Raw genomic sequence first — 43859 nt, forward strand, 5'->3', positions numbered from 1 at the left:
TTTGGTTTTTTTGGGGGTGGGGACCCCCCCCACGCCCCGCCCGGCGGGGCTTCGCCCCCCGGACCCCCCTTGCAGTGGTTGCGTTTCGTGGGGATGTTGCGGTTGGGGATTTGGTCTTGTTTTGAGGTCTGTTCGATCTGGAGGGACGTATCTCTTCAGGGTTGGTCGGTGGGGCGGCGCGGGTCGATGACTTGGATCGCCAGCCTCCAGCCTTCGGGTGCCGGTGCGCTCGCGTCGTGGTGACCGACAATTGCGCTGTCTGATCTGGCCTATGCCCGGGGGTGATCCAGGTGGAGATCGGTCGAGGTGTCGGCTCTCGGATGGTCGGGCCCTGTGGTTCGGGTGTGATCTTCGATGCTTTTCGAATCTGTGCCGTGCTTCTGGCGGTCGTGGGGGCTTGACTGGCAACCGGCTCGAAGGCAGGTACGTGGAGCCGTGCGTTGCGGATTTCAGCGGAGGCGCTGATCGCTGGTCGTCGGCGGGAAGGTGCTGGCGCGGGCTCGGGACGACTGGGGGGCGAGTCGGCTTTTGCTCGATGTTGGCCTCCTGCGTGAGGCGTGGTCGCGGAGCGTGTTTTCCGCGCTGTTGTGCGCGCCGAAAAAAACGCTCTGACCTCACGGTTTGGAACTGTGAGCGTTGGGTGTGTAATCTCGTTCAAGACTTCGCCGCTCCGGGGTCGAGAAGCTGGACCACGGTGCGAAAGTAGTCATGCCCCCTTAGCTCAGTCGGCAGAGCGTTTCCATGGTAAGGAAAAGGTCAACGGTTCGATTCCGTTAGGGGGCTCGCCGGATTGCCGGTGGTGACCGACTCGGCATTGCACCCACGGTTGTGGGGCTGGGCGCGCACACCACTGCAATGCGACGCCGTGGCGGTGTAGCTCAGTCGGTAGAGCAAACGACTCATAATCGTTGTGTCGCCGGTTCAAGTCCGGCCATCGCTACCAAAACCGATTACGCCCATCAGGTACCGGAAAGAAGGAAAGTCGTGGCCGCGAAGTCCACCGATGTCCGGCCAAAGATCACCTTGGCCTGCGAGCAGTGCAAGCACCGCAACTACATCACCAAGAAGAACCGGCGCAACGACCCGGACCGGCTGGAGCTGAAGAAGTTCTGCCCGAACTGCGGCACGCACCGGGCGCACAAAGAATCCCGCTGATCTCACCCACGCGTGAAACTGCCGCGTGAAGGGCAACCGGGACATTGATCCCGGGATCTCGGAACCGTGAAGCTGTGCAGGGCCGGACTCATGTCCGGCCCTGAGCGCTTTCTACGGGTCGGTTGCGGTGGTGAACGCTCCGCCGACCCCTGCGGGGTCAGATAGGTACAGTCCTCCCGTGACAATCAACACCGGTACAGAAGAAGCGGTCCAGGCGAGCGAGGCGGATCTCGATCCCGCCGCCCATGCCGCGGCCATGGTCGGTCACCACTACCGCGTCGACGACTACTACGAAGTCGGCCGCGAGAAGGTCCGCGAATATGCCCGCGCCGTGCAGGACTACCACCCGGTGCACTGGGACGAGGACGTCGCCGCCGAATACGGCTACGACGGGCTGCTCGCGCCCCTCACTTTCATCTCCCTGGTCGGTATTCTCGCCCAGCGCAAGCTCTTCGAGCAGATCGTCACCGGCTACGACCTCAGCCAGATCATGCAGACCGATCAGATCCTGGAATTCCACCGGCCCATCCGGGTCGGCGACCAGCTGACCTGCGACGTCTACCTGCACTCCTTCCGGCAGGCCTTCGGCGGCGACATCATCGTCACCAAGAACATCGTCACCGCGCAGGACGACGAGCTGGTGCTCACCACCTACACCACGCTCGTCGGCCGCAGCGGCGCCGACATCGATCCCAACCTCACCGACGCCGTCCGCAACGTGCTCATGCACGGCATCGGCGAGGAGGTGCCGGACCACCACCCGCGCACCGCGGCGCAGACCGAGCCGCCTGCCCCGATCACCGTCATCCCGGAGATCGCGCCGAGCAAGCACGCGGTCGATTTCGAAGACGTCGCCGTCGGCGACGAACTGCCCACGCGCATCGTCCGCCTCACCCGCGGCGACCTGGTCAACTACGCGGGCGTCTCGGGCGACGCCAACCCCATCCACTGGAGCGACGACGTCGTCAAGCTCGTCGGCCTGGACAACGTGGTCGCGCACGGCATGCTCACGATGGGCCTCGGCGGCGGTTTCGTCACCTCGTGGCTGGGCGATCCCGGCGCGGTCAAGGAGTACAACGTCCGCTTCACCAGCCCGGTCTACGTCGGTTCCGACGAGGCGGCCGAAATCGAGTACACGGGTAAGGTGAAGTCCATGGATCCGGAGACTCGGACCGCGGTCGTCGCCATCGTGGCGAAGTCGGCGGGCAAGAAGATCTTCGGCCGCGCGACGGCCACCGTGCAGCTGGCCTGACCTGGTCGATCGACCCTGATTGGCTATTGGCCTAGGCGGTAACGTACACTCAGGTCTCTGGGGTTCACCAGCCGCTGCGCGCTGCTCTGTGGGGCTGGTTCCAGGTGGTCCGGAGGATGATCTCCGAAGGACTGCCCAGGGAGCCGGCAACCGCCGAAGCAGCGCGCGTGTTGTGTGAAACCAGCGCGACAACTGAATAAAGCACAGTGGTTGGACAACGAGTTCCACCGTCCAACCGAAGGGGCGTAGCTCAATTGGCAGAGCAGCGGTCTCCAAAACCGCAGGTTGCAGGTTCAAGTCCTGTCGCCCCTGCCCTTGAAGCCAGCGACGAGAGAGGATCGACGTGAGCGAGCGTAGCGAGCGAGTTATTTGCACAGCGCGCATCGTGCACGCCGGATCCGAGCGAAGCGAGGAGATGGCGTGAGCGACGAGCGGGATACTCGCCACGGCGGCGCGCATGCGGCCGACGACGGCGACGACACCGCCGCGGTGAGCAGGCCGAGCGGTAAGCGGTCCGCGCGGCGTACCCGCTCGGGCTCGTCGTCGGCCGACACCGGCTCGATCGCCACGATCGACCGGACGTCGCCGAAGAAGGACAAGACTGCCGGAAAGGCCAAGCGCGAAGGAGCGGGCAATCCGCTCAAGCGTTTGATCAAGTTCCTGCGAGAGGTCATCGCGGAACTGCGCAAGGTGATCTGGCCCAACCGGAAGCAGATGGTCACCTATACGAGCGTTGTTCTGGTGTTCGTGGTCTTCATGGTCGCGTTCATCAGCGGGATGGATCTGGCGTTCGTCAAGGGTGTCGACTGGCTGTTCGGCTAGTTATTACGACGCCGACGCCGGTTGCCGATCCCGGGGGCGGACCGGCGGGAGTATTCCGCCGCGCCCGGCCCGGCACGCAGAGGATGTACGTGACGACACAGGAAGCGAGTGCCCCAGTGAGCACCCCGGAGAACGACATTAACGACGAGTTCCCGGTCGACGACGCGGTGGTGGAGCCCGCCGAGAACGAGGCGGAAGACGCCGCGGCCGTCGAAGAGTCTGTGGTCGAGGAATCCGCACCCGCTACCCCGATCGATGCCGAACCGGCCGATCCGGTCGCCGAGATGAAGGCCGCGCTGCGGCGTGCCCCCGGTGACTGGTACGTCATCCACTCCTACGCCGGTTACGAGAACAAGGTGAAGGCCAACCTCGAGACCCGCGTTCAGAACCTGGACCTCGAGGAGTACATCTTCCAGGTCGAGGTGCCGACCGAAGAGGTCACCGAGATCAAGAACGGCCAGCGCAAGCACGTCAACCGCAAGGTGCTGCCCGGCTACATCCTGGTCCGCATGGAGCTGAACGACGAGTCGTGGGGTGCGGTGCGCAACACCCCCGGTGTCACCGGGTTCGTCGGTGCCACCTCGCGGCCGTCGCCGCTGTCCATCGACGACGTGGTGAAGTTCCTGGTCCCGGCGTCTCAGCAGAAGAAGGCTCCGGCCGCCGCTGCCGCCGCGACCGCCGAGAGCGCCGCCGAGGTGGCTCCGAAGCCGGTCATCGAGGTCGACTTCGAGGTCGGCGAGTCGGTCACCGTCATGGACGGCCCGTTCGCGACGCTGCCCGCCAGCATCTCCGAGGTCAACGCCGAGCAGCAGAAGCTCAAGGTGCTCGTCTCGATCTTCGGTCGCGAGACGCCGGTCGAGCTGGCGTTCACCCAGGTCGCCAAGATTTAGTTCCATCTCCGCCCTCGCCCCGGCCTCCGGGGACCGAGGGCGGAGCGCGTCCGACCGGTTCGGCGCGGGCAACCGGCCCCACTCGAAGGACGAGGGCACGCCCCCCGGTAAGGTGTATGGGTTCGTGTGCGGATCCGAACAGCGTCAGCCGGATTCGTTCGCGAGCGCCGGGCCGCGTGCCCGGCTGCGGGCCAAGCCCGCGACAGGCTTACGGCAACCGTAAGGACCCGAAACCAAGGAAGAAAGATGCCCCCCAAGAAGAAGAAGCTCGCCGGGATCATCAAGCTGCAGATCCAGGCCGGCGCGGCGAACCCGGCTCCGCCCGTTGGTCCCGCCCTCGGTCAGCACGGCGTCAACATCATGGAGTTCTGCAAGGCGTACAACGCGGCGACCGAGTCGCAGCGTGGCAACGTCATCCCGGTCGAGATCTCCGTATACGAAGACCGGACCTTCGACTTCAAGCTGAAGACCCCGCCCGCCGCCAGGCTGCTGCTCAAGGCCGCCGGTGTGCAGAAGGGCTCGGCCGAGCCGCACCGCACCAAGGTCGCCAAGGTGACCATGGACCAGGTTCGCGAGATCGCCAAGACCAAGATGGAAGATCTCAACGCCAACGACCTGGACGCGGCGGCGAAGATCATCGCGGGCACCGCGCGCTCGATGGGTATCACCGTCGAGGCCTGAGCGAAGCGAACCTCAGTCGGACGCAGGGCCGCTGAACTCGGTGGGAGGGTCGGCCAGACCCGGAAACCACTTCTGAACCAAGAAACTTTAAGGACAGAGAAACATGGCAAAGCGAAGCAAGGCGTATCTCGCCGCGGCCGAGAAGGTCGATCGCACCAAGCTGTACTCGCCGCTGGCCGCCGCGCGCCTGGCGAAGGAGACCGCCACCACCAAGACCGACGCGACCGTCGAGGTCGCCGTTCGTCTCGGTGTGGACCCCCGCAAGGCCGACCAGATGGTCCGTGGCACCGTCAACCTGCCGCACGGCACCGGTAAGACCGCCCGCGTCATCGTGTTCGCGGTGGGCGACAAGGCCGCCGAGGCCGAGGCCGCCGGTGCGGACGCCGTCGGCGCCGAGGACCTGATCGAGCGGATCCAGGGCGGCTGGCTGGACTTCGACGCCGCGATCGCCACCCCGGACCAGATGGCCAAGGTCGGCCGCATCGCGCGTGTCCTCGGCCCGCGCGGTCTGATGCCGAACCCGAAGACGGGCACGGTCACCCCCGATGTGACCAAGGCCGTCAACGACATCAAGGGCGGCAAGATCAACTTCCGCGTCGACAAGCAGGCCAACCTGCACTTCGTGATCGGCAAGGCCTCCTTCGAAGAGGCCAAGCTGGTGGAGAACTACGGCGCCGCGCTGGACGAGATCCTGCGTGCCAAGCCGTCGACCGCCAAGGGCCGCTACGTCAAGAAGGTGACGGTCTCGACGAACACCGGACCGGGCATCCCGGTGGACCCGAACCGCACCCGCAACCTCCTCGAAGAGGACGCGTAAGCAGCACCGAGGTCTCACGCCTCGTCACCGCCGAGGGCGGGAACGCATCCGCGTTCCCGCCCTCGGCGCATTTCCGGCCTGTTCGCGAGTAGCGGCGGAACCCGTCGCGGTGAGCAAGTCGAGCGAACCCGCGCGGAGTAAGCCACCGGCTTTGCTGGTTGCATCCGACGTGAACAGGATTCTGTTGATCTCCGGAAGCACCCGCGACGGCTCCACCAACACCGCGGCGCTGCGTACCGTCCACGCCCTTGCACCGGACAGCGTCGAAACTCGCTGCTACACAGGCTTACTGGAACTGCCAGCCTTCGTGCCAGGCGCGGACCCGGCAGCTTATCCACAGGTCGTCGACCTGCGAAACGACCTGGCCTGGGCCGACGCGGTCTTGATCTCGACCCCCGAATACGCGGGCACCCTCCCCGGCAGCCTGAAGAACCTGCTCGACTGGACCGTCGGCACCGCCGACCTCCACGAAAAGCCCACCGCCTGGCTCACCGTCGCGGCACCGGGCCGCGGCGACGGCGCCACCGCAACGTTGTCGAGCGTCCTCGGCTACGTCGGCGCCGACGTAGTCACCGCTGCCTGCGTCCGGCACCCGGTCTTGTCGGCGGACATCGACTCCGACGGCCTCGTCACCGGCCAAGCCTTTCGAGACGGCGCCCTAACGGCCCTCGATGCGCTCGCCCGCCATACCCACGTTGCCCGCTGACACCCTGGCTACTCGCGATACCGATAGCGTCGCGCGGACATCTTCCTGGTCATCGGATGGATATCGAGCTACCCTTGTATCAGATATAAGGAGGGTCAGCCGTGGCGAAGACCAGCGTAGACGTAGATATGGCGAAGTTGGATCGTGCGAAGGAGATCCTCGGTACCGAGACGCTCCGCGACACCATTGATGCCGCATTTCGTGAGGTAATTCGGATCGACTCGGTCCGCAAGTTGGTGAGTCTCGCCGAGGATGGTGCTTTCGCGGCGCTGCTGGAGCCAGACGTCGAGGATCGCCTGTGGGGGTGACGCGGTACCTTGCAGACAAGAGCGCGCTGGCGCGATTGCACCTGGCCCCAGTCCGAGATGTGTTGGTTCCGTTGATGGATCGCGCCCTGGTTCATATCTGCGGCGTCACCGAGTTGGAGATGCTGTACTCGGCGCGCAATGCCGATGACCGAGCCCGCATCCGAGGCGTCCTGCACGAATCACTCGAATGGGTGGACACCCCCGAGGATCTCTGGATGCAGGCGTCGGAGTTGCAGTCCCTGCTGACGGACAAAGCTCAGCATCGGTCCGCCTCGATCGCCGGCCTCGTCGTGGCGGTGACCGCGGAGACGCATCGGCTGACGGTGCTGCACTACGACAACGATTTCGACACCATCGCCTCTCATACGGGTCAGCCGACATCCTGGGTTGTTCCTGCTGGATCGGTGTAACGGCCGGCTGCAGTGTCGGCTGCAACCGGCCGTCGTTCTGGACCGGTGAGCGCGCTTATTCCGGCTGGTCGTCGGTTGCTTCGGCGGATTTGCGCCAGCCAAGGAGGATCGACTCGCCGCTCTGGGCGCCCCAGGGGAGGACGAGGGCGACGATGAGTGCGCAGACCACGACCGCGCCCGCGGCGACGAGGGATGCGGCGTGGGAGCCTTGGAGGGCGGCGGATTTCATTGCGGTGATGAGGTTTTCGCGCTGGGATTCGAGGAACGCGGGGAGTTCGCGTTTGCGGATTTCCAGCACGCTGAGCGGGCTGGCCTTGACCAGGCTCTTCTGGTCCTCGTTCATCAGGGCGCTCGGTACGCGATCGAGTAGCGGCTCGACGCGAGTCGTGTAGTAGGAGGCCACGATCGAACCGAGGACGGCGACGCCGAGGGTGCCGCCGATCTCGCGGGTGGTGTCGTTGACCGCGGAACCCGCGCCCGCCTCGTTCAAAGGCAGGGAGGACATGATGGATTCGGTGGCGGGTCCCTGCACGATGGCAAGGCCGAGCGCCATCGACACCATCGAGGGCAGCACGTCGGTGACGTAACCGCTGTCCACCGTCACCTGCCCGCCCAGGTAGAGCCCGAGCCCGGTGAGCAGCAGGCCGAACACGATCACCGGCGTGGTACCCCACCGTTGCGCGAGCAATGTCGCGACGGGCGCGCCGATCGCCACCGAGAACGCGAACGGCAATGAGGCGATACCGAATTCGAGCGGCGTGTACTCGCGCACGCCCTGGAAATACTGGGTGATCAGGAACAGGAAGCCGAACATCGAGAAATATCCGATCGCTATCGACAGCGCGGGCATCGAAAATCGCCGATTACGGAACAATCGCATATCCAGAATCGGTGCGACGGTGCGCAATTCCCAGGCGATGAATCCGGCGAGCAGCGCGACGCCGAGCGCGCCGACGGTCAGGGTGGTGACCGAGAGCCAGCCGTAGCGCGGCGCCTCGATGATCGACCAGACCAGCAGCGTGATGCCCGCGATGGACAACGCGATACCGGGCAGATCCAGCCTGCCGACCTCGGCGGATCGCGATTCCGGTACCCACAGCATGGTGGCGATCAGCGCGGCCAGCGCCACGGGCACGTTGATCCAGAACACCGAATGCCAGCTGAAGTGTTCGAGCAGCCAGCCGCCGGAGATCGGGCCGATGGCGATCGCGAAGCCCGCCATGGCCGTCCACGCGGCGATGGCCAGCGCCCGCTCCCTTCGGTCGGTGAAGATGTTGATGATCAGGGCGAGGGTGGCGGGGAAGACGGCCGCGGCGAACACACCCATGGCTGCGCGGGCGGTGATGACGGCGCCCATCGAATCCGACAGTGCGCCACCGACGGACATGACTGCGACGCCGATCAGGCCGATGGCCATCACTTTTCGTCGGCCGTAGCGGTCGCCGAGATTGCCGAAGGCCAGCAACAGACCGGCGAAGGTCAGGGTGTACGCGTCGACGACCCATTGCAGGCCGCTGACACCGGTGGCCAGCTCGACACCGATCGAGGGGAGGGCCACGTTGACGATGGTGTTGTCGAGGACGACCAGCAGTTCGGCCAGGCATATCACGGCCAAGGCGAGGAAGCGCTGGTTACGTCGTTCCAGCAACACCGGTGGATCGACTATGGAAGTTGCCATAGTTCAGCAGCCAAGCAGATATCTGTCACTCTTGGTAACACTTGTTGGCCGCGACATCCGCCACATCCGAGGGTGAAAAGTGACGTGCGACACAACAATTCGATTGCCGAAGGGTTCCGATCCGCCACGGAGTGTGGGTCGTTTTGGCAGATGAGGGGCGCGTCGGTTACTGTGGACGTCAGTTATCGACGAGTTCGATCGCTACCCAATCCGTTCTACCGAAGACCGTTGGTCGCCGATCCCGCATGGGTTCGGTCGAAGGTCCGGCGACATTGCCGGCGGCCCACGCAGGGAAGAACCGAGGCTGGGAGTCGATTCGAGCCACGCGGCTCGTGTTGATCTTTCCTATTGCGCCCCGGAACGCCTTGCGTCCGGGGCGTTCGTTTTGTCGCCGGGCCCTCGGATCGGTAGTTCGCGTACACGAACCGACCATCCAGAGAGGAGGCGAAGTATGGCAAAGGCTGAGAAGGTCACCGCGGTCGAGGAGATCGCGGAGCAGTTCAGGAACTCGACCGCCACCGTCGTCACGGAATACCGTGGCCTGTCGGTCGGCAAGCTCACCGAACTGCGGCGCGCGCTCGGCGCCGAGGCCACGTACTCCGTCGCCAAGAACACCCTGGTCAAGCGCGCCGCCGCCGAGGCGGGCGTGGAGGGCCTTGACGACCTGTTCGTCGGACCGACCGCCATCACCTTCATCCAGGGTGAGCCGGTCAACGCGGCCAAGGCGCTCAAGACCTTCGCCAAGGACAACAAGGCGCTGATCATCAAGGGCGGCTACATGGACGGCGCTGCGCTGTCCGTCGCCGAGGTCGAGCAGATCGCCGACCTGGAGACCCGCGAGGTCCTGCTGGCCAAGCTGGCCGGCGCCCTCAAGGGCAACCTGGCCAAGGCTGCCGGCCTCTTCAACGCTCCCGCTTCGCAGGTGGCCCGCCTGGCCGCCGCGCTGGAGGAGAAGAAGCGCGCCGAAGGCGGAGCCGCCGAGTAACACCCCGTGCGCGGCGTGAGTCACGCCCCCATGGACACCATCTACCGAAAGGAAACAACAATGGCCAACGTTGACGAACTGCTCGAGACCTTCGGCAACATGACCCTGCTCGAGCTGTCGGACTTCGTCAAGAAGTTCGAGGAGAAGTTCGAGGTCACCGCCGCTGCTCCGGTCGCCGTCGCCGCCGTCGGCGCTGCCGCTCCGGCCGAGGCCGCCGAGGAGCAGGACGAGTTCGACGTCATCCTCGAGGGTGCGGGCGACAAGAAGATCCAGGTCATCAAGGTGGTCCGCGAGATCGTCTCCGGCCTGGGCCTGAAGGAAGCCAAGGACCTGGTCGAGGGTGCCCCGAAGCCGATCCTGGAGAAGGTCGCCAAGGACGCCGCCGAGGCCGCCAAGGCGAAGCTGGAAGAGGCCGGCGCCAAGGTTTCGGTCAAGTAATTCCACGAATTACTCGAACGGGCGGCCCCCAAATTCGGGGGGCCGCCCGTTTTCGCATTTTCGGGGACATGCGAGCGGATTTGTGGAAAAGTGCGAGCGCATTCGGCTTACTCTGGAGTCAGGTTGGGGTGTGCCCCGTCTCCCTCATGGGTTACAGTGACCGAACCCACTGTGACGTGACGCACCGCGATGACCGAGCGCGGTCGCCGGTGGGCTGCTCGCTGAGAAATTGTGGAGGTTGGCGTGGGCGTCGAGGTCAGGACCGAGGGTGTAACCAAATCCTTCGGTTCGCAGCGAATTTGGCAGGATGTCAGTCTGACCTTGCCGTCCGGCGAGGTGAGCGCGCTACTCGGTCCGTCGGGTACCGGTAAGTCGGTGTTCCTGAAGTCGCTGATCGGCCTGCTGCGTCCGGAGCGCGGTTCGATCTACATCGACGGCACCGATATCACCACCTGCTCCAACAAGGAGCTCTACGAGATCCGCAAGCTGTTCGGTGTGTTGTTCCAGGACGGCGCGTTGTTCGGGTCGATGAACCTGTTCGACAACGTCGCGTTCCCGCTTCGTGAGCACACGAAGAAGAGCGAGTCCGAGATCCGCAAGATCGTGATGGAGAAGCTCGAGCTGACCGGTCTGCTCGGTGCGGAGGGCAAGCTGCCCGGCGAGATCTCCGGCGGTATGCGCAAGCGCGCCGGTCTGGCTCGCGCCCTGGTGCTGGATCCGCAGATCATCCTGGTCGACGAGCCCGACTCGGGTCTGGACCCGGTGCGTACGTCCTACCTGTCGCAGTTGCTGATCGATATCAACGCCCAGATCGATGCGACGATCCTGATCGTCACGCACAACATCAACCTGGCGCGCACCGTGCCCGACAACATCGGCATGCTGTTCCGCCGCCAGTTGGTGATGTTCGGTCCGCGTGAGGTGCTGCTGACCTCCGAGGAGCCGGTGGTCAAGCAGTTCCTCAACGGTCGCATGATCGGTCCGATCGGCATGTCCGAGGAGAAGGACGAGGCGCAGATGGCGCGCGAGCAGGCGATGGTCGACGCGGGTCATCACCACGGCGGCGCCGAAGAGGTCGAGGGCATCATCCCGCAGATGAAGGCGCAGCCGGGCATGCCGGTGCGTCAGGCGGTCGCGCGTCGCAGGGCGCGGGTGCGCGAGATCATGCACACCCTGCCGCACGCGGCCCAGGTCGCGATCCGTGAATCCATGGCCGAGAACGACGACACACAAGTGATGTCGTACAACGCTCAAAACGTCGGCACCTACGAGGGCGGCGCTTTCGACACAACCGTGCGCCACAACACAACTAACGGGTAACATACGCCCCGTGAACTCGACCATGGCGCGTGTGCGTACCCCAGTCGAGTCGGCGTTTGCCCAGGCGGGCAACGTCTTTGCGTTGTTCGTCGATGTGATGCGCAAGATGTTTCGCCGACCCTTCCAGTGGCGCGAGTTCATCGAGCAATCGTGGTTCATCGCCAGCGTTTCGATCTTGCCGAGCGCGCTGGTGGCCATCCCGTTCGGCGCGGTCGTCGCGCTGCAGACCGGTTCGCTGATCAAACAGCTCGGCGCCGAGTCGTTCACGGGCGCCACCAGCGTGCTCGCCACCGTGCAGCAGGCGGCACCGGTGGTGACCGCGTTGATCATCGCGGGCGCGGCCGGGTCCGCGGTGGCCGCCGACCTCGGCGCCCGCACCATTCGCGAGGAGATCGACGCGATGGAGGTGCTCGGCGTCGACCCGGTGGCGCGGCTGGTGGTGCCGAGGGTGCTCGGCATGACGCTGGTCGCCGTGCTGCTCAACGGGTTGGTGTCGGTCGTCGGCATCGCGGGCGGCTATTTCTTCAACGTGCTGCTGCAGGGTGGAACGCCCGGCGCGTACCTCTCGTCGTTCTCGGCGCTGGCGCAGCTGCCCGACCTGTGGATCGGCGAGATCAAGGCGGCGATCTTCGGGCTGCTCGCCGGCGTGATCGCCGCGTACAAGGGGCTGCATCCCAAAGGGGGGCCGAAAGGAGTCGGTGACGCGGTGAACCAGTCCGTGGTGATCACATTCCTGGTCCTCTTCTTCGTCAACCTCGTTCTGACACTGGTCTATCTGCAAGTCGTCCCGGCCAAGGGCGCCTGACCGATGGCCACCTCCTACCGCAACCCGGCCTTCGCCAAATCGGCCCGCCGGGCGAATCAGATCGTGCGCGGACCGCTGAACGTGATCGACCGCGCGGGCGAGCAGATGTCGTTCTACTCGCGCGCCATCGCGTGGATTCCGCGCACCGCAGTGCACTACCGCAAGGAGGTCATGCGGCTGCTCGCCGAGGTGACCTTCGGCTCCGGAGCGCTCGCGGTGATCGGCGGGACCATCGGCGTCATCGTCTTCATGTCCGGTTCGGTCGGCGTCGTCGTCGGCCTGCAGGGCTTCAAGGCGCTCGACGCGCTGGGCAGTTCCGTGCTCACCGGCTTCCTCACCGCCTATATCAACACTCGCGAAATCGCCCCGCTGGTGGCGGCATTGGCGCTCTCCGCGACGGTGGGCTGTGGCTTCACCGCGCAGCTCGGCGCCATGCGTATCTCCGAGGAGATCGACGCGCTCGAGGTGATGGCGGTGCCCGGCGTACCGTTCCTGGTGACCACCCGGGTGATCGCCGGATTCGTCGCGGTCATCCCGCTCTACATCGTCGGCCTGCTCGGCGCCTACTTCGCGTCGCGCTCGATCAGCATCTGGTTCAACGGCCAGTCGAGTGGTTCCTACGACCACTACTTCAGCCTGTTCCTGCCACCCGAGGACGTGCTCTATTCGTTCCTCAAGGTGCTGATATTCGCGTTCGTGATCATCCTGGTGCACTGCTACTACGGCTTCACCGCCACCGGCGGGCCCGCGGGCGTCGGCGTCGCGGTGGGTCGCGCGGTGCGCGCCGCGATCGTGCTGGTGAACGTGCTCGACTTCTTCCTCAGCCTCGCGATCTGGGGAACGACCACGACGGTGCGGGTCGCCGGATGAAGCGATCCGCACGGCGACACCTCGCCGGCGCTCGGCTTTCGCCGTGTGGATCAGGCGCTGGTCCCGCCGATGACAACACGCAAGCCGACCCGCGGGGGCTGAGGCATGAGTAGCGGAACTCAGGCGTGGCGGTCCACCGAGAAGACTCGGGTGCGGCTGCTGGGCATCGCGTTCTTCGTGATCGTCGGGCTGTTCCTGTGGACGACCGTCGCGATCTACAACAAGCAGTTCGTCCGGACGGTCGACGTGCATCTGGTGACCGACACCGTCGGCAACGCGCTGACCAAGAACGCGGACGTGAAGGTGCGCGGGGTGATGGTCGGCGAGGTGCGGTCGAGCCGGACCGAGGGCGGCAAGGTGACCCTCGACCTGGCCATCGATCCCGGTAAGGCCGAGCAGATCCCGGTGAACGCGACCGCGCGGCTGCTGCCGAAGACTCTGTTCGGCGAGCGCTACGTGGACTTGGTGATCCCCGAGGATAGGAGTCCACGGCATCTGACCGACGGCGTCACCCTGTACCAGGACGCCAGCGGCAACGCCATCGAGATCAGCAAGCTGCTCGACGACCTGCTTCCGCTGCTGCAGTCCATTCCGCCACAGGACTTGGCCGCGACCCTCGGCGCGCTCTCCCAGGCGCTGTCGGGTCAGGGCCTCGCACTCGGCGAGACCGTGGACAAGCTGGACACGATCTTCCGCGACGTCAACGGCGTGCTGCCGGAACTGCAGGAGGGTCTGCGCGGCTTCGCCGAGACCGCCGCGGTGTACTCCGACGCGGCGCCGCAGCTCATCGACGCGCTGAACAACCTGCGCACCACCAATGCCACCATCGTGCAGCGGCGTTCGGACATCGACACCCTGTACGCCACGCTCACCCCGACGTCGTCGAGTTTGGCCGACTTCCTGCTGGCCAACCGCGACAACATCATCGACGTGGCCGCCGATTCGCGGCCCGCGCTGGAGCAACTGGCCGTGTACTCGCCGAGCTATCCCTGTGCGCTGGCCAACTTCGCGCAGATGAAGCCGCGCATCGACCAGCTCTTCGGTATGGGCACCGACCGGCCGGGCTCCCGGGTGACGATCGAGCTGACCAACACCCGCGGCAAGTACCTGCCCAACCAGGACGAGCCGCGCTGGCTGGACACCCGCGGCCCGTGGTGCCTCCCCGAATACCCGGTGAACGTGGACCCTGGCCAGTACACCGGCGGCCCGAACAACGACGGCTCCTACGCGGTGCCGAGCCGCTACCCCGGTGATCAGGACAGCGGCAAGCTGCCGGTGCCGCAGTTCGGCGTGTACCCGGCCGCGCAGGTGCCGACGCTGGCAGGCTCGCCGCGCGAGCAGCAGTCGCTCGGCGCGATCTACGGTGCGGCGCAGGGTGTTGCGCCCGAAGAGGTGCCGAGCTGGGTGACCAGGATCGGGGCGCCCGCCTTCCGAGGCAGCGAGGTGAGCGTGCGATGAAGGAAAAGCTGCGCGGCCTCGGCGGGCCGCTGACCAAACTGATCGTCTTCGTGGTCGTGACGCTGTTCGTGACCACGCTGCTCGGTCTGTCGATCGCCAACTACACCGGCGGCGGCACGCTGTTCAAGGCGCGGTTCACCGACGTCACCTCGCTGAACCCGGGTGACGAGGTGCGGATCGCGGGTGTGCGGGTCGGCAAGGTCACCGGCATCTCGATCGTCGACAAGCGGATGGCCGAGGTGAAATTCGAACTCACCGACCGCGATTGGCTGCCCGCCTCGACCACGGCCACGATCCGGTACCGCAACCTGGTCGGCCAGCGCTACATCGCGCTGGAGCAGGGCACCGGTGAGCAGGGGCGCAAGCTCAACGAGGGCGGCACCATCCCGCTGGACCGGACCCGGCCCGCGCTGAACCTGACTACGCTGTTCAACGGCTTCCGTCCGCTGTTCCGCACGCTGACCGCCGAGGACGTGAACAAGCTGTCCTACGAGATCATCCAGGTCTTCCAGGGCGAGCAGGGCACCATCCACGACCTGGTGGTCAGCACCGCGAGCCTGACCAACAAGATCGCCGACAAGGACGCGGTGATCGGCGAGCTGGTGAAGAACCTGACCGCCGTGCTGGAGACGATCAACGAGCGCGACGACCAGTTCGACCAGCTCATCATCAACACCGAGGCGCTGGTATCCGGGCTGGCCGCCGAACGCGAGACCGTCGGCCGCTCGATCAGCTCGCTGGGCAACCTGGCCACGGCGACCTCGGATCTGCTCGTCCCCACCCGGCCCTCGCTGCAGGGCACGATCGCGGGCCTGAACCAGCTCACCGGGACACTGAACGAACGCTCCGACGAGGTGAACCTGGCGCTGGCCACGCTGCCGGTGAAGATGGAAAAGCTCGGGCGGGTGGGCAGTTACGGCTCCTGGTTCCAGTTCTACCTGTGCGGCATCGACATCGTGGTCGGCCCGGGCGCGGTGGACGCGCCGCAGCTCAACCTGCCCGCGGGCCTGCCGACGATCAACCAGCCGCTGTACACGAACGCCGCGCCGCGCTGCCACGGGAAGGCCCGCTGATGGACGATCGGATCCTCCTAGGCAAGCGCAGCCCGGTCTTCCTCGGCGTGCTCGGCTTGGCCATGGTGGTGCTGGTGACGATGTCGGCGTTCTCCCTGGACCGGCTGCCGATCATCGGGGCGGGCACCAAGTACAGCGCCGAGTTCTCCGAGGCCGCGGGCCTGAAGAAGGGCAACGAGGTCCGCATCGCGGGCGTGAAGGTGGGTTCGGTCTCCGACGTCCGCCTCGACGGCGATCGAGTGATCGTCGACTTCCGCACCAAGGACGCCTGGATCGGCAACGAGACCACCGCCTCCATCCAGATCAAGACGCTGCTCGGCCAGAAGTACCTGGCCCTCGACCCGCGCGGCTCCCGCCCCGCCGATCCGGCCACGCCGATTCCGTTGTCGCGCACCGTGTCTCCCTACGACGTGATCGACGCCTTCTCGGACGCGGCGGCGAACATCGAGGACATCGACACCGCCCAGCTGGCCACCAGCATGCGGGTGCTCGCCGAGGCGTTCGCGACCACTCCGCCGGAGATCCGCGGCTCCATCGACGGCGTCGCGCGGCTCTCGGAGACGCTGGCCAAGCGCGACGAGGAACTCAAGCGGCTGTTCAAGGCGACGCGGCAGACCACCGAGGTGCTCGCCGACCGTAACGCCGAGTTCGAGCGGCTGCTCGCCTCCGGCGGTCAGCTGCTCGCCGAGCTGAACATCCGCCAGCAGGCCATCCGCCAGCTGCTCACCGGAGCCAAGACGGTGTCCGCCGAGCTGAGCGCGCTGGTCGCCGACAACTCCGAGCAGATCGGTCCCGCGCTGACCAACCTGGCCGCCGCGATCGACCTGCTGAACGACAACCAGCAGAACATCTCCAAGACGCTGGAGCTGGCGGGCCCCTTCTACGGCCTGTACGCGAACGTGCTCGGCACCGGCCGGTGGTTCGACGCGGTGATCGTCAATCTGCTGCCGCCCGCGCTGCCGGAGATCCCCGGCTACCGGGATCCGGTACGGAACATGGGAGGTAACTGACGTGGCCGCGAGCTGGCGCAGCGATCCGCTCACCGCGTTCCGCGAGTCGGGCCGGGGCACCAAGATCGGCATCGCGCTCGGCGTCGTCCTGGTGCTGGTCGCCGGGTGGGTGCTGTGGTGGGGCTTCGATCGGCTGACCACCACCAGGATCACCGCCTATTTCGATCGCTCGGTGGGCATCTACGAGGGCTCCGACGTGCGCATCCTCGGCGTGCCGGTGGGCAGGGTCGAGTCGGTGGAGCCGATGGGCGACCAGGTGAAGATCGTGATGAGCGTCGACCGCGGATACGACGTGCCCGCCAACGCGCAAGCCGCACAGATCACCCCTTCGGTCGTCTCCGATCGCTTCATCCAGCTGACGCCGGTCTACCGCGGTGGCCCGAAAATGGAACGCAACGCGACGATTCCGCGGCAACGCACCGTCACCCCGGTCGAGGTGGACCAGCTCTACAAGAGCATCGCCGAGCTCAGCGACGCGCTCGGTCCGGACGGCGCCAACAAAGACGGCGCGGTGAACGAACTCGTGCGCACCTCGGCGGCCAACCTTTCCGGCAACGGTGAGGCGCTGGCCAACAGCATCACTCAGCTCTCGGCCGCGGCGAGGTACCTGTCCGAGGCGCGCGGCGACATCTTCGAGACCGTCAAGAACCTGCAGAACTTCGTGAGCATGTTGGCGAGAAACGATCAGCAGGTGCGCGAATTCAACAGCCAGCTGGCCGATCTGGCCGGATTCCTGGCCGACGAGCGGCAGAATCTCGGCGACGCGCTGCAACTGCTCTCGGTGGCGCTCGGCGACGTCGCGCGGTTCATCGACGACAACCGCGCGCTGGTCGCGGAGAACGCCGAGGCGCTGACCACCCTCACCAAGACGTTGGCCGACCAGCGCGACGATCTCGCCGCCGCGCTGCCGGTGATCCCGCTCGCGCTGAGCAACCTGATCAACATCCACAACGCGGAATCGGGAACCCTCGACATGCGGGCCAATTTCACCGACCTGCAGGACCCGTTCGGCGTGGTGTGCAAGATGCTCGACCTGTCGAAGCTGATGCCGGGCGATCCTCGCTTCGAGGCGCTCGGCCGTCAGATGCGCCCGGTCCTGGACCACTGCAAGGAGATCACCGACCAGATCACCGCCGGGGTGAAGACCCCGACGCTGATCCTGCCGTTCGGCATCCTCTCCGGCGAGAACCTGCAGCGCGATCCCGTGCCGGGCACCGTGCCCGGTACGCCGTCCAACCAGTTGCCGCCGTCCGAGCAGGGAGGTGAGCGATGAAGACGACCAAGCCGTTCGTCCGCGGGCTGTCGGCGGCGGCGCTCGCCGTCTCGGCCGCGCTGATCAGTTCGTGCGCCGCCGACGGCATCTACAGCGTGCCGCTGCCCGGCGGCGCCGACGTCGGCCCGCATCCGATCCACGTCGACATCCACTTCGACGATGTGCTCGACCTGGTGCCGCAGTCCGCGGTGAAGGTCGAGGGCGTGCCGGTGGGACGGGTCGAGGACATCGAGCTGGCGCAGAACGGCTGGACCGCCAGCGTCCGCACGCTGATCAACTCCTCCGTCGACCTGCCCGCCAATGCCAGGGCCGAGGTGCGGCAATCGAATCTGCTCGGCGAGAAGTTCATCGAGCTCTCCGCGCCCGCCGCGGACCCGGATCCGGCGAAGCTGGCCGACGGCGCGGTGATCCCGGTCGAGCACACCCGCCACGCCACCGAGATCGAGCAGGTGCTCGGCGCCATGTCGCTGCTGCTCAACGGCGGCGGTGTCGCACAGCTGCAACCCATCGTCACCGAGCTGAACAAGACGCTCGGCGGTCGCGAGGACCGGGTGCGCTCGCTGATCGAGCAGGCCAACACCCTGATCGGCGGGCTCGACGAGCAGGTCGACGACATCACCCGGGCCATCGACGGGCTCGCCGTGCTCAGCAGCCGGGTGAGCGGCCAGACCGAGCAGATCGCCAGGATTCTCGACGAGCTCCCCGAGGGCATCAGGATCCTGGAAGAGCAACGGCCCGAACTGATCGGTCTGCTCACCCAGCTGGACCGGGTGGGCCAGGCCGGTTTCGACGTGATCGACACCGCCAAGGACGACCTGATCCGCGACCTGAACTCGCTGCGGCCGACGCTGCAAGAGCTCGGCCGCGCCGCGCCGGACCTGGTGACCGCGTTCCCGCTGATCCCGACCTACCCGTTCCCCGACTCCTCGCTGGAGGGCACCTTCGGCGGCCAGGTCAACACCTGGCTGTCGGTGGACCAGCAGATCGGCGTCACGCTGAGCAATCTCGGTGTCGGCAAACCGGATCCGGTGTACATCCCGCCGCCGTACGGCCCGCCGGTGAACGTGGATCCGTCCAACCCGTACTACAACGGCAACGGCCCGCGCCCCGGCTGGCCAACGGTGTCGTTGATTCCGCTGCCGCCGACCATGGCGGTGCTGCCCGTGCCGGGCGCACCCGTGCCGAACCCGCTCGGGCCGCTGCTGGACCAGTTCGGCGTGATGCCTCCCGGCGGCGCCGAAGGAGGGGGTGAGCCGCGATGACCCGGCTCGTTCGCAACCAGCTGATCGTCTTCCTGGTGATCGCAGTGATCGGCGTGATCTTCGTCGGCGCCAAGTACATCCGGCTCGACCACATGCTCGGCTTCGGTGAGTACGACGTGCGGGTCGACGCGAAGCAGACCGGCGGCATCTACAAGGGCGCCGAGGTGACCTATCGCGGCGTTCCGGTCGGCCGGGTCGGCGGGGTGGAGCTCACCGACGAGGGCGTGAGCATGACGCTGGTCATCGACTCCGACTCGCCGCGCATCCCGGCCTCGGCGAAGGCCGTGGTGGCCAACCGGTCGGCCATCGGCGAGCAGTACGTCGACCTGCAGCCCGACAGCGACATCGGCCCGTATCTGAAGGACGGCTCGGTCATCGCAGGGGCGCAGACGCCGATCTCGGTGGAGCAGCTGGTCTCCAGCGTCGACCACTTCACCAGCACGGTGGATCTGGAGGCATTGAACACCACCGTCACCGAACTGGGCAAGGCATTCGACGGCAAGGGCGACGACCTGCAGGTCTTCTTGCAGTCGCTGAACGAGTTCACCACCACGTTCCACGAGACGCTGCCGCAGACCATCCAGCTGATTCGCGACGGCAGGGTGGTGTTCGCCACCCAGGCCGAGCAGGGGGACGCGATCCGGCGGTTCAGCGACGGCCTGGACCGGCTCTCCGTGCAGCTGCGCGCCAGCGACCCCGCGATACGCAGGCTGATCGGCACCGGCACCGACGCGGGCGAACAGGTCGGCGCCCTGCTCGACGAGAGCGGCGGCGCGCTCACCGAGGACCTGGCCAACCTGCGTGTGCTGCTGCAGAGCATCTCGCCCAAGTTCTACGCGCTGCGGCCGCTGCTGCAGATGCTGCCGCAGTTGTCGCTCGGCGCGTCGGCGACCGCGCCCGGCGACGGCACCAGCCACTTCGGTCTGGTGCTCGAGACCAACAACCCGCCCGCCTGCACCGTCGGCTACGAGGGCACCCAGCGCATCCTCGACCAGATGAAGGCGCAGAACCCCGACTTCGACGACACCCGCGACGAGTTCCCGTTCAACAAGGACGCGAAATGCCTTGTGCCGTTCGGCAATCCGACCGCAGTCCGGGGCGGCGAGCGGGCCGATCTGGCCGATCCGAGTATCTCGCAACCGTGGGACGACAACCCCAAGGTCGACCCGGAGAAGCTGAACCTGAACCCGATCGCCGTGCAGCTCGCCACCCTGATGGGGGTCACGCCGAAGCGGTGACCAGGAAGGATGACGTTATGGTTGGCAGTCGTGAGCGAGCGCCAGCGAGTGAACCATCAACACAGCGTGCTAGGCACGGCTCAGCCGAGCGCCAGCGAGGCTGAGTCGTGACTTCTGATCAGTCCAAGGAATCGGTGTCCGCCGAGACCGGGTCCGCGGAAACCCCGGCTGCCGAGCCCTCGGCCGAGACCGCTGCGGGCCGTCCGCCGGTCGCGGTGACCGCGGTCGTGTTCGGAGCGCTCGTCGTCGCCCTGGTGGCCGCGCTGTGGCTCGGCGGCGGCTGGGTCCGCGCGGCGTTCTTCACCGACGGTCCGCGCGCCGACGCCCGCGATTCCGCGCTGGACGCCGCGCGCCAGGCCGCGATCAACATGACCTCGATGAACCTCGACGACGTGCCGGGCTCGCTCGCGCTGGCCAGGTCGTCGATGACCGGCCCGATCCTGGAGTCGGCCACGAAGAACCAGCAGCAGTCCGAGCAGATGGCCGCGCAGGCGGGCGTCGGGATGAAGTCCAAGGTGCTCGGTGCCTCGCTGACCGCGCTGAACAGCGAGCGGGACAAGGCGTCGGCGCTGGTGGTGCTCCAGGTGTCCGAGTCGAAGCCGGACAAGTCGGTCTCCGATTACCGGTACACGTGGAGCCTGGACATGACCAAGGACGGCGACGTCTGGAAGGCCGAGCAGGTCGCCTCGCTGACCCAGCCGGTGCTGCTGGAAGGCCCCGGCCCGACCGGGCTCGGGCAGCCGGGTGCGCAGTCGCCCGCCGCTCCCGCACCGACTCAGGGGGCGCCCGCGCAGGAGGGACCGCGATGACCGACCGCCGCCCCGTCAACCGCGTCACCCCCAAGCGGCGCACCGCGCAGCCCGCCGCGCGCCCCGTTCGCAAGCCCAAGGTCGCCTCCGCGCGTCCGCGCGACGTCCCGGCCCGCGACGAAAAGGCGAGCGCCGCCGCGAGCCGCCAGCGTCGTGTGTCGCGGCCCCGCGTTCCGTCCACCGGTTCCTGGGCTCCGGTCGCCGCCGCACTCGTCGCGGTCGCGCTGCTCGCCGGATTCGCCGTCCTCGCCGCGCTGCGGCCCGGCGTGCCCGACGACAACCGGGCCTTCGTCGACACGAGCGCGACCGAGGAAGTGCGCGCCGCCGCCGACCATGCCCTGCGGACCATCTACGGGTACGACATCGCGACCATCGATGGCTACGAGGCCGCGGTACGCCAGGTGGTCACCGGCAGCATGCTGACCGACCTCGACAAGTTCGCCGGCACCACCGTCGACGCCATTCGACAGGCGCAGACCAGCGCCGATGCCAAGGCCGACCCGATCGGGGTGACGATGCTCACCGAGGATCGGGCGGAGCTGCTGGTGAACCTCGTGGTGAGCGCCACCAAGGACGGCGTCGCGCAGCAGAGCGTGGCGGGTCCGGTGGTGCTGCGCATGCAGAAGGTGGACGGTCGCTGGCTGGCCAGCGGCATCGTCGACCAGTGATCTTGGTCGGCACCGCTGTATTCCGGCAGGGGCGGGTCGGTCCTGGCACTTGACGAGCTTCGCCCGACCCGTCACGCTATTCACAACAGCGGCAGCTGTCACAAGTGGTTTCAGCCGCCCCGTAGCTCTCGACGCAGCCAGCGATTCGGGTGCCGGGCATCGCCCGAGCGGGGTCGGCGAGCGGGCCGCTTGCCCACGGCGCCCCGGTGCGCTGACCCCACGGCGCGCCAGCGGCGTGGAGGATCACACGGGTGGTACTTTGACACCTCCGTGTCTAGGAGTGTAGGTTTGGACTTTGCGCTGGCTGCCTCCTGTCCATACCTCGATTCGCACACGTAAGTTTCGCCTTCCGGTGTTACTTCCGTTGTTGCCTGTTCGGGTTTCGTTCGGGTTGTGACCAGCGGAATTCGTAGCAGAAGCAAGCGACGGTCGCGGACCACCACGCGACGCGCGTGAGGTGCTGGAAGGACGCATCTTGGCAGTCTCCACCCAGACCAAGGCAGTTGCCGGTATCCCTGGAGCCCCTAAGCGGGTCTCCTTCGCGAAGATCCGTGAACCCTTGGAAGTGCCGGGTCTTCTCGATCTACAAACGGAATCGTTCTCCTGGTTGGTCGGTTCGTCGGAATGGCGTGAGCGCGCGGCCGCTCGCGGCGACGTCGGCCTAGTCGGTGGACTCGAGGAGGTGCTCGAGGAGCTTTCGCCGATCGAGGACTTCTCCGGCTCCATGTCCCTGTCCTTCTCGGACCCGCGCTTCGAAGAGGTCAAGGCCTCGATCGACGAGTGCAAAGAAAAGGACATGACCTACGCGGCGCCGTTGTTCGTCACCGCGGAGTTCATCAACAACAACACCGGTGAGATCAAGAGCCAGACGGTCTTCATGGGTGATTTCCCGATGATGACCGACAAGGGCACGTTCATCATCAACGGCACCGAGCGTGTCGTCGTCTCGCAGCTGGTCCGCTCGCCGGGCGTCTACTTCGATCACACGATCGACAAGGGCACCGAGAAGGACCTGCACAGCGTGCGCGTCATCCCGTCGCGCGGCGCGTGGCTGGAGTTCGATGTCGACAAGCGCGACACCGTCGGTGTGCGCATCGACCGCAAGCGTCGTCAGCCGGTCACCGTGCTGCTGAAGGCGCTGGGCTGGACCACCGAGGAGATCGTCGAGCGCTTCGGCTTCTCCGAGATCATGATGTCCACCCTGGAGAAGGACAACACCGCCGGTCAGGACGAGGCGCTGTTGGACATCTACCGCAAGCTGCGTCCGGGCGAGCCGCCGACCAAGGAGTCCGCGCAGACCCTGCTGGAGAACCTGTTCTTCAAGGAGAAGCGCTACGACCTGGCTCGCGTCGGTCGCTACAAGATCAACAAGAAGCTGGGCATCCACCTCAACGAGCCGGTCATCGGTTCGGTGCTGACGAAGGAAGACATCGTCAGCACCATCGAGTACCTGGTGCGCCTGCACTCCGGCGACAAGGTCATGACCGCCCCGGGCGGCGAAGAGGTGCCGGTCGAGGTCGACGACATCGACCACTTCGGCAACCGTCGCCTGCGCACCGTCGGCGAGCTGATCCAGAACCAGATCCGGGTCGGCCTCTCCCGCATGGAGCGCGTCGTCCGCGAGCGCATGACCACCCAGGACGTCGAGGCCATCACGCCGCAGACCCTGATCAACATCCGCCCGGTCGTCGCCGCGATCAAGGAGTTCTTCGGAACCTCCCAGCTGTCGCAGTTCATGGACCAGAACAACCCGCTGTCGGGTCTGACCCACAAGCGCCGCCTCTCGGCGCTGGGCCCGGGTGGTCTGTCCCGTGAGCGCGCCGGCCTGGAAGTCCGAGACGTCCACCCGTCGCACTACGGCCGCATGTGCCCGATCGAGACCCCGGAAGGCCCGAACATCGGCCTGATCGGCTCGCTGTCGGTGTACGCGCGGGTCAACCCGTTCGGCTTCATCGAGACGCCGTACCGCAAGGTCGTCGAGGGCCGGGTCACCGACGAGGTCAAGTACCTCACCGCCGACGAGGAGGACCGCGAGGTCCGCGCCCAGGCGAACTCGCCGGTGGACGCCGACGGCAACTTCCTCGAGGAGCGGGTGCTCGCGCGCCGTGGCAACGAGGAGATGGAGTTCGTCGCCCCGACCGAGGTGACCTACATGGACGTCTCGCCGCGCCAGATGGTGTCGGTCGCGACCGCCATGATCCCGTTCCTCGAGCACGACGACGCCAACCGTGCCCTCATGGGCGCGAACATGCAGCGTCAGGCCGTGCCGCTGATCCGTTCCGAGGCCCCGATCGTGGGTACCGGCATGGAGCTGCGCGCCGCGACCGACGCAGGCGATGTCGTGGTGAACGAGAAGGCCGGCGTGGTCGAGGAGGTCTCCGCCGACTACGTCACCGTCATGGCCGACGACGGCACCCGCAAGTCCTACCGGATGCGCAAGTTCGCGCGCTCCAACCAGGGCACCTGCTCCAACCAGCGGCCGATCGTGGACGAGGGTCAGCGGGTGGAGCGGGGCCAGGTCCTGGCCGACGGTCCGTGCACCGAGAACGGTGAGATGGCCCTCGGCAAGAACCTGCTTGTGGCGATCATGCCGTGGGAAGGCCACAACTACGAGGACGCGATCATCCTGTCGCAGCGCCTCGTGGAAGAGGACGTCCTCACCTCGATCCACATCGAAGAGCACGAGATCGACGCCCGCGACACCAAGCTGGGCGCCGAGGAGATCACCCGGGACATCCCGAACGTCTCCGACGAGGTGCTCGCCGACCTGGACGAGCGCGGCATCGTGCGCATCGGCGCCGAGGTTCGCGACGGCGACATCCTGGTCGGCAAGGTCACCCCGAAGGGCGAGACCGAGCTGACCCCCGAGGAGCGGCTGCTCCGCGCGATCTTCGGTGAGAAGGCGCGCGAGGTCCGCGACACCTCGCTGAAGGTGCCGCACGGCGAGTCCGGCAAGGTCATCGGCATCCGCGTGTTCTCGCGCGAGGACGACGACGATCTGCCTCCGGGCGTCAACGAGCTGGTCCGCGTGTACGTCGCGCAGAAGCGCAAGATCCAGGACGGCGACAAGCTCGCCGGTCGCCACGGCAACAAGGGCGTCATCGGCAAGATCCTGCCGACCGAGGACATGCCGTTCCTGCCGGACGGCACCCCGGTGGACATCATCCTGAACACCCACGGTGTGCCCCGTCGTATGAACATCGGCCAGATCCTGGAGACCCACCTGGGCTGGATCGGCAAGGCGGGCTGGCAGGTCGACGGCAACCCGGACTGGGCGGCGAACCTGCCGGAGGAGATGTTCGGCGCGCCCGCCGACTCGAACATCGCCACCCCGGTGTTCGACGGCGCTCGCGAGGAGGAGCTGACCGGTCTGCTCGCCTCGACCCTGCCGAACCGCGACGGCGAGCGCATGGTCGACGACAACGGCAAGGCCACCCTGTTCGACGGCCGCTCCGGCGAGCCGTTCCCGTACCCGGTGGCCGTGGGCTACATGTACATCCTGAAGCTGCACCACCTGGTCGACGACAAGATCCACGCGCGTTCGACCGGCCCGTACTCGATGATCACCCAGCAGCCGCTCGGTGGTAAGGCGCAGTTCGGTGGTCAGCGCTTCGGTGAGATGGAGTGCTGGGCGATGCAGGCCTACGGCGCTGCCTACACCCTGCAGGAACTGCTCACCATCAAGTCCGACGACGTCGTGGGCCGCGTAAAGGTCTACGAGGCGATCGTGAAGGGCGAGAACATTCCGGAGCCGGGCATTCCGGAGTCGTTCAAGGTGCTCCTCAAGGAACTCCAGTCGCTGTGCCTCAACGTCGAGGTGCTGTCTTCCGACGGCGCCGCGATCGAGCTGCGCGAAGGCGAGGACGAGGACCTGGAGCGCGCCGCGGCGAACCTGGGCATCAACCTGTCCAGGAACGAAGCGGCCACCGTCGACGATTTGGCGAACTAGGCGGTCGGGCGCGGAGGAACTCGGTCACCGACGACATCCGCGCCCATCGCGAACAACCAACTAGTGAACTTTTGCTCGAATTCGACCCGCACAGGGGAAAGGAAGTTACGTGCTAGACGTCAACTTCTTCGATGAACTCCGGATCGGCCTTGCCACCGCCGAAGACATCCGCCAGTGGTCCTATGGCGAGGTGAAGAAGCCGGAGACCATCAACTACCGCACGCTGAAGCCGGAGAAGGACGGCCTCTTCTGCGAGAAGATCTTCGGTCCCACCCGGGACTGGGAGTGCTACTGCGGTAAGTACAAGCGTGTCCGCTTCAAGGGCATCATCTGTGAGCGCTGTGGCGTCGAGGTCACCCGCGCCAAGGTGCGCCGTGAGCGGATGGGCCACATCGAGCTGGCCGCGCCGGTCACGCACATCTGGTACTTCAAGGGCGTGCCGTCGCGCCTGGGCTACCTGCTCGACCTGGCGCCGAAGGATCTGGAAAAGATCATCTACTTCGCCGCCTACGTCATCGTCGGCGTCGACGACGAGCTGCGCCACAACGAGCTCTCCACGCTCGAAGCCGAGATGGAGGTCGAGAAGAAGGCCGTCGCCGATCAGCGTGACGCCGACCTCGAGGCCCGCGCGCAGAAGCTGGAAGCCGACCTGGCCGAGCTGGAGGCGGAGGGCGCCAAGTCCGACGTGCGCCGCAAGGTCAAGGACGGCGGCGAGCGCGAGATGCGCCAGCTCCGTGATCGGTCCCAGCGCGAGCTGGACCGGCTCGAGGAGATCTGGAACACCTTCACCAAGCTGGCCCCGAAGCAGCTCATCGTGGACGAGGTGCTCTACCGCGAGCTGACCGACCGCTACGGCGAGTACTTCACCGGCGCCATGGGTGCGGAGTCCATCCAGAAGCTGATGGAGAACTTCGACATCGAGGCCGAGGCCGAGAACCTGCGCGAGACCATTCGCACCGGTAAGGGCCAGAAGAAGCTGCGCGCGCTCAAGCGGCTCAAGGTCGTCGCGGCCTTCCAGACCAACGGCAACTCGCCGATGGGCATGGTGCTCGACGCCGTTCCGGTGATCCCGCCGGAGCTGCGCCCGATGGTTCAGCTCGACGGTGGCCGCTTCGCTACCTCCGACCTGAACGACCTGTACCGTCGCGTGATCAACCGCAACAACCGCCTCAAGCGACTGATCGACCTCGGCGCGCCCGAGATCATCGTCAACAACGAGAAGCGGATGCTGCAGGAGTCCGTCGACGCCCTGTTCGACAACGGCCGCCGCGGCCGTCCGGTCACCGGGCCGGGCAACCGTCCGCTCAAGTCGCTGTCCGACCTGCTCAAGGGCAAGCAGGGCCGCTTCCGTCAGAACCTGCTCGGTAAGCGCGTCGACTACTCGGGCCGTTCGGTCATCGTCGTCGGTCCGCAGCTGAAGCTGCACCAGTGCGGTCTGCCCAAGCTGATGGCGCTGGAGCTGTTCAAGCCGTTCGTGATGAAGCGCCTGGTCGACCTGAACCACGCGCAGAACATCAAGTCCGCCAAGCGGATGGTCGAGCGGCAGCGGCCGCAGGTGTGGGACGTCCTCGAAGAGGTCATCGCCGAACACCCCGTGCTGCTGAACCGTGCGCCCACCCTGCACCGCCTCGGCATCCAGGCCTTCGAGCCGCAGCTGGTCGAAGGCAAGGCCATCCAGCTGCACCCGCTGGTCTGTGAGGCGTTCAACGCCGACTTCGACGGTGACCAGATGGCCGTGCACCTGCCGCTGTCGGCGGAGGCGCAGGCCGAGGCCCGCATCCTGATGCTGTCCTCGAACAACATCCTGTCGCCCGCGTCGGGTCGTCCGCTCGCCATGCCGCGTCTCGACATGGTGACCGGCCTGTACTACCTGACCCGTCAGGTCGACGGCGCCAAGGGCGAGTACAAGCCCGCGACGAAGGACGAGCCTGAGTTCGGCGTGTACTCCTCGCCCGCCGAGGCGCAGATGGCTGTCGACCGCGGCGAGCTGACCGTGCGCTCCCAGATCAAGGTGCGGCTCACCACCCAGCGTCCGCCGAAGGAAGTCGAGGCGGAGCTGTTCCCGGAGGGCTGGCAGCGCGGCGACGCGTGGACCACCGAGACCACGCTGGGCCGGGTGCTGTTCAACGAGCTGCTGCCCGCGGACTACGCGTTCATCAACGAGCAGATGCCGAAGAAGCGGCAGGCGACGATCATCAACGATCTCGCCGAGCGCTACCCGATGATCGTGGTCGCGCAGACCGTCGACAAGCTCAAGGACGCCGGCTTCTACTGGGCCACGCGTTCGGGTGTCACCGTCTCCATGTCGGACGTTCTCGTTCCGCCGGAGAAGGCCGAGATCATGGAGCGCTACGAGGCGCAGTCGGATCAGATCGAGAAGAAGTACCAGCGTGGTGCGCTCGATCACCAGGAGCGCAACAACGCCCTGGTCAAGATCTGGCAGGAGGCGACCGAAGAGGTCGGTAAGGCGCTGCGCGCGCACTACCCGGCCGACAACCCGATCATCACGATCGTCGACTCGGGCGCCACGGGTAACTTCACCCAGACTCGTACCCTCGCGGGTATGAAGGGCCTGGTGACGAACCCGAAGGGTGAGTTCATCCCGCGGCCGATCAAGTCCTCCTTCCGTGAGGGCCTGACGGTTCTGGAGTACTTCATCAACACCCACGGTGCTCGTAAGGGTCTGGCCGACACCGCGCTTCGTACCGCCGACTCGGGTTACCTGACCCGTCGTCTGGTGGACGTCTCGCAGGACGTCATCGTGCGCGAGCACGACTGTGGCACCGAGCGCGGCATCGTCGTGCCGATCGCCGAGAAGCAGCTCGACGGCGTCATCATCCGCGACGCGCACGTGGAGACCTCCGCGTACGCCCGCACCCTGGCCGCCGACGCGCTGGACGTGTCCGGCAACGTCGTGGTCACGAAGGGCGCCGACCTCGGCGACCCGGCCATCGAGGCGCTGCTCGACGCGGGTATCACCGAGGTGAAGGTCCGCTCGGTGCTGACCTGCACCACCGGCACCGGCGTGTGCGCGACCTGCTACGGCCGCTCCATGGCGACCGGCAAGCTGGTCGACATCGGTGAGGCCGTCGGTATCGTCGCCGCGCAGTCCATCGGTGAGCCCGGTACCCAGCTGACCATGCGTACCTTCCACCAGGGTGGTGTCGCAGGTGACGACATCACCGGTGGTCTGCCGCGTGTTCAGGAGCTCTTCGAGGCTCGCGTGCCCAAGGGCAAGGCGCCGATCGCCGAGGTCTCGGGTCGCGTGCGGCTCGAGGATGACGACCGCTTCTACAAGATCACCATCATCCCGGACGACGGTGGTGAAGAGGTTGTCTACGACAAGCTCTCGAAGCGTCAGCGTCTGCGTGTGTTCAAGCACGACGACGGCACCGAGCGTCTGCTCTCCGACGGTGACCACGTCGAGGTCGGCCAGCAGCTGCTGGAAGGCGCGGCGGATCCGCACGAGGTGCTGCGCGTGATGGGCCCCCGTCAGGTGCAGATCCACCTGGTCCACGAGGTCCAGGAGGTCTACCGCTCGCAGGGTGTGTCGATCCACGACAAGCACATCGAGGTCATCGTGCGCCAGATGCTGCGTCGCGTGACGATCATCGATTCGGGCGCCACGGAGTTCCTGCCCGGCTCGCTCACCGAGCGTTCCGAGTTCGAGTCCTCCAACCGCCGCGTGGTCTCCGAGGGCCGCGAGCCCGCTTCGGGCCGCCCGGTGCTGATGGGTATCACCAAGGCGTCGCTGGCCACCGATTCGTGGCTGTCGGCGGCGTCCTTCCAGGAGACCACTCGAGTCCTGACGGACGCGGCGATCAACTGCCGCTCCGACAAGCTCATCGGTCTCAAGGAGAACGTGATCATCGGCAAGCTGATCCCGGCCGGAACCGGTATCAACCGCTACCGGAACATCCAGGTGCAGCCGACCGAAGAGGCTCGTGCCGCGGCGTACGCGGTGCCGTCCTACGACGACACCTACTACAGCCCGGACAGCTTCGGCGCCACCACCGGTGCCGCGGTCCCGCTGGACGACTACGGTTTCAGCGACTACCGGTAATCGGTAGCCGCCGATAGCCTTCGGCCCCCGCTCCTTTCCGGAGCGGGGGCCGTTCGCGTTTCCCGGCGACCCGAGGACAGCCCAGATTTTTGATGTCGCTCCTGAAATAAGTTGGCGCAGTTAGGATGTGGCACGGCTTGGCGCTGGTTCGGTGTCGGGGCGGCCCGGACGGCTGAGTGTGCGAAGGGGGCGCGTTCGTGGGCGGCAGTGCGTTGAAATGGAATAGGGGACGGCGGGGGGCCGTGCGCGGGAGGACGGCGGCGGGGGCGGTGGTGAGTTTGGTTGTGTCGGTGGCGTTCTGCTTGGGGACGGCCGCGCTGTGGGAGGCCGAGCTGCAACAGGACACGCCTGGCGCGGGGCCGGTGACGTCGGTGATCGGGCCGCCGCCGCAAGGGATTCCGGTCGCGTTGCCGAGGGAGGTGCCGCGGCGGCCCACAGTGCGGTTGGTACGCGATGGCACGCCGGGGCCGGTGGCCGGTCGGACATACGGCCCGGATACGCGCCTCACGCCGATGCGCGGTCTGCGCGGTATGCCGTTCGATTTCGACGTTCCGGAAACCTGGGGATGCATCGGCGGCAGCAAGCGGCTGCGGGCCGATGTGGTGTGGACGTGCGCCGACGAGCGCGGTGGCAGTCGCGCGGGCGGCTGGATCGGCGTGCACTCCTGTCTCGCACCCTGTGGCGATATCGAGCAGGCCGGTTTCCGCACCGAACTGATAGGCGCGGAATCACGCTGGCGCGCAACCGATCCCACGACCGCCTTCACGGAATCCGCAGCCGACATCGACGGCGAGCCCAGGCTGCGTGTCGCGATGACCTATGCCTTCGCTGCCGACACCGCCGGCCCCGTCGACACCCTCGCCTTCGCCAGATTGACCGGCCCACCCGCGACCCTGGACACCCTGCTCCACCTGATCAACGAGGTCCGCCTGCGCGCCGCCGGGTGAACGACCTCGAAGCGCCGTCCGCGAGGCCACCGCGGCGGGCTCTCTCGTCCGGTCCGAATCCGAGATCGACCGCCGCCGTACCTCGCCGCATCGCACGCCTGCTCGGCGACGCTCGCGACGGGCAGCGCGCCGTCTTCGCCGAGCTCACCGCCGGTCGGCCGACCGAGGACCGCCGCTTCAGGGTCTGTCTTCAGCGCTCGAGCGCCGACATCCATGACTGACCGACTCTGTTAGATCACACCCAATTACCTTGACGCCCTTCAGAAGCCGCCCGGCGACCGGTAAGTTGTCGGCGGACAAACCGGACATTGCGAACCGGACGGCGCGACAGGAAGCACAGGATGAGGATCGGCAGAATCACCGCGACGGCGTTGCTGGCACTGGCGGCCACCGGAATCAGCGCGGGCGTCGTGCACGCCGAACCCGCGGACCGGCCCGCGCAGACCGCACCGGCCGCGGCGGCGCTGAATCTCGGCGGCGTCTTCCACGAGATCGGCTACCGCGTCGCCGTCTCCGAGGATCGGCGCTCCACCGTGACCACGCTCGAGGAAGGCCGCTTCGGCCTGGTCGGCGACAACCGGATCGTCACCATCGCCGACCGCACCGGCCAGGTCGTCGCCGCCCTGCCGATGACCCTGCACATCGAGGGTCACCGCATCGACCTCACCCCGCTCGTGAACGAAGCGGGCACCGAGCTGACCCTCGCGCCCGCCGCGATGTCGGACGCTCCGGTGCGTGAGATCAGCTCGCAGGAGCGCTTCTTCGCCGAAGCCGAGAAGGCCATGCCGCAGATCTTGGCGGGCGCGGCGATCGGCGCGGGCATCGGCTTCCTGGTCGGATTCCCGCTGGGTCTGTTCGTGCTCGACTTCATCACCGTCCCGATCACGACGGTCGTCGGCGGCGTGATCGGCGCGTTCGCCGGGCTCTACCAGGCAGGCGGCCAGCCCGCGATCGACGCGGCCCAGGCGTACCTCACCGGTCAGCCCTGATTCAGCGACGCTCGGTCGAGGGCGTGGGCCTGAAATCTTGCGTCCCGACCACCCGCAACAGTTCCAGCTTCTCGGCGGCGTCGGTCCCCGGTCGCGGCAGGTAGACCAGCAGGCGCTGGGCCGCGTTCGGGGTGAGCAGCGTTTCGCACACGGTGTCGATCAACCCGACCACCGGGTGCACGATGCGCTTGGTGTCCGAGAGCCGGACCGCGACCTCGTGTTCGGTCCACAGCCGCTCGAATTCGGCGCTCGCCGCGCGCAGCGCCCCGATGAACTCGGTGACGTCTGCGTCCCCGGCGCGGCGGGCGGCGGTGGCGCGCAGATCCGCGACGTGCTGTCGACTCAGGCGATCCCAGTCCTCCTCCGGGAAGCGCCCGCGCGAGGCGGGGTCGGCGAACCAGCCCCAGGCGTAGTAGCGGTCCAGACCCCGGCTGCCCGCGCGATCGCCGACGAGCAGCGTGTGCATCCGGTTCTGCACGAGCACCTCGCCCAGATCGGTGACCACGGCCGCCGGGGTGTCGTCGAGCTTGGCCAGCATGTGCAGCAGTCCGGGGCCGACGTGCTTGTCGCCGAGCGCGGGGCCAGGCGGCTGGTGTCCGCACAGGTGGTAGAGGTGGTCGCGCTCGTCGTTGCTGAATCGCAGCGTCCGCGCCAGCGACGCCAGCACCTGGGTGGACGGCCGCGGGCCGCGCGCCTGCTCCAGCCGCGTGTAGTAGTCGGTGGACATACCAGCGACATGTTCGCTATACATTCCGTCGCTAGCTTGGTGGTATGGCTAGGACGACGTATACGGAACCGGCGTGGCTTGTCGAGATCAATGCTGCCTTGGCTGCTGGGGTGGCCGGGGTTGACCCTGCGGAGTGGGTGTACGGCTATGTCCGTATTTCGCGGGATGAGAAGGACCGTGCGGAGGGGGTGCAGTTGCAGGCCAAGAACGAGGTCGCCTATGCGGCTCGGAAGGGGTTGCGGTTGGCGCGGATCTTCTGTGACAACGATCTGTCCGGCGCGGACGCGGATCGTCCGGCGTTGCGGGATCTGCTGGCGCTGGTGGCCAGCGGCCCGGCGAAGATCGTGCTTGCTCGTGATGTGGCGCGGTTGACTCGTGATTACGACCTGGGCAACGAGCTGATGAAGCTCGGCCGTGCTGAGGGGGTGCGGTATGTGTTCATGAAGGACACCGAATACGACCTGACCACGGGCGCGGGCCGCAAGAATTTCATGGTGAAGGTCGCCGAAGCGGCCGAGTACCGGGAAACCAACACCGAAAACCTCCTGGACCGGATGGGTGAGGAGGCCGCGAAGGGCGTAATGCAGGGCGGTTCGCGCCGGTTCGGGTACGGCAAAGTCGTTGGCACGCACCCCATTACCGGTGATGACATTCTTGACCGGTATGCGTTGCGGGAGAACGAGGTTGCGGTTCTGTATGAAGCGCGGGACCGGATCATCAACGGGGAGTCGCAGACCACCATCGTCACTGACTGGAACGCTCGGGGTATGACCACGTCCGAGGGCAAGCTGTGGCGGGTGGGCAAGCTCAGCGAGTTGCTGCTGTTGGAGGCGTATGTCGTCTACGACCTGGGTGAGCACACCGACGCGAACGGGCAGCGGTGCGCGTGCTTGGACAACCCTGAGGGCAACGGTATTCGGGTGCATGAGCGTACCAGGACGCGGCATCGGGCGCGGTGGCCTGCTGTGTTCACTCGCGCCGAGCATGACGCGATGCGGGCGGCGATCAAGGCGCACAGCCGGGCGAAGGATCCCGATCGCCCGCGTGCGCGTAACGGTGAGTATTGGCTGACCGGGCTGGCCGAGTGCGGCAGTGTGTGGCCCGAGGGTAGCGAGCGGGCCGGGCAGCGGTGCGGTAGCTGGTTGGTGGGTTCGCAGTTGGAGCGTGAACGCAAGAACGGCACCGTTGTTCAGCGCCGATATGTGTGTCGGGCGAAGGATTCGGCGAGGGTGGCGTGTGGGTGCGGGCGGGTGTCCCGGGATGCGGGCGCGTTGGAGATGTATGTCGCGCAGCAGGTGATCGCCGCGTACGAGCACCCGGAGATTCTGGCGCGGCTGGATCGGGGGAACGACAATGCCGGGCGCATCGCGGAACTGCAACAGCGTATCGAGACCACGGCGGGAAATCTGGATGCCGAAACCGACCGCCGTACCGAGGTGCTGACCGGTGCCGGTGACGCCGACGACTTGCGGGTGATCGAACGCACCATCGCGGGACTGAAGCAGACACTGAAAGCGCTTCGTGCCGAACAGGATTCGTTGCGTGGAGCGGCGGCCCTCGCTGTGCTGGCCGATATTGGGTCCACGCCGGGTGAGTTGCGTAGGGCGTGGGATACGAAGGGTTCGCGCTGGCGGCATGAGGCCGCCGCGCGGCTGATCGAGAAGGTCATCGTCAAACCCGCGCGGGTGTATGCCGCGAAGTGGGTCGACCAGAACGGCAAGGCGTGGCGGTTCGACACATCCTCGGTCGAGATCGTGTGGCGGGACCTATAGTCACTGGCTCCGCTGGTGAATCCTGACGGCGGTTATCGGTGAATGTCCGTTGCCAAATTAGCTGGCGCAGGACACTGACTGCGAGCAGCGGTGTGTCAAGTATGTGGCAGACGGCGGTCTGGGGCTCTTGCCAAATTGTTGACGCGACTTTGTGCGCGGCGTCGGTACCAAGGTCGACCGCAGAGACACGGGATGGCAGCCCGCGTGAGTAGGAGCTTACCGGCGGTCGTTCTGTCGATCGTGTGCAGGATGCCACTCACGCGGTAACGGATACAACCCGGGGTAAGACGCCGCCGTGCGCGGATCGAGGTCTGCTCAGTTGGGTTGGTGCTTGTTAGTCCGCAATTGCCCGCGCCGCAGCAATGCCCGTCCCGCAGCGAGGGTGCTATGGATCTGTTGGGCGCTGATAGGAATCGAGTCCTCGCCGCTGCGGCGGACGATGCTGATGTACGCGCCTTCGACCCGGCCGTCGACGATCGCGCCGTGCACGAGAAACGGTTTCAGCTCCTCCTCCTGGGCAGGCACCGACACGATCACCAGCCCCTGGCCCGGGCTCGTTTCGACGGTGTCGAGTTGCAAGGCGTACGGGAACGGGAACAGGCGGTTTTCGATGGCCTGCCGGTAGCGGCGAAGGGTTTGCACATCGATCGGCACCGGGCGAACCGATTTGATCAGTTCACCTCCCGGGATCCTCTTGGTGTCCATACCGACCAGCACGATGCCGCCACCTTCGCCGTTGCAGAATCGCGCGACTGCGCTGGCGAGGGAAATCTTGCCTCGCTCCGCGGACAGGTCGTAGTGGTCGGATTTCACATCGAGCCAGTCGCTTTCAGGTTGCCCGATAAGAAGATTCGCATGACCTGCGCGCAGGAGCTCCAACGCGGTGTCACGCCGGAGCGCACCGGTGTCTGCCGCCCCAAACAGGGTGCTGATCTGCTCGGCGACCGTGTAGATGTCCTGCATTGTCTTCCCGCGCGTCGGCATCGTGAAGCACAGGTCGTGCACGAACGGTGTTGTGCTGGTGTACTGCTCGGCGTCCACTTCCACGAGGACGTATTTGGCTCGACGCAAGAGTGGTCCGACGGCGTTGTCGACGCGTGACACCAGCTGATCATCGTCCACTCGATCAGTGGTCTGCACAGCCAACCTCACCGCGAGACGATTGTCGAACAACTCGAACGAGATATGTTCGACGAGAGTGCTTTTCGGGAAGTATTCGGCGGTTTGATCATAGTCGATGAGAATGCGCTCGGACTCGCCCTGCTGGTTGGACGCACGACGAAGCTCGCGCGTCAGGTCCGCTGCTTTGGCTGCTGTCAGATCACTGCGCTTCACCACGATCCCGTCGGCACCGTTGCTTCTACGCTCAAATTCCCCGAAATACCATGCCCAGCAATGTGAATCGTATCGGACCGTAGATGCCACGACGAGCAGGCTATCCGACGGCCGACGTTCGGCGACATACACAGCCCGTGGCTGGCCGACACCGCATCGGCTGTTGCCCTGCGGTAGGCGATCGACAGCTGCATTAGGCCCTGGCCCCCCGAACGAACGACCCGCGTCAGGTTAGTGGCACAAGCCCCGCACTTGCGCCATAACTGTGGCAATACGTCAAGTCAACTGGCAAAGGACAGTGAACTCTGGCGTCAGGCGCCGGGACCGAGATGCTGGTATCGGCGGAATCTGACGCCATCGGCGAGCGTGTCTGGCAGGTTGGGCGTGTCCGACGAACGCCCTGTGATGTCGATTTCGGTGCGTTCGGCGGCAGCCGACCCGCAGCCCTGAGTGCCGATAACAAAGGCTATCGGCGGTCAAGCATCCGGCTGTGGTGGAGTAAACCCCTCCGGCCAGTGCGTGGTCTCGTCGTATGTCGCGCAATATATGAAGCTCGCGTCGGTCAGGTTCGCTCCGGTTAGATTCGCGCCGGTCAGGTTCGCGTTCCAGCAGGAGACCGGGCTGGCCGCGTTCACGGCGGCCACGTTCGCGCCGGTCAGGTTCGCGCCGGTCAGGTTCGCACCGGTCAGGTTCGCACCGTTGAGGTTCGCGCCGGTCAGGTCCGTGTCGCTTAGGTTCGCGCCGGTCAGGTTCGCGAAGGCCAGGTTGGCATCGACCAGGGACGCGAGATTCAGGGACGCGCCAGCCAGGTCCGCACTGATCAGATTCGCGTCCCTCAGGTTCGAGTCGGCCAGGAACGCGCCGGTCAGCTTCGCGTCGTACAGTGTCGCGCCGGTCAGGTTCGCGTTCAACAGCTTCGCGCCGGTCAGCTTCGCGTTGAGCAGGTCCGCACCAGCCAGATCGGCTCCAGTCAGGTTGAGTTTGGTGAAATCGTAGTGGGACAAGGCGCAATTCTGCAGCGATGCATAGTGCAGGCTGAGGACGGCGGTAGCCCAGGATTTCGGGTCGTCGGCCGGGCGGCGGCGACGTTCGCTGAGAATTTTGACTATGGTCTGCCGGATTTCGCGTTCGGGCAGATCCGATCTCTGGGGGACGTCATTCTCGGGAAACGGGACACGCAGGTACCACCGGAGCAGGTTGATGCAGACCTGGCGCTCGTCGTCCTCACCGAAAGCATGCCAGTCGTCGGCGAGCGCAGTCAGCGCGTATACGCGAGCCTGCCGAATCGCGGCGGACTCGTCGGCGATCTGGGCGGCAATCGCGGTGTAGCGATCACGTAGCGCCGACTCCTTCGCGTGACGGGAGTCTTCCTGATGACGCTCTCGCTCTCGCCTCGTGTCAGCTTCATGTTGCCGCTTGGTGAGATCACGGGTTCGTTCACCGTTGAGGTAGGCCAGGATGCCCGCGGAGAGCGCTCCTGCCCCAGCTAGGAATGTCGCGAGCGGCTGCGAAAACCCCGCCTGCACTCCGAACAACAGGGCTGCACCGAACCCCGCCGCTCCACCGCCGACTGTCGTGCCCACGAGGCCGAACCAAAGCGATCGGCTTCGCATCATGACCAGTCCACGGTCAGCACTCATCTCGACGGCCGTCTCGGTCGTCTTCTCTACCTCAGACACGAGAAGACGGTACCGACGGCGCGCTATCCCGGTAGCTTTGCAGCGAACCGAACCTGTTGGTCTGCGCGGCTAACCCGCTCCACGTGGCGATTGCAGAAGGCTCCCAGGCATGCCTCGTCGTGGGCGGCATCCATGTCTTCCGGGTCGGCGAGATAGGCGTCGACGGCGACCCCAACCGGGCGATCGTCGAGGCGGTCGACGAGCCGAAGCCTGGTGTTCTATCAGTGGCAGACCGACATCAGGCGACTCGCACCAGCCGACAGTGAGCCAGGGCAGACGTCTCCGACCGGCTGCGGGGAAGCGGCACGGAGCCGCGCTCGCCAGGCAGAGCGGTTGCCGCCGACCGACGCGTGGCCGATGGCCGCGCCCTACTATGCAGCGTGCCGAAGATGAGATTGACCAACGAGAACGACAAGATGCTCGGAGTATGGGTCGAGCCATTGGCCGAGGAATACTGGATGCGTCCGGGTGATGTGTTCACGATCGCATACGACGACGCCGATCACGTGGAGGATGTGATCGGCGACGCACACTTCGACGTGCAATCCCATGGCGACATGGTCACTGTCTGGACGGGTTGCCGCTACCAGGTCGCTGTCTACGATCAGTCGGGCACCAAACTCGTACCTGGTCACCAGCTTCCGATCGAAGTACTGCGCATGCGGACGGAGCAGGCCGAAGCCGTCGCACGGAATCCGTACGAAGGAAGGCCGTACTTGACCCCCGACAACGCGGATTGGCTGCGCGAGAGCGCCGAACGGCTACGTACAGCGCTCACGCGGGAAGAAACCGCCGCACTCCCAGGCCAACAGCCGATGAAATGAACAGTGCGGCAGACCCGTCAGGGCGCACACAGCTGGACGGATCGCGAAGCCGATACAGATATCAATGACGTCCCCGCCAAACGACACCGCAACCGAGGTCGTGCCAACGGGCCGGTGCACTCGCAGGCGGTAACATCACAGCTATCGAAGAATCGCTCACTGACGTAGAACAATCCATCACCCACTTGCGCCGCCTCGCCGAACGCGACCCCGACACCTATCAGCCCGAACTGGCCGCGCGCCTGCGTGCTCACGCCCGCGCGGAAGCATATACCGCCGCGCAGCAGTGCGTGATCGTCTACCGCGAGCGCTTCGAACACTGCGGTGATTCCGTGTCCCGGATACTCGCCGACAGCCTGCGGATTCTCGCGGACCGGTCAACGGTGGTGGGCCGACTCGCCGAGGCCAAGGCCGCGATCGCTGAAGCCGACGTCTTGATCAAAGAGCTGCATCAAAAGTACTCCGGGACTGCCAGGGGCAGCACTGCGAGCTAGTAATACGGCGCGCCGTCACAGCGCTGAGCCCGAAAGCCGTTCATGCCGAATGTAGTACGGTTCGGCGAGGTCGTCACGTAGCCACGTGCACTCTCATGCCGCTGATCGCGCTGACCGAACCGGCCAGCGCAGGACGATTTGCGGTTCGCGATCGCCAACTGGTCCCAGATGTTCGCGGGCCTTGACCAGCGTCAGCGCCCCGGGCTTGGCACGTTGTGGATTTCCATCCACTTCCGGACGTACCCCAATGCGGCACGGGGCACCATCCTCGTATCGATCTCACCGTCCTCGGTGAGCCACGGTGGCTCCGGCATACCGAACCCTTGCACGATCCTGGTGGCGGCCACACTCGCGACTCGCAGAATGCTTTGGGTGTCAACGAGTTCGGCGAGATCGGTCGAGGTCGTGGTGACCGGCATCGTGTGGTGATCGAGTTGACGGAGCCCGTGCACCTGGGCTCCAGCTGCGTTGTCGAGTTTCGTCGAGGATCCCGGCCTGCTCACCAGTGCGGCTCGGACCGTGGCGGTCCCCCGGCCACCGGCTCGTTCACACGCCCACGAGAGAACGTGAAGGGTCATTGCGCACAGGCTGTCGACCAGGTAATCCGTATCCAAGATCACCGGCCAGGACTCGATGCTCTGCGGTGAAACTCGCTCCGCCGCAAACGCGGTGCCATCAGCGTGTATTTGCCGGTAGGTGTTGATCGCCGCAGGGACCGATTCCCCGCCCGGCCGATCAAGATTGGTGAACACGATTGCGCCGGGTGCAGGGAAGGGGTAGTCCCCGACCCCGGTGTTGGGTTGCAGGATCGAGTTGGGAAAGCGCTGACTCTGATCCCACTCGATGACCTCTTTACGTGCACGTGCGTTGAGGAAGTCATCGGCAGGCATGTCCGGGATGACCGCGACCGCAACCCAGACGTGGGACCCAGGGGCGAGCAGTTCCTGCTGCGCGTGTGCCCACACCTCTTCGAGGCGTTGTTCGCGTTGCGCCCGGGTGCGGATCCGCCCTTGGTAGCGTTCGAACACTTCGTGTTCAAGCAGATGCCGGTGGGAGGTTTCCCCGGGGATCCGCAGGTAGTAGTGCAGTGCTTTGCGGGCTTCCCCGTTGGGGACGGTCACCGCGTGGGGGGCGTTCGGGCTCGCCGGGGTGACCACGACAAGGTAGAAGCAGCCGGGCTTAAGATCACTCTCGACAGCGAACACCTCGAACGCCGGGGTGGGCGCACTGTAGGCACGTACATCCTGGCGGAGCTGTTCCATGATGGCGTGCCGGTCGGCGGAAGCGTCGAAGGGCTGCATTCGGTCCGCAGGGGCGGGGGCTTTGGCCAGGTCCTCGACCCCGTAGATGAGTAGTCCGCCGCGGCCGTTCGCGGATCCGCACACATCTTTGGCGTGTTCTTGTTCCATGGACCAGGGTTTGAGTCCGCGGGGCTTTTTGAACTCGTCGCGGCTTTTGTAGTCGACGAACTCTGATTCGGCGGGGATCTGCTGCACCAGTTCCAGGATCGCGGCTTCTGTGAGCCCATTTGAGTCCAGCAGTGCGCCGATGATGTCTTCGAGGTCTCTGTGCCGCCATATCGCCACAGGCAGCATTGTGGCAGAACGGGGGCCGGTCATCAGGGTTCTTGATTACACCTACAGTGTGCATCGCCCGGGGTGCACCAGGTCGCCGCGCTCGCCTGCGAGCGATCGGCAACCAGATTCCGACAAGCCGTACTACGTGAGAGTACGACCGATACGGAGAACGCACTGATTCGCCGCTGATCGCGCTGACTGAACCGGCAACAGCCGGTTGTGGAGCCGGACTGTGACGCCAGATTTCGCCGATACAACGTCACTGGCACACAGGGGCGCCGTCAGGATTCACCGATCAGCGACGTCGCGGTTCACCGAAGTAGCCAGTCACACCACTCATGCCGCGCGGCGATGCTCGTCTCGGTCCCGGTCGAGGGTGTTGAGTGCGTTGCGCAGGAACAACGCGAGAGACTCGATCACGGCCGGGTTGTCGATCTGGGGCGGCAGCCCTTGCCGTATCCGGCTCTCGGCGACCAGACGGCGGGTCTGCTCACTGGTCGGCCCCACCCACATCCGGCCCTTACCGCCCCCGGAAGTCGATCCGGTCGGCTGGTCGGGTTCGGGGCGGTGGATGCGGCGCTGGCGGGCGTTGAACGGGATCGGGGCGTGGTCGGCACACATGGGGGCTCCCTGGTCGGTCAGGCGGCGCGGGCGGCCGGGGGTGGGTAGGCAGGGGCGGTGAGGCGGTGGCGGGTGGTGTGCCCGGCCAGCGGCAGCGTCGGGTCCTGCAAGTCACGGGTCGAGGTCGCAGGAACACCGCCACCGGGGCCGATGTATTCGGGAATGGTCACGCCGCGACGCAACGAGACGACGTTCGGTGGTGCGGCAGCGGCGAATCCGTTCATGCCACACCTCCGTCGAGAACCACCTCTTTGTCGGTGTCGACGTCGTCGTCGCCGAGATCGGTTGCAGCCTCGGTAGGTTCGAGTTCGGTGAGTGGGGCCAGTGGCGGCACCCGGTCGAGGTCGATGTCGGTGTCGCCGGTATCACCGGTGGTAGCGAGTTCACTGGGATCGGTAGTGATCAGCGCGTTCTCGGTGGGTGAGGCCAGCGACGCGAATACGGCCCGGTCGGTGCTCCCGACTGCGAGCAGGCCGCTGCCGCGCGCCGCGGAGAGCAGGAATTGTTGTTCGCCCTCCGAAAGCCGGAACGCGGCGGCGACCTCGTCGATGGCTTGCGGGGCTTGGCGCAGCAGGATCTGTGTGGCGGCGTTGGAGACGATCGCGCGCCCGAGTTCGGTGGACAGGACATCGGCGCTGTCCTGGGTGGCGACGGTGAGTCCGGCCCAGTGTTTGCGGAAACTCTTGGCGGCCCGGAACAGGAATTCGGCTGCGGCGGGTTGGCGCATGAGCAGCCACGCCTCGTCCACGGTGATCATCCGGGGCCGTCGATTGGCCGGGCTCGACACGCGCCGCCAGGTCGCGTCCAGCACGAGCAGGGTCCCGATCGTCTTCAACTCCTCCGGTAGCTCGCGCAGGGAGAAAACGATCAGCCCGCCCTCGGGGTCGGTGGTGGTCGGCCCGTCCACCAACCCGGCGTAGGCCCCGCCGCCGACGAACGGGTGCAGGGCGGCGGCCAACTCCCCGGCAGCGGGTGTGGCGAGGCGTGCGAGTTGGTCACGCAGTCCGCTCAGCGTCGGCGCGGGCCCGGTCCAGGTGGCGGGGTCCTCGGTGATCCCGACAGCGGCGTAGGTCGCCGCCAAGGCCGTGTCCAATGCTGCCCGCTGCGCGGGGTTCTGGTCACCGAGCAGGACTTGGATGAGGGTGTGCAGGAACAGCTTCCGTCGCGTGAGGGCATCGGTGGGGGCGCTGCGGTGACCGTCGGGGCGGGTGTGGATTTCCAGGTCGAACGGGTTGAGCCGGACACCCGGTGCGCCGAGGCGGATGTGGGCGCCGCCGACGGTTTCGGCGAGGCGTCGGTATTCGTCTTCGGGATCGATGATCACCTGCTCGATGCCGCGATACAGCGACCGCAGGATCTCTGTCTTGACCAGATACGACTTGCCCGCGCCACTGCGGCCCAGCACAACGAGGTTGTGGTTGTGAGCCTCGGGACCGAACCGGTCCACGAACAGCAACCCTGAGGCGGCGTCACGTCCGTAGAGAACGCCCTGCGGGCGGTCGGCCTGGGCAGGGTCGGCGGCAGGCAGCTGCGGGGAGTCGAAAGGGAACGCCGCGGCGAGGGCGGTGGTGTCGAAGGTCCGCTGCACCCGGATGAAATCGAGCCCGAGCGGCAGGGTGCTGGCCCAGGCTTGAGCGGCGCGGTAGGACAGGGTGCAGGTGTCCACGAGCAGGCTCGCCGCCAGCGCACGGACGGCGGCGACCTCGTCGGCCAGTTCGGTTTCCGAGGCGGCGTGCACGGTGAGGTACACCCCGACCCGGAACAACCTGGCCTCGGCGCGGGCGACGCGGGCCGAGAGGTCGGCGGCGTCTTCGACCGCGACATCGACCTGCGGATCGGTCAGGCGGCCTCGGCTGACGTCGTGCATGCGCGAGGACTCCAGGCGTGCCTGTTGGCGGCGCAGCCGGGTGGTGGCGGTGGCCGGGTCGACGGGGTCGATGTGCACCGCGACCTCGACCCGGCCGGGATGCGAGAGCAGCGGCGCGAGCCAGCCGGCGGTCACTTCTCGCGGGTAGCCGGTGACCGCGAGGGTCGCGGTCCAGTCCGAGCCGATCTCCAGATGCCGGGTGCCGATCGTGAGTGATTCCGGCGCGAACCGGTCGAGGCCGTCTCCGGTGAACGGGTCGGGTGTCCGGACTTGGGGGTCGGTGGTGATGATCGCGTCGGCGGCGGCGATGTCGGCGGCGGCCGAGACGAGGCCCTCCGGGTTGGTGCAGCTGGCCAGGACTGCGGTAGCCGCCACGTCATCGAGGGCGGTGACCGAGATACCCAGCGGGGAAAGGACATCGGCGGCCTCGTTCATGCGACGTAGGAGCCGGGACTCGGCCGCCCGGCGCGCACCACCGGACAATGCCCGCCGTGCCCGGTTCCTGCCGAGCAGCCGGGCGCGCAGCCCGGTGGCGGCCAGGCTCTCGGTGGGTTCGCGCCAGATCAGCAGCACCTGCCGGTGGGTCGGGTCCTCTCGTGCGGTCAGCTCGGCGAGGTGATCGGCGTGGTCGAGCGCGGCGGCAGCGAGGTCGGGTGACATCTGCTCGGCGGCGGTGTGCAGGCCGGTGATGTGCTCAGTCAGGTCCAGCCGTGCCGAACGCACCAGAATCTGCACCGGCTGGCGCAGAGTGTGCAGCCAGCCCGCGAGCTGACCGACAAGGCTGTCCTGCTCGGCCTGGGTGCGCAGCGACAGGTTGAGGGTTCCGGCGACCGCGATGACGGCGAGCCCGTCGGCGCCGAGGTCGATCACCCCGACAGCACCGCTGCCGCTGCTCGACACCGACTCGGGCAGGCGTACCTGATTCGCGGACAGCTCGGTGGGGACGGGTGGGCGAGGCCGGGATCGATTGGCGCGGGTGGCGATCCAGCGCGGTGTCTCGGCGCGGGTGCTTCCGCGTGATCGGACGAGGTGCCGTGGGCGGAAGCGGTGGCCGATCGCGGCCACGAGCAGCAGGTCGGCCGACAGG

The 43859-nt window shown here is 66.4% G+C and carries 38 protein-coding genes and 3 tRNA genes; 33 read left to right on the top strand and 8 right to left on the bottom strand.

Translation table 11 applies throughout. From position 1 onward, the window contains the following. The first annotated feature begins 710 nt into the window (after window positions 1–710). From AC3EO7_RS36215 to AC3EO7_RS36270, 12 genes are all read left to right on the top strand, one after another. Window positions 711–783, top strand: a tRNA-Thr gene (locus AC3EO7_RS36215). An 84-nt stretch (window positions 784–867) separates the two neighbouring features. After that, window positions 868–943 (top strand) — tRNA-Met (locus AC3EO7_RS36220). Between the two features lie 41 nt (window positions 944–984). After that, window positions 985–1155, top strand: a complete 171-nt coding sequence (gene rpmG / locus AC3EO7_RS36225; protein ID WP_378686333.1) for a 50S ribosomal protein L33 — start codon at window positions 985–987, stop codon at window positions 1153–1155. Window positions 1156–1339: 184 nt separating this feature from the next. Beyond that, a complete protein-coding gene (locus AC3EO7_RS36230; protein WP_431965419.1) occupies window positions 1340–2407 on the top strand; it encodes a fused (3R)-hydroxyacyl-ACP dehydratase subunits HadA/HadB in 1068 nt (355 codons plus the stop codon). A gap of 239 nt (window positions 2408–2646) precedes the next feature. Further along, window positions 2647–2719: transfer RNA gene (locus AC3EO7_RS36235), tRNA-Trp, on the top strand. Window positions 2720–2827: 108 nt separating this feature from the next. After that, window positions 2828–3229, top strand: a complete 402-nt coding sequence (gene secE, locus AC3EO7_RS36240; RefSeq protein WP_435593684.1) for a preprotein translocase subunit SecE — start codon at window positions 2828–2830, stop codon at window positions 3227–3229. A 116-nt stretch (window positions 3230–3345) separates the two neighbouring features. Continuing rightward, entirely contained in the window at window positions 3346–4119 is a 774-nt protein-coding gene (gene nusG, locus AC3EO7_RS36245; RefSeq protein ID WP_431965417.1) for a transcription termination/antitermination protein NusG, read from the top strand. Window positions 4120–4365: 246 nt separating this feature from the next. Next, window positions 4366–4800, top strand: a complete 435-nt coding sequence (gene rplK / locus AC3EO7_RS36250; RefSeq protein WP_431965351.1) for a 50S ribosomal protein L11 — start codon at window positions 4366–4368, stop codon at window positions 4798–4800. Window positions 4801–4903: 103 nt separating this feature from the next. After that, entirely contained in the window at window positions 4904–5617 is a 714-nt protein-coding gene (gene rplA / locus AC3EO7_RS36255; protein ID WP_354998921.1) for a 50S ribosomal protein L1, read from the top strand. Between the two features lie 151 nt (window positions 5618–5768). Next, window positions 5769–6323: an NADPH-dependent FMN reductase gene (locus tag AC3EO7_RS36260; RefSeq protein ID WP_435593685.1), complete on the top strand. Its 555-nt coding sequence runs from the start codon at window positions 5769–5771 to the stop codon at window positions 6321–6323. 101 nt (window positions 6324–6424) lie between these two features. Beyond that, the gene (locus AC3EO7_RS36265; RefSeq protein ID WP_431965347.1) at window positions 6425–6631 is read left to right on the top strand and encodes a hypothetical protein; all 207 of its coding nucleotides are present in this window, start codon (window positions 6425–6427) and stop codon (window positions 6629–6631) included. After that, window positions 6628–7041, top strand: a complete 414-nt coding sequence (locus AC3EO7_RS36270) for a PIN domain-containing protein (RefSeq protein ID WP_488186321.1) — start codon at window positions 6628–6630, stop codon at window positions 7039–7041. The genes AC3EO7_RS36265 and AC3EO7_RS36270 overlap by 4 nt, the downstream gene beginning before the upstream one ends. Before the next feature lie 55 nt (window positions 7042–7096). Here the strand turns inward: AC3EO7_RS36270 and AC3EO7_RS36275 are convergent, their stop codons facing one another. After that, on the bottom strand, window positions 7097–8719 hold the full coding sequence (locus AC3EO7_RS36275) for an MFS transporter (RefSeq protein ID WP_435593686.1): 1623 nt from the start codon (window positions 8717–8719) through the stop codon (window positions 7097–7099). Window positions 8720–9170: 451 nt separating this feature from the next. On the opposite strand from AC3EO7_RS36275, the gene rplJ reads away from it, so the two are divergent. From rplJ to AC3EO7_RS36360, 17 genes are all read left to right on the top strand, one after another. Next, a complete protein-coding gene (rplJ, locus tag AC3EO7_RS36280) occupies window positions 9171–9704 on the top strand; it encodes a 50S ribosomal protein L10 (RefSeq protein ID WP_357401080.1) in 534 nt (177 codons plus the stop codon). Window positions 9705–9764: 60 nt separating this feature from the next. Next, the gene (rplL, locus tag AC3EO7_RS36285; protein WP_067838329.1) at window positions 9765–10142 is read left to right on the top strand and encodes a 50S ribosomal protein L7/L12; all 378 of its coding nucleotides are present in this window, start codon (window positions 9765–9767) and stop codon (window positions 10140–10142) included. A gap of 243 nt (window positions 10143–10385) precedes the next feature. Then, complete coding sequence (locus AC3EO7_RS36290; protein WP_431965340.1) at window positions 10386–11462, top strand: ABC transporter ATP-binding protein; 1077 nt, start codon at window positions 10386–10388, stop codon at window positions 11460–11462. A 22-nt stretch (window positions 11463–11484) separates the two neighbouring features. Then, window positions 11485–12267: an MlaE family ABC transporter permease gene (locus tag AC3EO7_RS36295; protein ID WP_431965415.1), complete on the top strand. Its 783-nt coding sequence runs from the start codon at window positions 11485–11487 to the stop codon at window positions 12265–12267. A gap of 105 nt (window positions 12268–12372) precedes the next feature. Further along, window positions 12373–13137, top strand: coding sequence for an MlaE family ABC transporter permease (locus AC3EO7_RS36300; protein ID WP_431965413.1), 765 nt, complete (start codon window positions 12373–12375; stop codon window positions 13135–13137). Between the two features lie 105 nt (window positions 13138–13242). Further along, window positions 13243–14595, top strand: a complete 1353-nt coding sequence (locus tag AC3EO7_RS36305; protein WP_435593687.1) for an MCE family protein — start codon at window positions 13243–13245, stop codon at window positions 14593–14595. After that, a complete protein-coding gene (locus AC3EO7_RS36310) occupies window positions 14592–15668 on the top strand; it encodes an MCE family protein (RefSeq protein WP_431965336.1) in 1077 nt (358 codons plus the stop codon). Before AC3EO7_RS36305 ends, AC3EO7_RS36310 begins: the two co-directional genes overlap by 4 nt. Beyond that, window positions 15668–16678: an MCE family protein gene (locus AC3EO7_RS36315; protein WP_431965334.1), complete on the top strand. Its 1011-nt coding sequence runs from the start codon at window positions 15668–15670 to the stop codon at window positions 16676–16678. Before AC3EO7_RS36310 ends, AC3EO7_RS36315 begins: the two co-directional genes overlap by 1 nt. Window position 16679: 1 nt before the next feature. Next, on the top strand, window positions 16680–17951 hold the full coding sequence (locus AC3EO7_RS36320; protein ID WP_431965332.1) for an MCE family protein: 1272 nt from the start codon (window positions 16680–16682) through the stop codon (window positions 17949–17951). Then, window positions 17948–19213 (top strand): MCE family protein, encoded by a 1266-nt coding sequence (locus AC3EO7_RS36325; protein ID WP_435593688.1) that lies wholly within the window; start codon window positions 17948–17950, stop codon window positions 19211–19213. Before AC3EO7_RS36320 ends, AC3EO7_RS36325 begins: the two co-directional genes overlap by 4 nt. Next, window positions 19210–20451, top strand: coding sequence for an MCE family protein (locus AC3EO7_RS36330; RefSeq protein ID WP_431965328.1), 1242 nt, complete (start codon window positions 19210–19212; stop codon window positions 20449–20451). The genes AC3EO7_RS36325 and AC3EO7_RS36330 overlap by 4 nt, the downstream gene beginning before the upstream one ends. A gap of 107 nt (window positions 20452–20558) precedes the next feature. Continuing rightward, the gene (locus tag AC3EO7_RS36335) at window positions 20559–21260 is read left to right on the top strand and encodes a hypothetical protein (protein ID WP_431965326.1); all 702 of its coding nucleotides are present in this window, start codon (window positions 20559–20561) and stop codon (window positions 21258–21260) included. After that, on the top strand, window positions 21257–21928 hold the full coding sequence (locus tag AC3EO7_RS36340; RefSeq protein WP_431965324.1) for a hypothetical protein: 672 nt from the start codon (window positions 21257–21259) through the stop codon (window positions 21926–21928). The genes AC3EO7_RS36335 and AC3EO7_RS36340 overlap by 4 nt, the downstream gene beginning before the upstream one ends. A 457-nt stretch (window positions 21929–22385) precedes the next feature. Continuing rightward, entirely contained in the window at window positions 22386–25877 is a 3492-nt protein-coding gene (rpoB, locus tag AC3EO7_RS36345; RefSeq protein WP_431965322.1) for a DNA-directed RNA polymerase subunit beta, read from the top strand. A 109-nt stretch (window positions 25878–25986) separates the two neighbouring features. Next, a complete protein-coding gene (locus AC3EO7_RS36350) occupies window positions 25987–29940 on the top strand; it encodes a DNA-directed RNA polymerase subunit beta' (protein WP_431965320.1) in 3954 nt (1317 codons plus the stop codon). 272 nt (window positions 29941–30212) lie between these two features. After that, window positions 30213–30887 carry a hypothetical protein gene (locus tag AC3EO7_RS36355; protein ID WP_435593689.1) on the top strand — a complete coding sequence of 225 codons (675 nt, stop codon included), beginning with the start codon at window positions 30213–30215 and terminating at the stop codon, window positions 30885–30887. Between the two features lie 341 nt (window positions 30888–31228). Then, window positions 31229–31876, top strand: coding sequence for a DUF8020 domain-containing protein (locus tag AC3EO7_RS36360; protein ID WP_435593690.1), 648 nt, complete (start codon window positions 31229–31231; stop codon window positions 31874–31876). 1 nt (window position 31877) lies between these two features. Here AC3EO7_RS36360 and AC3EO7_RS36365 read toward each other — a convergent pair whose 3' ends face one another. Next, window positions 31878–32603, bottom strand: coding sequence for a helix-turn-helix transcriptional regulator (locus AC3EO7_RS36365; RefSeq protein ID WP_435593691.1), 726 nt, complete (start codon window positions 32601–32603; stop codon window positions 31878–31880). Between the two features lie 44 nt (window positions 32604–32647). Here AC3EO7_RS36365 and AC3EO7_RS36370 point away from each other — a divergent pair, with 44 nt between their 5' ends. Beyond that, on the top strand, window positions 32648–34375 hold the full coding sequence (locus AC3EO7_RS36370) for a recombinase family protein (protein WP_435593692.1): 1728 nt from the start codon (window positions 32648–32650) through the stop codon (window positions 34373–34375). A 315-nt stretch (window positions 34376–34690) separates the two neighbouring features. On the opposite strand, the gene AC3EO7_RS36375 is transcribed toward AC3EO7_RS36370, so the two are convergent. Both AC3EO7_RS36375 and AC3EO7_RS36380 read right to left on the bottom strand, forming a co-directional pair. Further along, on the bottom strand, window positions 34691–35800 hold the full coding sequence (locus tag AC3EO7_RS36375) for a hypothetical protein (protein WP_435593693.1): 1110 nt from the start codon (window positions 35798–35800) through the stop codon (window positions 34691–34693). A gap of 386 nt (window positions 35801–36186) precedes the next feature. Continuing rightward, on the bottom strand, window positions 36187–37389 hold the full coding sequence (locus AC3EO7_RS36380; RefSeq protein ID WP_435593694.1) for a pentapeptide repeat-containing protein: 1203 nt from the start codon (window positions 37387–37389) through the stop codon (window positions 36187–36189). An 83-nt stretch (window positions 37390–37472) separates the two neighbouring features. On the opposite strand from AC3EO7_RS36380, the gene AC3EO7_RS36385 reads away from it, so the two are divergent. From AC3EO7_RS36385 to AC3EO7_RS36395, 3 genes are all read left to right on the top strand, one after another. Beyond that, window positions 37473–37655, top strand: a complete 183-nt coding sequence (locus AC3EO7_RS36385; protein WP_435593695.1) for a hypothetical protein — start codon at window positions 37473–37475, stop codon at window positions 37653–37655. 129 nt (window positions 37656–37784) lie between these two features. After that, window positions 37785–38213, top strand: a complete 429-nt coding sequence (locus AC3EO7_RS36390; RefSeq protein WP_435593696.1) for a hypothetical protein — start codon at window positions 37785–37787, stop codon at window positions 38211–38213. A gap of 185 nt (window positions 38214–38398) precedes the next feature. After that, a complete protein-coding gene (locus AC3EO7_RS36395) occupies window positions 38399–38707 on the top strand; it encodes a hypothetical protein (RefSeq protein ID WP_435593697.1) in 309 nt (102 codons plus the stop codon). A 191-nt stretch (window positions 38708–38898) separates the two neighbouring features. On the opposite strand, the gene AC3EO7_RS36400 is transcribed toward AC3EO7_RS36395, so the two are convergent. From AC3EO7_RS36400 to AC3EO7_RS36415, 4 genes are all read right to left on the bottom strand, one after another. Next, window positions 38899–40293, bottom strand: a complete 1395-nt coding sequence (locus AC3EO7_RS36400; RefSeq protein WP_435593698.1) for an AlbA family DNA-binding domain-containing protein — start codon at window positions 40291–40293, stop codon at window positions 38899–38901. A 327-nt stretch (window positions 40294–40620) separates the two neighbouring features. Beyond that, on the bottom strand, window positions 40621–40905 hold the full coding sequence (locus AC3EO7_RS36405) for a hypothetical protein (RefSeq protein ID WP_435593699.1): 285 nt from the start codon (window positions 40903–40905) through the stop codon (window positions 40621–40623). 17 nt (window positions 40906–40922) lie between these two features. Then, a complete protein-coding gene (locus AC3EO7_RS36410) occupies window positions 40923–41129 on the bottom strand; it encodes a hypothetical protein (RefSeq protein WP_435593700.1) in 207 nt (68 codons plus the stop codon). Further along, window positions 41126–43859 (bottom strand): VirB4 family type IV secretion system protein (locus AC3EO7_RS36415; RefSeq protein WP_435593701.1); only part of this gene is annotated, 2734 nt, incomplete at its 5' end. The genes AC3EO7_RS36415 and AC3EO7_RS36410, both read right to left, overlap by 4 nt.

Source organism: Nocardia sp. bgisy118 (assembly GCF_057708605.1).

Excerpts from the sequence above, each read along its gene's own strand:
- AC3EO7_RS36275 (WP_435593686.1), bottom strand. The coding sequence starts at position 8,719 with ATGGCAACTTCCATAGTCGATCCACCGGTGTTGCTGGAACGACGTAAC.
- rplL (WP_067838329.1), top strand. The coding sequence starts at position 9,765 with ATGGCCAACGTTGACGAACTGCTCGAGACCTTCGGCAACATGACCCTG.
- AC3EO7_RS36325 (WP_435593688.1), top strand. The coding sequence starts at position 17,948 with ATGAAGACGACCAAGCCGTTCGTCCGCGGGCTGTCGGCGGCGGCGCTC.
- AC3EO7_RS36365 (WP_435593691.1), bottom strand. The coding sequence starts at position 32,603 with ATGTCCACCGACTACTACACGCGGCTGGAGCAGGCGCGCGGCCCGCGG.
- rplJ (WP_357401080.1), top strand. The coding sequence starts at position 9,171 with ATGGCAAAGGCTGAGAAGGTCACCGCGGTCGAGGAGATCGCGGAGCAG.
- AC3EO7_RS36405 (WP_435593699.1), bottom strand. The coding sequence starts at position 40,905 with ATGTGTGCCGACCACGCCCCGATCCCGTTCAACGCCCGCCAGCGCCGC.
- rplA (WP_354998921.1), top strand. The coding sequence starts at position 4,904 with ATGGCAAAGCGAAGCAAGGCGTATCTCGCCGCGGCCGAGAAGGTCGAT.
- AC3EO7_RS36340 (WP_431965324.1), top strand. The coding sequence starts at position 21,257 with ATGACCGACCGCCGCCCCGTCAACCGCGTCACCCCCAAGCGGCGCACC.
- rplK (WP_431965351.1), top strand. The coding sequence starts at position 4,366 with ATGCCCCCCAAGAAGAAGAAGCTCGCCGGGATCATCAAGCTGCAGATC.
- AC3EO7_RS36370 (WP_435593692.1), top strand. The coding sequence starts at position 32,648 with ATGGCTAGGACGACGTATACGGAACCGGCGTGGCTTGTCGAGATCAAT.
- AC3EO7_RS36315 (WP_431965334.1), top strand. The coding sequence starts at position 15,668 with ATGGACGATCGGATCCTCCTAGGCAAGCGCAGCCCGGTCTTCCTCGGC.
- AC3EO7_RS36305 (WP_435593687.1), top strand. The coding sequence starts at position 13,243 with ATGAGTAGCGGAACTCAGGCGTGGCGGTCCACCGAGAAGACTCGGGTG.
- AC3EO7_RS36360 (WP_435593690.1), top strand. The coding sequence starts at position 31,229 with ATGAGGATCGGCAGAATCACCGCGACGGCGTTGCTGGCACTGGCGGCC.
- AC3EO7_RS36300 (WP_431965413.1), top strand. The coding sequence starts at position 12,373 with ATGTCGTTCTACTCGCGCGCCATCGCGTGGATTCCGCGCACCGCAGTG.
- AC3EO7_RS36330 (WP_431965328.1), top strand. The coding sequence starts at position 19,210 with ATGACCCGGCTCGTTCGCAACCAGCTGATCGTCTTCCTGGTGATCGCA.
- AC3EO7_RS36410 (WP_435593700.1), bottom strand. The coding sequence starts at position 41,129 with ATGAACGGATTCGCCGCTGCCGCACCACCGAACGTCGTCTCGTTGCGT.
- AC3EO7_RS36295 (WP_431965415.1), top strand. The coding sequence starts at position 11,485 with ATGGCGCGTGTGCGTACCCCAGTCGAGTCGGCGTTTGCCCAGGCGGGC.
- AC3EO7_RS36310 (WP_431965336.1), top strand. The coding sequence starts at position 14,592 with ATGAAGGAAAAGCTGCGCGGCCTCGGCGGGCCGCTGACCAAACTGATC.